The following is a 53,608-nucleotide window of genomic DNA, read 5'->3' as shown; positions in this document are numbered from 1 at the left end:
GCGAAGGTGTCTACGTGACCCTGCGTCTGCGCTCTGGTGAAATGCGTAAAGTCCTGGCTGAATGCCGTGCGACCCTGGGCGAAGTCTCGAACTCCGAGCACAGCCTGCGTTCGCTGGGTAAAGCCGGTGCCAAACGCTGGCGTGGCGTTCGCCCAACCGTTCGTGGTGTTGCCATGAACCCGGTTGACCACCCACATGGTGGTGGTGAAGGTCGTACCTCCGGTGGTCGTCATCCGGTATCGCCATGGGGCTTCCCGACTAAGGGTGCCAAGACTCGTGGTAATAAGCGTACCGACAAAATGATCGTCCGTCGTCGCAAGTAAATAGAGGGATACGACAGTGCCACGTTCTCTGAAAAAAGGTCCTTTTATTGATCTTCACCTACTGAAGAAGATCGAAGTGGCGGCGGAAAAGAACGATCGCAAACCAGTTAAGACCTGGTCGCGTCGTTCGATGATCCTGCCACAAATGGTCGGTCTGACCATCGCAGTACACAACGGTCGTCAGCACGTCCCCGTTCTCGTGAACGAAGACATGGTCGGCCACAAACTGGGCGAGTTCGCCGGTACCCGCACATATCGTGGGCACGTGGCTGACAAGAAAGCCAAGCGTTAAGGGGTAAGGAAATGGAAGTAGCCGCTAAGTTGTCGGGCGCTCGAATCTCCGCCCAGAAAGCCCGCTTGGTCGCCGACCAGATCCGCGGGAAGAAGGTGGGCGAAGCGCTCAACCTGCTGGCTTTTAGCAGTAAAAAAGCCGCGGAAATCATCAAGAAAGTGCTGGAGTCGGCCGTAGCCAACGCCGAGCACAACGAAGGCGCAGACGTTGATGACCTGAAGGTCAGCACCGTTTTCGTCAACGAAGGGCGTTCGCTGAAGCGCATCATGCCGCGTGCCAAAGGCCGCGCTGATCGCATCGTCAAGCGGTCTTGCCATATCACTGTCAAGGTTGCTGACAAGTAACGGAGTCGATCAGATGGGTCAGAAAGTACATCCCATTGGCATTCGCCTGGGAATCGTCAAGGAGCACACCTCCGTCTGGTACGCAGACGGTCGGACTTATGCGGACTACTTGTTCGCAGATCTGAAGGTGCGTGAGTATCTCCAAGACAAACTAAAAAGCGCGTCCGTAAGCCGTATCGATATCCATCGTCCGGCTCAAACTGCACGCATCACCATCCACACCGCTCGTCCAGGTATCGTTATCGGGAAGAAAGGTGAAGATGTTGAGAAACTGCGTCAGGACCTGACCAAGCAGATGGGTGTGCCTGTGCACATCAATATCGAAGAAATCCGCAAGCCGGAACTCGACGGTATGCTGGTTGCCCAGAGCGTAGCTCAGCAGCTGGAGCGTCGCGTAATGTTCCGTCGCGCTATGAAGCGCGCCGTACAGAACGCAATGCGCATTGGTGCCAAAGGCATCAAGATCCAAGTGAGCGGTCGTCTCGGCGGTGCTGAAATCGCACGTACTGAATGGTATCGCGAAGGTCGTGTGCCACTGCACACCCTGCGTGCCGACATCGACTATGCCAACTACGAAGCTCACACCACTTACGGTGTGATCGGTGTGAAGGTTTGGATTTTCAAAGGCGAAGTAATTGGTGGTCGCCAAGAAGAACTGAAACCACAAGCACCAGCGCCTCGTAAAAAAGCTGCTAAGTAAGGGGTACGCCAAATGTTGCAACCTAAGCGTACGAAGTTCCGCAAGCAGATGACTGGCCACAACCGTGGCTTGGCACTGCGCGGTAGCAAAGTCAGCTTCGGCGAGTTCGCCTTGAAAGCTGTAGCTCGCGGTCGTCTCACCGCCCGTCAGATCGAGTCGGCACGTCGTGCCCTGACCCGTCACGTAAAACGTGGCGGCAAGATCTGGATCCGTGTATTCCCGGACAAGCCGATTTCCAAGAAGCCTCTCGAAGTGCGGATGGGTAAAGGTAAAGGTTCCGTTGAGTACTGGGTTGCCCAGATTCAGCCAGGCAAAGTCCTGTATGAAATCGAGGGTGTTTCTGAAGAGCTGGCGCGTGAGGCTTTCGCCTTGGCAGCTGCAAAGCTGCCTCTCGCCACCTCCTTTGTTAAGCGGACGGTGATGTGATGAAAGCGAATGAACTTCGTGAAAAATCAGCACAGCAACTGAACGAGCAATTGCTCGGCTTGCTGCGCGACCAGTTCAATCTGCGTATGCAGAAAGCAACTGGCCAGTTGGGGCAGTCTCACCTGCTCTCGCAAGTTAAGCGTGACATCGCTCGCGTGAAAACTGTGCTCAACCAGCAGGCAGGTAAGTGATCATGGCTGAAGCCGAAAAAACCGTCCGTACGCTGACTGGCCGTGTTGTCAGCGACAAGATGGACAAGACCATCACCGTATTGATCGAGCGTCGCGTAAAGCACCCGATCTACGGTAAATACGTTAAGCGTTCGACTAAGCTGCACGCGCACGACGAAACCAACCAATGCCACATCGGCGACAAAGTTTCGATTCGTGAAACTCGTCCGCTGGCCAAGACTAAGTCCTGGGCACTGGTTGAAGTTCTCGAACGCGCTGTGGAAGTCTAAGGGCTAGGGGTCGGAGAAATTATATGATTCAGACTCAATCCATGCTTGATGTAGCTGATAACAGCGGCGCTCGTCGCGTTATGTGCATCAAGGTGCTGGGTGGCTCGCACCGTCGTTACGCGGGTATCGGTGACATCATCAAGGTTACCGTCAAGGAAGCAATTCCTCGCGGTAAGGTGAAGAAAGGCCAAGTGATGACTGCTGTTGTAGTCCGCACTCGCCACGGTGTTCGTCGCGCTGACGGTTCCATTATCCGCTTTGACGGCAACGCTGCTGTTCTGTTGAACAACAAGCAAGAGCCGATCGGCACCCGTATCTTTGGGCCAGTGACCCGTGAACTTCGTACTGAGAAGTTCATGAAGATCGTCTCGCTCGCCCCAGAAGTGCTGTAAGGAGATCCGACATGCAAAAGATTCGTCGTGACGACGAGATCATCGTGATCGCCGGCAAAGACAAAGGCAAGCGCGGTAAGGTGCTGAAGGTTCTCGCTGACGACCGTCTGGTCGTTGGTGGGATCAACCTGGTGAAGCGCCATACCAAGCCTAACCCGATGTCGGGCGTACAGGGCGGTATCGTCGAGAAAGAAGCGCCACTGCACGCTTCCAACGTCGCCATCTTCAACGGCGAAACCAACAAGGCTGACCGCGTTGGTTTCAAAGTAGAAGAAGGCAAAAAAATTCGTGTCTTCAAGTCGACCCAAAAAGCGGTTGATGCTTGAACACTGCTAGGTAGAAGACCATGGCACGACTGAAAGAGATTTATCGGAAGGAAATCGCTCCCAAGCTTAAGGAAGAACTTAAGCTGGCGAACGTGATGGAAGTTCCGCGCGTTACCAAAATCACCCTGAACATGGGTCTGGGCGAAGCGATCGGCGACAAGAAAGTCATCGAGCACGCTGTTGCCGACATGGAAAAAATCACCGGCCAGAAGGCTGTCGTCACTTACGCTCGTAAGTCGATTGCAGGCTTCAAGGTCCGTGAGGGCTGGCCGATTGGCGTCAAGGTTACCCTGCGTCGCGATCGTATGTACGAATTCCTGGACCGCCTGCTGGCGATCTCCCTGCCTCGGGTACGCGACTTCCGCGGCCTGAATGCCAAGTCCTTCGACGGTCGTGGCAACTACAGCATGGGCGTGAAAGAGCAGATCATTTTCCCGGAAATCGATTACGACAAGATCGATGCTCTGCGCGGTCTGGACATTACCCTGACCACCACTGCTCGTTCGGATGAAGAAGGTCGCGCTCTGCTGCGTGCTTTCAAATTCCCGTTCCGCAACTGATTGGAGTAGGAAAATGGCCAAGAAGAGCATGAAAAACCGTGAGCTGAAGCGTCAGCTGACGGTCGCTAAATACGCCAAGAAGCGTGCTGAGCTGAAAGCTATCATCGTGAATCTGAACGCAAGTGACGAAGAACGTTGGAATGCTTCCATCGCTCTGCAGAAGCAGCCACGTGACGCAAGCGCTTCGCGCATGCGTAACCGCTGCCGCATCACTGGTCGTCCACACGGCGTTTACCGCAAGTTCGGCCTGGGCCGTAACAAGCTGCGTGAAGCAGCAATGCGCGGTGACGTACCAGGTCTGGTTAAAGCCTCCTGGTAAGCCGTACTCCCAAAGTCATGGCGCTAGGCTGAGCAATCAGCCGACCGCCGGTGACCTTGAGATCGAATCAAGCCCCTTCTGGGGCTTGATTCATTTCTGGGGTATGTCTAGAATGACCGGCTCGCCTGAGCCTGCGTTTTTCGCAGTCTGCTCGGCGACGTAGTAGCCGCAAGGCTAAATATTTTTGTAACAGGAGCGTCTAGCCCATGAGTATGCAGGACCCGTTAGCGGACATGCTAACTCGAATCCGTAATGCCCAGATGGCTGAAAAGTCCGTCGTAAGCATGCCATCTTCCTCGCTGAAGATCGCTGTAGCCAAAGTTCTCAAGGACGAAGGTTATGTCGCGGGTTATCAGGTAAGCAACGAAGCAAAACCGTCGCTTTCCATCGAGCTGAAGTACTTCGAAGGCCGTCCAGTCATCGAAGAAGTCAAACGCGTCAGCCGTCCAGGTCTGCGTCAGTACAAGTCCGTCGATGAGCTGCCAAAAGTTCGTGGCGGTCTCGGCGTATCCATCGTCTCCACCTCCAAAGGTGTGATGACGGATCGTGCTGCGCGCGCTGCCGGTGTCGGCGGCGAAGTTCTTTGCACAGTGTTCTAAGGGGGGATAAGCATGTCTCGCGTCGCTAAGAACCCCGTAAAGCTGCCGGCTGGTGTCGAAGTAAAATTCGTCGGCCAACAGCTTTCGGTGAAGGGTGCCAAGGGCACTCTGGAACTGAATGTTCACTCGTCCGTTGAAGTCGTTGAAGAAGCCGGTGAGCTGCGTTTTGCTGCTCGCAATGGCGATCAACAGACTCGCGCAATGGCCGGTACCACTCGTGCCCTTGTCAACAACATGGTCCAAGGCGTAAGCCAAGGCTTCGAGCGTAAGCTCCAGCTGGTCGGTGTTGGTTACAAGGCACAAGCCAAAGGCACAGTGCTGAACCTGGCTCTCGGCTTCTCGCACCCAGTGGACTACGATCTGCCGGAAGGCATCACCGCTGAGACTCCTAGCCAGACCGATATCCTGATCAAGGGCATCGACAAGCAGCTGGTGGGTCAAGTGGCCGCTGAAATCCGCGATTTCCGTCCACCAGAGCCTTACAAAGGTAAGGGTGTGCGTTACGCGGACGAAGTCGTCCGTCGTAAAGAAGCCAAGAAGAAGTAGGGCATAGCAAATGACCGACAAAAAAGTTACTCGACTGCGTCGCGCTCGCAAAGCACGCCTGAAAATGCACGAACTCGAAGTCGTGCGTCTCTGCGTGTTCCGCTCTTCGCAGCACATCTATGCCCAGGTCATCTCGGCCGACGGCAGCAAGGTCCTGGCAAGCGCCTCGACTTTGGACAAAGAACTGCGTGATGGCGCCACTGGCAACATCGACGCGGCCACTAAGGTTGGCCAGCTGGTCGCTTCGCGTGCGAAAGCCGCAGGCGTCTCGCAGGTGGCTTTCGACCGCTCTGGCTTCAAGTACCACGGCCGCGTGAAAGCGCTGGCTGATGCTGCTCGTGAAGCTGGGCTGGAGTTCTAAGTTATGTCAAATAACGACCAAAAGCGCGACGAAGGCTACATTGAGAAGCTGGTTCAAGTTAACCGCGTAGCCAAAACCGTTAAAGGCGGCCGTATCTTCACCTTCACCGCGTTGACCGTGGTTGGTGATGGTAAGGGCCGTGTAGGCTTCGGCCGTGGCAAGTCGCGTGAAGTGCCTGCTGCGATCCAGAAGGCTATGGAAGCTGCTCGTCGCAACATGATTCAAGTTGACCTGAACGGCACCACTCTGCAGTACGCCATGAAGTCCGCCCACGGCGCTTCGAAGGTTTACATGCAGCCTGCCTCTGAAGGTACCGGTATCATCGCTGGCGGCGCTATGCGTGCTGTCCTCGAAGTTGCTGGCGTTCAGAACGTTCTCGCCAAGTGCTACGGCTCGACTAACCCGGTAAACGTGGTTCACGCCACTTTCAAGGGTCTGAAGGCTATGCAATCCCCGTCGTCCATTGCTGCCAAGCGCGGCAAGAGCGTTGAGGAGATCGTCTGATCATGGCTACCGTTAAAGTTACGCTGATCAAAAGCATGACCGGCCGCATCCCTAACCACAAACTGTGCGTTAAGGGTCTGGGTCTGCGTCGCATCGGTCACACTGTAGAAGTCCTGGATACTCCCGAGAATCGCGGGATGATCAACAAGGCTTACTACATGCTGCGTGTAGAGGGCTAATCGATGAAACTCAATGATCTGAGTCCAGCGCCGGGTTCCCGTCGCGAAAAGCATCGTCCGGGCCGTGGTATCGGTAGCGGTTTGGGTAAGACTGGTGGCCGCGGCCACAAAGGTCAGACCTCCCGCTCCGGTGGCACCATTGCTCCAGGCTTTGAAGGCGGTCAACAGCCGCTGCACCGTCGTCTGCCGAAATTCGGCTTCGTTTCCCTGAAAGCCATGGACCGCGCAGAAGTGCGTCTGTCCGAGCTGGCCCAAGTGGAAGGCGACGTGGTAACCGTTCAGTCCCTGAAGGATGCCAACGTGATTAACCAGAACGTTCAGCGTGTGAAAATCATGCTGTCGGGCGAAGTTACTCGCGCAGTCACCATCAAGGGCATCGCAGCCACCAAAGGTGCGCGTGCGGCTATCGAAGCAGCTGGCGGCAAGTTCGAGGAATAAATGGCTAAGCAAGGTGCTCTCTCAGCGCTAGGCAAAGGCGGGTTGTCCGAACTCTGGGCTCGTCTGCGTTTCCTGTTCCTGGCGATTATCGTCTACCGAATCGGCGCGCACATCCCAGTTCCAGGTATCAACCCGGACCGCCTGGCGGACCTGTTTCGACAGAATGAGGGGACCATTCTTAGCTTGTTCAACATGTTTTCCGGTGGCGCGCTGGAACGTATGAGCATCTTTGCATTGGGGATCATGCCGTACATTTCGGCATCGATCATCATGCAATTGATGACCGTCGTCAGCCCGCAACTGGAGCAGTTGAAGAAGGAAGGTGAAGCTGGCCGTCGCAAGATCAGCCAGTACACCCGCTACGGCACCGTCATCCTGGCTTTGGTTCAAGCAACTGGCATGTCCATTGGCTTGGCCAACCAGGGTGTTTCGTTCTCTGCAGGCATTAGCTTCTACTTCGTCGCTGTCTCCACTTTCGTGGCGGGTGCGATGTTCATGATGTGGCTGGGCGAGCAGATTACCGAGCGCGGTGTTGGCAACGGTATCTCGATGTTGATTTTTTCGGGTATCGTCGCCGGTCTTCCGAGAGCAATCGGGCAGTCTTTCGAGTCTGCGCGTCAGGGTGATATCAACATCTTCGCCCTGGTAGCTATCGGTCTGCTGGCAGTAGCGATTATCGGTTTTGTGGTGTTCATCGAGCGTGGTCAGCGTCGTATTGCTGTTCACTACGCCAAGCGTCAGCAGGGCCGCAAGGTCTTTGCTGCTCAAACGAGCCACTTGCCGCTGAAAGTGAACATGGCAGGCGTTATTCCTGCTATTTTCGCGAGCAGCATTTTGCTGTTCCCGGCTTCGCTGGGTGCCTGGTTCGGTCAGTCTGCAGGTATGGGCTGGCTGCAGGACCTGTCGCAGTCGATCGCTCCTGGTCAGCCGTTGAATATTCTGCTGTTTAGTGCAGGGATTATTTTCTTCTGCTTCTTCTATACGGCGTTGATGTTCAATCCGAAAGACGTAGCGGAAAACCTGAAGAAGTCCGGTGCCTTTATTCCGGGCATCCGTCCAGGCGAGCAGTCTGCGCGCTACATTGATGGCGTTCTGACCCGCTTGACCATGTTCGGTGCTCTCTATATGACGGCCGTCTGTCTGCTTCCCCAGTTCCTGGTGGTCGCGGCAAACGTACCGTTCTACCTTGGCGGGACCTCGTTGCTGATCGTGGTAGTGGTTGTGATGGACTTCATGTCCCAAGTACAATCGCACCTCGTTTCACACCAGTACGAATCCCTGATGAAGAAAGCCAACCTGAAGGGCTACGGTAGCAGCAGCCTGCTGCGCTGAAGACCCATAAGGTTCGAGGAGTTGGTGATGAAAGTTCGTGCATCGGTGAAAAAGCTGTGCCGCAACTGCAAAATTATTCGCCGCGAAGGTGTCGTTCGAGTAATTTGCAGCGCGGAACCACGTCACAAACAGCGCCAAGGCTGAGTGTGATCTGTGCTACAAGCCCAGCAGCTAGTGCGCTGCTGGGTTGATTATTTGTTATTACAGCGATATTATCTCGCGCCCTATTTCTTGGCTTCCGGGGCGTAGGTAGCTGTCAATTGGAGTCCCACTGAATGGCCCGTATTGCAGGCGTCAACATTCCAGATAACAAGCACACTGTTATCTCGCTGACCTACATCTATGGTGTTGGTCGCACAACTGCACAGAAGATCTGTGCAGACACTGGGGTTAACCCAGCCGCAAAGATCAAGGATCTGAGCGACGAGCAGATTGAACAGCTGCGTGGCGAAGTGGCGAAGTTCACCACTGAAGGTGATCTGCGCCGCGAAATCAACATGAAAATCAAGCGCTTGATGGATCTGGGCTGCTACCGTGGCCTGCGTCATCGTCGTGGTCTTCCAGTACGCGGTCAGCGTACCAAGACCAACGCGCGTACCCGTAAAGGTCCGCGTAAGCCGATCCGCAAGTAATCGCACCAGCGAATCGACAGGAATCTAGTCATGGCAAAACCTGCTGCTCGTCCTCGTAAAAAAGTAAAAAAGACAGTGGTTGATGGCATCGCCCACATCCACGCGTCTTTCAACAACACCATCGTGACCATTACCGATCGTCAAGGTAACGCCCTGTCCTGGGCTACCTCCGGCGGTTCGGGTTTCCGCGGTTCTCGCAAGTCCACCCCGTTCGCTGCTCAAGTAGCCGCTGAACGTGCTGGTCAAGCTGCGCTGGAATATGGCCTGAAAAACCTCGACGTAAACGTCAAAGGTCCAGGTCCAGGTCGTGAATCCGCTGTCCGTGCTTTGAACGGCTGTGGCTACAAGATCGCCAGCATCACCGACGTGACGCCAATCCCGCATAACGGGTGCCGTCCGCCGAAGAAGCGCCGCGTGTAATTCAGGAGACGATAGATAATGGCTCGTTACATTGGTCCAAAATGCAAACTGGCTCGTCGTGAAGGCACTGACCTGTTCCTGAAAAGTGGCGTTCGCGCTCTGGAATCGAAGTGCAATATCGAAGCAGCCCCAGGTATCCACGGCCAGCGCCGTGGTCGCCAGTCCGACTACGGCACCCAACTGCGTGAAAAGCAGAAGGTCCGTCGTATTTACGGCGTTCTCGAGCGTCAGTTCAGCGGTTATTACAAAGAAGCAGCCGGCAAGAAAGGCGCTACTGGTGAGAACCTGCTGCAACTGCTCGAATGCCGTCTGGACAACGTCGTTTACCGTATGGGCTTTGGCGCTACCCGTGCCGAGTCCCGCCAGCTGGTTTCGCACAAAGCGATCAGCGTTAATGGCAAGACTGTAAACGTTCCGTCCTACCAGGTTCGTCAGGGTGACGTGGTCGCGGTTCGCGAGAAATCGAAGAACCAACTGCGCATCGTTCAGGCCCTTGAGCTGTGCGCCCAGCGTGGCCGCGTTGAGTGGGTAGACGTTGACACTGAGAAGAAATCGGGCGTTTTCAAGAACGTTCCAGCTCGCAGTGATCTGTCCGCCGACATCAACGAAAGCCTGATTGTCGAGCTCTACTCCAAGTAAGGGCTAGAAAATAGGTGCATCCATGCAGATTTCGGTAAATGAGTTCCTGACGCCCCGCCATATTGATGTGCAGGTCGTCAGTCCAACCCGCGCTAAAATCACTCTCGAGCCTCTCGAGCGTGGTTTTGGCCATACCCTGGGCAACGCGCTGCGCCGCATCCTGTTGTCCTCAATGCCCGGCTGTGCAGTAGTCGAGGCCGAGATTGACGGTGTGCTCCACGAGTACAGCGCCATCGAAGGTGTACAGGAAGACGTAATCGAAATCCTGTTGAACCTGAAAGGTCTGGCTATCAAGCTGCACGGTCGTGACGAAGTTACGCTGACCTTGTCGAAGAAGGGTTCGGGGGTGGTTACCGCTGCCGATATTCAGCTGGATCATGATGTCGAGATCGTTAACCCCGATCACGTAATCGCCAACCTGGCGTCTAACGGCGCCTTGAACATGAAGCTCGTAGTAGCTCGTGGTCGTGGTTATGAACCGGCCGATTCGCGTCAGAGCGATGAAGACGAAAGCCGCAGCATTGGTCGTTTGCAGCTCGACTCTTCGTTCAGCCCGGTTCGCCGTATCGCATACGTGGTGGAAAACGCCCGTGTCGAACAGCGTACCAACCTGGACAAGCTGGTAATTGATCTGGAAACCAACGGTACCCTGGATCCTGAAGAGGCTATCCGTCGCGCCGCAACCATCCTGCAACAGCAGTTGGCTGCGTTCGTGGACCTCAAAGGCGACAGCGAACCTGTTGTAATCGAGCAAGAAGACGAGATCGATCCGATCCTGCTTCGCCCGGTTGACGATCTGGAACTGACTGTACGTTCGGCTAACTGCCTTAAGGCGGAAAACATTTACTACATCGGCGACCTGATTCAGCGTACCGAAGTAGAACTGTTGAAGACTCCGAACCTGGGCAAGAAATCCTTGACTGAAATCAAGGACGTTCTGGCCTCCCGCGGTCTGTCCCTCGGCATGCGCCTCGACAACTGGCCGCCTGCAAGTCTTAAGAAGGACGACAAGGCGACTGCCTGATCGTCGTAATCACCGAACGTAAGTTTGGTAAGGAATGAACCATGCGTCATCGTAAAAGTGGACGTCACCTGAGCCGTACCAGCTCTCACCGCAAGGCTATGTTCCAGAACATGGCGGTGTCGCTGTTCGAGCACGAGCTGATCAAGACTACCCTGCCAAAAGCCAAGGAACTGCGCCGCGTTGCCGAGCCGCTGATCACCCTGGCCAAGGTAGACAGCGTTGCAAACCGCCGTCTGGCTTTCGACCGTACTCGTTCGAAAGAAATGGTTGGTAAGCTGTTCAACGATCTGGGCAAGCGCTATGCCACCCGTCAGGGCGGCTACCTGCGTATCCTCAAGTGCGGCTTCCGCGCTGGCGATAACGCACCTATGGCGTACGTCGAGCTGGTTGATCGTCCTGTCGGCGGCGTTGTTGAAGCCGAGTAAGACGAAAAGCTGTGCGAAAAACCGGGCTTAGGCCCGGTTTTTTTATACCTGGCGTTTGGTGATTGCGAAAAACTATGGAGCACAAAAGATCTATAAATTAGATCTTGTCACCTCTGTAATTGATACTGACCACCTAGCCGATTAGCCCGGCGCCATCAGGTCTGACAGAGGAAGACATACCATGAGCCAGAGCAAGACACTCACTACTGCCAGCGGCGCGCCTGTTGCCGACAACCAGAATTCGCGTTCCGCCGGGCCTCGTGGGCCATTGCTGCTCGACGATTTCCACCTGATTGAAAAGCTTGCGCACTTCAACCGCGAAAACATCCCGGAGCGTCGTGTGCACGCGAAAGGTTCGGGCGCCTACGGTACCTTCACGGTCAGTAAGGACATCACTGACCTGACCTGCGCCAAGCTGTTTTCCGAGGTTGGCAAGCAGACCCCCACCTTCCTGCGTTTCTCCACGGTAGGTGGCGAGCGTGGTTCGGCCGACACCGAGCGCGACCCCCGCGGTTTTGCCTTGAAGTTCTACACCGAAGAAGGCAACTGGGACATCGTTGGCAACAACACCCCGGTGTTCTTCATTCGTGACCCGCTGAAGTTTCCCGACTTTATCCACACCCAAAAGCGCTTGCCGCAGAGCAACCTGAAAAGCGCCCAGGCCATGTGGGATTTCTGGTCGCACTCGCCCGAGGCGCTGCATCAGGTAACCATCCTGTTCTCGGATCGTGGTATTCCTGATGGCTACCGCTTCATGCACGGCTTTGGCAGCCACACCTACAGCCTGGTGAACGCCAAGGGTGAGCGTCACTGGGTAAAGTGGCACTACAAGAGCGTCCAGGGCATCAAAAACCTGGCTCCGGCCGATGCCGCGCGCATTGCCGGCACTAACCCGGACTACGCTCAGCGCGACCTGTTCGAGGCCATCGAGCGCGGCGACTTCCCGCAATGGCGCGTGTGCATCCAGGTGATGAGCGAGGCTCAGGCCAACAGCCACCGGGAGAACCCGTTCGACGTTACGAAGACTTGGTCGCAGAAAGAGTTCCCGCTGATTGAAATCGGCACCCTGGAGCTCAACCGCAACCCGCAGAACTACTTTGCCGAGGTGGAGCAGGCTGCATTTGGCCCCAGCAACATGGTGCCGGGTGTAGGGCTGTCGCCTGACCGTATGCTGCAAGGGCGCGTATTCGCCTACGCCGATGCGCACCGCTACCGTGTGGGCACCAACCATCAGCAACTGCCGGTCAATGCCCCGCGCAGCCCCGTGAATTCGTACCAGCGTGATGGCTCCATGGCCTTTGGCGCCAATGGCGGTGCGGCGCCCAATTACGAGCCCAACAGCTACGCTGATGCGCCCAAGCAGGCGCCGCAGTACGCAGAACCGCCCTTGGCCTTGAACGGCGCGGCGGACCGCTACGACCATCGCACGGACGGTGACTACTTCAGCCAGGCGGGTGCACTGTTCCGTTTGATGAACGAGGCGCAGAAGGCCCTGCTGATCGACAACATCGCCAATGCAATGAGTAGCGTTTCCGGCGATGTGATCGAGCGCCAGTTGCCGTACTTCTACCAGGCTGACCCGGCCTACGGTGAAGGCATTGCGCGTGCGTTGGAGGCAAAACGCGGCTAAGTCGAAATGCTAAGGAGAACCGCCCTCATTTGGGCGGTTTTTCGCTGCCAATCATCTACTTTTCTCTGCTTTTTTGCGATTTTTTGCCCCAATGGCCGTGACGTTACGGCCGCCGTGGGTCAAACTATCTACTTTCAAGCAAGGAGATGTAGGGCGATGCAAGGGCACCCGGACGTAATCGATTATCTGAACACGCTGCTGACCGGCGAGTTGGCCGCACGTGATCAGTATTTCATCCACTCGCGGATGTACGAGGACTGGGGTTTCAGCAAGCTTTACGAGCGCATCAACCACGAGATGGAAGAAGAAGCAGGTCATGCCGACGCCCTGATGCGCCGCATCCTGATGCTCGAAGGTACTCCGCGCATGCGCCCGGATGATCTGGACATCGGCACTGACGTACCGAGCATGTTCGAAGCCGACCTGCGTCTGGAATACAAAGTCCGCGCCGCGCTGTGCAAGGGCATCGCCCTGTGCGAGCAGCACAAGGACTACGTGACCCGCGACATTTTGCGCGTACAGCTTTCCGATACCGAAGAAGATCACACCTACTGGCTGGAAAAACAGTTGGGCCTGATCAAGTCCATCGGCTTGCAGAACTACCTGCAGTCGCAGTTCTAAGACTGGCAGCACAAAAAAAGCCCCGGCATCTCACGATGCCGGGGCTTTTTCGTAGCGACAACCGCCAGGCTGCGTCTTGCCACGCGGTGTATCAGGCGCGGTCACGCTCCAGCAAGGGCTTGAGGTAATGCCCGGTATAAGACTGTTCCATCTCGGCCACCTGCTCCGGTGTGCCACAGCCAATGATCATGCCGCCCTTGGAGCCGCCTTCCGGCCCCAGGTCGACGATCCAGTCCGCCGTCTTGATAACGTCCAGGTTGTGCTCGATCACTACCACCGTGTTGCCGTGGTCACGTAGGCGATGTAGCACGTCCAGCAGTTGCTGGATGTCGGCGAAGTGCAGGCCGGTGGTGGGCTCGTCGAGGATGTACAGGGTCTTGCCGGTATCGCGCTTGGACAGCTCACGGGACAGTTTCACCCGCTGCGCCTCGCCACCCGACAGGGTGGTCGCCGACTGGCCCAGCTTGATGTAGGACAGGCCCACGTCCATCAGTGTTTGCAGCTTGCGCGCCAGGGCTGGTACGGCATCGAAGAACTCCCGCGCTTCCTCGATGGTCATTTCCAGCACCTCGTGGATGCTCTTGCCCTTGTACTTGATCTCCAGAGTCTCGCGGTTGTAACGCTTGCTCTTGCACACGTCGCACGGCACGTAGATGTCCGGCAGGAAGTGCATCTCCACCTTGATCAGGCCATCGCCTTGGCAGGCTTCGCAACGCCCGCCCTTGACGTTGAACGAGAATCGGCCAGGCCCATAGCCGCGCGAGCGCGATTCTGGCACGCCGGCGAACAGTTCACGGATAGGCGTGAACAAGCCGGTGTAGGTAGCCGGGTTGGAGCGTGGAGTACGGCCGATGGGGCTTTGGTCGATGTCCACTACCTTGTCCAGGTGTTGCAGCCCGTCACAGCTATCGTGCGCAGCAGCCTCCAGGGTAGTGGCACCGTTCAGCGCGGTGGCACTGAGTGGGAACAGCGTGTTGTTGATCAGCGTTGACTTGCCCGAACCGGACACGCCGGTGACGCAGGTCAGCAGGCCGAGGGGAATTTCCAGGTCGACGTTGCGCAAGTTGTTGCCGCGCGCGCCCTTCAGGGTCAATTGCAGCTTCTTGTTGCGCGGCGTGCGCTTGGCCGGCACGGCGATCTTGACCCGGCCCGACAGGTATTTACCGGTGAGCGAGTCCGGGTGGTCCATGACTTCCTGGGCGGTGCCTTCGGCAACGATGTTGCCGCCATGCACGCCAGCGCCAGGGCCGATGTCCACCACGTAGTCGGCCAGGCGGATGGCGTCCTCGTCGTGCTCGACCACGATCACGGTGTTGCCGATGTCGCGCAGGTGCTTGAGGGTGCCCAGCAGGCGATCGTTGTCACGCTGGTGCAAGCCAATTGACGGTTCGTCGAGGATGTACATTACCCCCACAAGGCCCGCGCCAATCTGGCTGGCCAGGCGAATGCGCTGGGCCTCGCCGCCCGAGAGGGTGTCGGCGCTGCGGTCCAGGGTCAGGTAGTCCAGGCCTACGTTGACCAGGAACTGCAGGCGCTCGCGGATCTCCTTGAGGATTTTGTCGGCGATTTCGCCTCGTCGACCGGTCAGCTTCAACCCCTCGAAATAACGGGTGGCATCGCCAATCGGCAGTCCGGTGACGGCCGGCAGGGTTTTTTCACCCACCCACACGTGCCGAGCCTCACGACGCAGCCGCGTACCGCGGCAGTCCGGGCAAGGCTGGGTGCTGAGGAACTTGGCCAGTTCTTCGCGCACGGTGGCCGACTCGGTCTCGCGGTAGCGGCGTTCCAGGTTTGGCACGATGCCCTCGAACGGGTGCGAGCGCTTGACGATATCGCCGCGGTCGTTGAGGTACTTGAAGTCGACGTTCTGCGTGCCGCTGCCGTGCAGCAGGACTTTCTGCTTGTCGGCAGGCAGCTCGTTGAACGGCTTCTCCAGGCTGAACTTGTAATGGGACGCCAGGGAGCCGAGCATCTGGAAATAATACACGTTGCGCCGGTCCCAACCGCGGATGGCGCCCTCGGCCAGGGTCAGCTCGCCGTTGACCAGGCGCTTGGCGTCGAAGAACTGTTTCACCCCCAGGCCGTCGCAGGTGGGGCAGGCGCCAGCCGGGTTGTTGAAGGAGAACAGCTTGGGTTCCAGCTCGCTGATGGCATGGCCGCAGATGGGGCAGGCGAAGCGGGCGGAGAAGATCATCTCGTCGAACGGTTCGTCGTCCATGGAGGCGACCAGGGCGATGCCATCGGCCAGCTTCAACGCGGTCTCGAAGGATTCGGCCAAACGCTGCTGCAGGTCTTCGCGCACCTTGAAACGGTCGACCACCACCTCAATGGTGTGTTTCTTCTGCTTGTCGAGCTTGGGCAGTTCGTCCAGCTCGTGCAGGCGGCCGTTGATGCGGGCACGCACGAAGCCCTGGGCGCGCAGCTCTTCGAAGATCGCCAGGTGTTCGCCCTTGCGCTCGCGAATTACCGGGGCCAGCAGCATCAGCTTGCTGCCCTCCGGCTGTGCCAGCACCAGGTCAACCATCTGGCTGACAGTCTGGGCTTCCAGCGGAATATCGTGGTCCGGGCAGCGCGGCGTGCCCACGCGTGCGTACAGCAGGCGCAGGTAGTCGTAGATCTCGGTGATGGTGCCCACGGTGGAGCGCGGGTTGTGGGAAGTCGACTTCTGCTCGATGGAGATGGCCGGCGACAGGCCCTCGATGGTGTCGACGTCGGGCTTTTCCATCATCGACAGGAACTGGCGGGCGTAGGCTGAGAGCGACTCCACGTAGCGCCGCTGACCTTCGGCATAAAGGGTGTCGAAGGCCAGCGACGACTTGCCCGAACCGGACAGCCCAGTGATGACGATCAGCTTGTCCCGGGGCAGGGTCAGGTCAATGTTCTTCAGGTTGTGGGTTCGAGCCCCACGAATCAGGATCTTGTCCAAGAGTGGCCTCGCACGGCGGGCGTAAACACAGGAGTATAAGGCCAAATACTGGATGGATGCACACTATCGGAACATTACACCCATGTCATACATGACAACTGCGCGGCAAAGCGTCGCCATATACCCCCTCTATCGTTGGGACTGGTAGAATCGCCGCCGGTTCACATGAGGTTTTTCCATGCACGATCTCCACAGCGAACGCATGAGTGGCAGCGAGACCCGCGCGGCTGGCGGCTTGGCCTTGGTGTTCGCCTTCCGCATGCTGGGCATGTTCATGGTGTTGCCGGTACTGGCGACCTACGGCATGGACCTGGCCGGTGCCAGCCCCGCGCTGATTGGCTTTGCCATCGGTGCGTATGGCCTGACCCAGGCGTTCCTGCAAATTCCGTTCGGTATCATTTCCGATCGCATTGGCCGCCGCCCGGTGATCTACATCGGCTTGGTGATCTTTGCCCTCGGCAGCCTGCTGGCAGCCCATGCCGACTCCATCTGGGGCGTGATCGCCGGCCGTGTGCTGCAAGGCGCCGGAGCAATTTCCGCGGCGGTCATGGCCCTGCTGTCGGACCTGACCCGCGAACAGCATCGCACCAAGGCAATGGCCACCATCGGCATGAGCATCGGTGTGTCGTTTGCCGTGGCCATGGTGGTAGGGCCGCTGGTGACGCGTACATTCGGCCTTTCCGGGTTGTTCGTGGTGACCGCAGTCATGGCGTTGGTCGGCATCGCGCTGGTCGCCTTCGTGGTGCCCAAGGCCTCCAGCCATTTCACCCATCGTGAATCGGGCGTGGCTCGCCAGGCGTTGATTCCTACGCTCAAGCACCCTGACCTGCTGCGCCTGGACGCCGGTATCTTCGTGCTGCACGCTATCCTGATGGCCAGCTTCGTGGCATTGCCGCTGGCCCTGGTGGACCGCGCCGGCCTGCCGAAAGAGCAGCACTGGTGGGTGTATCTGACCGCCTTGCTCATATCGTTTTTCGGGATGATTCCGTTCATCATTTATGGTGAAAAAAAGCGCAAGATGAAACGCGTCCTCGTTGGCGCGGTTGCCACCCTGATGCTCACCGAGCTGTTTTTCTGGGAGTTTGGCCACACGCTGACGGAACTGGTGATTGGTATCGTGGTGTTCTTCACCGCGTTCAACCTGCTGGAAGCCTCCTTGCCGTCATTGATCAGCAAGGTTTCGCCGGCTGGTGGCAAGGGCACGGCCATGGGCGTGTACTCCACCAGCCAGTTCCTGGGCGCGGCGCTGGGCGGTATTCTCGGCGGCTGGTTTTTCCAGCATGGCGGGCTGAATGTGGTATTCATCGGCTGCGCCGGGCTGTTGGCGATTTGGTTGGCCATAGCTGTTACTATGCGCGAACCTCCGTATGTGACTAGCCTGCGCTTGCCGTTGTCGCCCGAGGCGATACGCGAAGCGGGCCTGACCGAGCGCCTCAAGGCCGTACCGGGTGTAACAGATGCAGTGGTGGTGGCAGAAGAAGCCGCCATCTATATCAAATTGGATACAGAAATTTTGGATCGTGCATCCCTGGAGCGCCTGGTAAACCCGGCCCCAGAGACGTGCCAAGCCTAGGAGAACGTTATGGCCCGTGGGGTTAACAAAGTCATTTTGGTCGGTACTTGCGGTCAGGATCCTGAAGTGCGCTACCTGCCCAACGGCAACGCTGTCACCAACCTGAGCTTGGCGACCAGCGAACAATGGACCGACAAGCAGAGCGGCCAGAAGGTCGAGCGCACCGAGTGGCACCGCGTTTCGATGTTCGGCAAGGTTGCCGAAATCGCCGGTGAATACCTGCGCAAGGGTTCGCAGGTGTACATCGAAGGCAAGCTGCAGACCCGCGAGTGGGAAAAAGACGGCATCAAGCGCTACACCACTGAAATCGTCGTCGACATGCAGGGCACCATGCAACTGCTGGGCGGCCGTCCACAACAGGGCGACCAAGGCCAGGGTGGCAACAACTACCAGCAGTCGGCACCGCGTCAGCAGGCACCACGCCCTCAGCAGTCCGCGCCACAGCAGCAGTCGCGCCCAGCGCCACAGCAGGCCGCACCGCAACCGGCTCCGGATTTCGACAGCTTCGACGACGATATCCCGTTCTGATCGCTGCCTGATCGAGCATCAGCCAAAAAGCCCTCGTCTAGCGAGGGCTTTTTTGTAGGTGCACCCCTGTGGGACCGCACCTGCATCAAGGCGAACCCCAACAGGTTTGGACCTTGCCATTGTGCAGGCATGAGGGCCGCCGGGTCGTCCGCCGCAAGGCCAATACCCCATATCCGATCCACCGGGCTGGCCTCGACCAGCACTTGGTAAGCGGTGCCCGCCAGGAATGCCCCACACGCCGAATTCTGCTGGAACTTGGCAAGGTTACCCCTGACCACGATATCGAACCGCTCGGCCAGCCAGATGGCCTCGTCCTAGCCCTGTACCTCGCGCCCCAGGCGTTTGGCCTGGGCCGGTGTGGAGGCGTCGAGTATGCGCGGCACCATAGCCAGGTCACCAAACAGCCTGGCCGTCGCCGCCATCATGTAATGCTCGGCCGTGGCGTAGCGAACGCCATCCACCTCGAATGGCGAGGGATACCACTGGCTGAGGCAACTGCGGTCAATCTCGTCAGGGCTACGAGGTGTGTGGCCCCAGAACATCAGGTAGTTAACTGTGACGCCCGTGTCGATCAGGGCCAGCAGTGATTCGATATCAGTAACGCCTTGCATGGCGGGATCCTCGGCTGTCCATAAGTAGAGGGCCATTATGCCTTGCGTGCCGCGTCAGTGGCCGTAAAGGCCCACCACATTACGCCCGGCCAGGGCATGACCACTCAGGCGTGCCATTAACTCTTCACGGGTCAGACCCTCAGGCAACGCCCCGGGCTTGAGGTCCGTGGCAATCACGGTCAGCACGTAGTGATGCGGCTGATCCCCCGGCGCCGGGCAGAACCCACGGAAATCGGCAGTGCCGGCAATATTCTTGCCCACCGTGATACCCGGCACGCTGACCAGCGCCTCGCCTTCCTTGATCCCGCCACGGTGCGCAGGAATGTTGTAGGTCACCCAGTGGCTGACCCCCAGACCGTTATGACCGTCTACGTCCAGGATCAGAACCGCCATCGACTGCGTATTCGCAGGCAAATTGCTCCAGGACACCTGTGGGTTGTGCCGCTTGCCGGTTCCGCACTCGGCAGGGGTATCGGCCGCGCTGACGTTGACCTTGCCACCTTCGGTGAAGGCGTCGGTACTGACTTTCAGGGTGGTGGCACTGGCCATCTGGGTAGTGGCCAGGAGCAGGGCGGCGGTGCAGGTGGTAATCAGGTGACGCACTTTCATTAACAGGTCCATCCCAATAACGGCCTCTGCTTCAGACAGGCGAGCAGAGGCCGTCGGGATGGTAACCCCCGTATCGGTTTTCAAGATGAAAGAGCTGTTATCGAGACCCGATTGCTGTCCGTAAGCGGTGGGAGGGTGGCAGGGGGCGGGGTCGCAAAGAACAATAGCTTCGCGGCCATGGCCACGCATACGGTAACCAACAGCGGGCGCACAAGGCCGGGGCCGAAGCGCATCGCGCAACGTGCTCCCAACTGGGCGCCGATCAAGGCGCCAATGGCCATGGCCAGCGCAAGAGGCCAGACGATCTTGCCCGTCATCGAAAACACCAGCAACGAGCCGACATTGCACGATGCGTTCATCAGTTTGCTACTCGACAGCGCCCGCATCAGGCCCTGGCCCAGGAGCACCACGAAGGCCACCAGGAAAAACGAACCTGTGCCCGGCCCGAACAGGCCATCGTAGAAGCCAATCAGCGGCACAGCCAGCGCACCGAATAGCCACGCATTGCACCTGGGCGCGCGCTCGGCGTTGCCTGGCGTTCGCACAAGCGCGAAGTAAACGGCCACCGCTATCAGCAGCGGGGGAATCACCTTTTCCAACGTGCCGCTGGGAAGCAACCCGGCGGCAAGGGCACCCGCGCCGCCAGCAATAAACGACATGCCCGCCATGGGCAGCGAACTGCGCCATGGAAATAGCCCCTTGCGAGCGAAGCTGACCGTTGCCGACACGCTGGCGCAGGAGGCTTGCAGCTTGTTGGTGGCAAGGGCGGCCACTGGCTCGATGCCTGCCACCAGCAGGGCAGGTAGCGTGATCAGACCACCGCCTCCGGCAATGGCATCCAGAAAACCGGCAGCCAGCGCGACTGCAGCCATGGTAAGGATTAGACCTAATTCTATTTCCAGCATGGGAGTGCCTTCTTCAGAAGGCAAAGATGAGACGCGACTGGCCTCGAACGCCCGGTTTTGTTGGCTGGAAACCGGATGAAGCCATCTCTTATGCTGCTACACATACAGTGCCACTTGGCTAGCTTTTGTTGGTTTTGTGATGCCATTTTTGAGTTTTGAAAATATTGCAGGGGCGTGCAAAGTTCAATAAACGGGGACCTGGAATAACTGTAAGGTTGTGTTGCACAGCGGGTTTGAAAAGCACGGTGTCGGCAACTCTGAAAATGGCGGCCGAATAGCGCGTGCCCGACCGTCATGCCCGGCCCACGCATACCAAGCCCAGCCTCTGCCGATTGATCCCCGCAGCACAAACCCGCAAAATGCAATAACATAAGCCTCTTGACCGATCGCCACGTGGCCCTGGCCGCAGTGGATCCATGGCTCACAGACTTAACCGGACCGGAACTGCTGACTCTATGCGAATGCGCCTTATGCTGTTGGGCGGCGGTAATGCCCTTGGGCAAGCGCTGATTCGTCTCGGGGCGGAGGAAGACATCGGCTTCCTCGCTCCCCGCCCGCCGGAAAGCGGTTGGGATGCGGCGAGCCTGACCCAGTTGCTCGATGACACCCGCCCCGATGCACTGATCAACCTTGCCTATTATTTCGACTGGTTCCAGGCCGAAAGCGTCAGCGAGGCTCGGCTGGCCCAGCAAGAGCGCTCGGTAGAGCGCCTGGCCGAGCTGTGCCAGCACCATCAGATCGTCCTGGTGCAGCCTTCCAGCTATCGCGTGTTCGATGGCTCGCGGGCCACGGCCTATAGCGAGAAAGACGAGCCGGTGCCGCTGGGCCTGCGTGGTCAGGCGCTGTGGCGCATCGAGCAGAGCGTGCGCGCTACGTGTCCGCAGCATGTGTTGTTGCGTTTTGGCTGGTTGCTGGATGACAGCATCGACGGCGTGCTGGGGCGTTTCCTCACCCGTGCCGAGCAGCCGCAGGAGATCCTGCTGGCCGATGACCGTCGCGGCAATCCAACGCCGGTGGACGATGCGGCCCGGGTGATCATCTCGGTGCTCAAGCAGTTGGACTGCGCCGCGCCGTTGTGGGGTACCTACCACTACGCCGGCAACGAGGCCACCACGCCGCTGGCGCTGGGCCAGGCGATCATCAGCGAGGCGGCCACGCTGCATAAGTTGGCCATCGAAGCGCCGACCGCCCAGGCCCATGCCGCGCGGCCCGATGCCGCCGATGAGCCGCAGCACGCGGTGCTGGCGTGCAAGAAAATTCTTCATACCTTCGGGATCAAGCCCCGCGCCTGGCGCTCCGGGCTCCCAAGCCTACTGGACAGATATTACCGACATGGCTGATGCACCTGTACTGATCACCGGGGGCGCCGGCTTCATCGGTTCCAACCTGGTGGACGCGCTGCTGGAAAAGGGCCACGCGGTCCGGATCCTCGATGACCTTTCCATGGGCAAACGCTGCAACCTGCCGCTGGGCAATCCTCGGGTCGAGTTGATCGAAGGCGACGTCGCCGATGCCGCCTTGGTAGCGCGTGCTGCCCAGGGCTGCAAGGCCGTGGTGCACCTGGCCGCCGTGGCCTCTGTGCAGGCCTCTGTGGACGACCCGGTCAAGACCCACCAGGCCAACTTCATTGGCACCTTGAATGTCTGCGAGGCCATGCGCACCGCAGGCATCAAGCGGGTGATCTACGCCTCGAGCGCGGCGGTGTATGGCAACAACGGTGAAGGCGAGGCCATTGCTGAAGACACGCCCAAGGCACCGCTGACGCCCTACGCGTCCGACAAGCTGGCCAGTGAATACTACCTGGACTTCTATCGTCGTCAGCATGGCCTGGAACCGGCGATCTTTCGTTTCTTCAACGTCTTCGGCCCGCGCCAGGATCCCTCTTCGCCCTATTCGGGTGTGATCAGCATTTTCTGCGAGCGCGCCCAGGCCGGCTTGCCGATCAGCCTGTATGGCGACGGGGAGCAGACCCGCGATTTCATCTACGTGGGTGATCTGGTAGCGGTGCTGATGCAGGCATTGGAAGCGCCTGATGTGGAGGAGGGGGCAGTGAACGTAGGCCTGAACCAGGCCATGAGCCTCAACCAGTTGCTGGCCGAGTTGAAGTCGGTGCTTGGCAGCCTGCCCAAAGTCAGTTACGGCGAAGCTCGTCCGGGTGATATCAAGCACTCGCGCGCCAACAATGCGCGCCTGCTGCAGCGCTTTACCCTGCCGAAAATTACCCCGATGGCCACCGGCCTGCGCAATTTGCTGGGGTTGTAAGTAGTGGGAGCTGGCTTGCCAGCGAGTTTTTTGATGCCCTGCAAAGCTCGCTGGCAAGCCAGTTCCCACAACGTCGTCGTGGTTAGAACTTGTAGCCTACACCCACCATGTAAACCCACGGATCAACATCCACGTTGACCTTGGTGCGCCCCACACCCAGGGCCGTCGGTCCGTCGACGCTGGCCTGGGTGTCGATGTCCACGTACCACACCGCTGCGTTGACCATGATGTGGTCAGTCAGCATGTAGTCCGCGCCCACCTGCGCCGCCCAGCCCCACGAGTTCTTCAGGTTCAGGTTGCTGAAGCCTTCGGATTTGCGCTCGCTGGTCAGGTCTTCGCCATAGAACCAGGTGTAGTTGAGGCCCACGCCCGCGTAGGGCTGGAATTTGGAGTTGGCGTCCATCGGGTAGTACTGCAGCGACAGGGTCGGTGGCAGTTGCTTGACGTCGGCCAGCTTGCCGTCCAGGCCCGCCACGCCGGTGGCAGAGCTGACGCCCTTGACCCCCACCTTGTGTTGGAAGGGCGTTGCCGCCAGCAATTCCAGGCCCACGTGGTCAGTCAGCATGTAGGCAAAGGTCAGGCCCAGCTGGGTGTCATTGCCCAGGGTTGCCTTGGTTCCGGACACCTTGCCGCCATCAAGCTTGAGGTTACCGCTGTCCTCGTTGGGCGCGGTTTCGATGGCGCCCGCGCGCACGATGAAATCACCGGCTTGGTGGGCGTGGGCAAAGGGAGTGAAAAGAGCCAGGCTGACCAGCGAGGCACCCAGGAGTTTGGTGTTCATGGAGTCTTCCATCGGGCAAGGGGAAAAGGGCTTGGCCAATGGTAGGAATGCTCTGGGTCAAGGGTTTTGACCCAGCTCAATAAAACCGTCATTTAAGCTGCGGCTGTTACTCCGGCAGCTCGTAGACGTAGATCTTGTCGGCTTCCATTTGATAGCCAGCATCGGCCAGGTCGCTGGTCGACTGCTTCACGCGCATGGTGCCTTCCACCCAGAAGGCCTGGTAAAGGTCGTCGAGCTTGACCCCGACCTGGCTGGTGACGTGGACGATCTGGTTGGACGGTGGCGGCGGTACATGAATGCACGCGCCGTAGTAAGGCACCAGCAGGAAGTCGGTGGTGCGGCCATCCTCGCCCACTTCCAGGGGCACGATGAACCCGGGCATCTTCACGTCCTGGTTATCCAGGGCCTTTACCACCGGGGCATTGGGCTGCTGCTGTTTCACCGCCGGCGCCGACTCCATGTCACTGCCCATCTTCGACAGGTCATGCAGGGGCGTCATTTGCGGGGCGATTTTCGGGGCATCCGGCGGGATCATCTCCGGCCAGCTCAGTTCGCGCGGTTGCGCTGCCCACAGCGAAGGGGCAGCGATCATCAGTACAAACAGCAGTGCGGCTTTCATGTCAGGGTGGCTCAAAGGTGAATGGACAAGCCATCGGCCAGCGACTGTCGGTAGGCCCGCCAGGCCGGTACGGCGCCCATGACCAGGGCTGCCGCGAGGATAATCCCCAGTAGCGACCATTCATAGGCGGTGGGCGCCGACAACGGCAAGTACAGACCATAGTTGGCCTGCACGTAGCCTTGCGCCGCCGCAATGCCGACATACAGCAACGCAACGCCGGCGACGATGCCGCACAGCGCCAGCGAAAACGCTTCGAGGATCAGCAGGCTGGCGATATGCCAGGGCCTGGCGCCAACCGAGCGCAGGATTGCCATTTCCCGTCGGCGTTCGTTGAGGCTGGTGAGGATGGCCGTGAGCATGCCTATCAGCCCTGTCAGCACCACGAACAGCGACACCACGAACAAGGCTTTTTCTGCCGTGCCCATCAACCCCCACAGTTCCTGCAGGGCAACCCCGGGCAGAATCGCCAGCAGCGGCTCGCCGACGAAATCGTTGATTTCACGCTGCAGGGCAAAGGTCGAGATCTTGTTATTCAGCCCGATCATCATGGCCGTGATGGCGCTGGGCGTGAGGTCCATGTTGCGCGCCTGGTCGGCACTGATGCGCCCGGCACCCCGGGCCGGCACACCGTTGTGCCAATCGATGTGAATGGCTTCCATGCCGCCCAGGCTGATATGCAGCGTGCGGTCCACCGGGGTGCCAGTGCGCTTGAGGATGCCAACCACGGTGAAGGGTTTGTCGTCGTGCTTGATCAGGCTGATGGCGGCAGTGCCGTGGGCCAGCACCAGCGTGTCGCCCAGTTTGTAATGCAGGGCGTCGGCCACTTCGGCGCCCAGCACTACCTCGAACGGATCGGTGGCGAAGAAGCGGCCAGCAGCCATTTCCAGCGGCTGGTGATGGCCGTACTGGTAGTGCTCGAAGTACGACTGGTCCGTGCCCAGCACGCGGTAGCCTCGGTGCGAGTCGCCCAAGGACATGGGAATGGCCCATTTCACCCGTGGGTCGTGGGCGTAGTGCTGAAAGCTGTCCCAGCGGATGTTGTTGGTGGCATTGCCGATGCGAAACACCGAATACAGCAACAGGTTCACCGAGCCGGAGCGCGCCCCGACGATCAGGTCGGTGCCGCTGATGGTGCTGGCAAAACTGGTGCGCGCTTGCGTGCGAACTCGCTCTACCGCCAGCAGCAGGCATACCGACAGGGCGATGGCGAAGGCCGTGAGGAAGGCAGTGAAACGTCGATTGGCCAGGCTGGCCACGGCTAGACGGAACAGGTACATCAGACTTCCCCTGGAGCGGCGGGGCGCACGGCCCGGTTGAGTTCGGCCAATGACAGGCTGCGATCGAACAGTGGCGCCAGGCTTTGATCATGGCTGACGAACAGCAGGCTGGAGCCGGCGTCGCGGCACTCGGCGAACAACAGGCGGATGAACGCCTCGCGGGCGTCATAGTCCAGCGCGGACGTGGGCTCGTCGGCGATCACCAGTTCCGGTTGCCCGATCAGCGCGCGCGCGGCGGCTACCCTTTGTTGCTGGCCGATCGACAGGGTGTCGGCGCGGCGTTGCAGCAGCGCCGGCTCGGTCAACCCCAGGTGCGCCAGCAAGGTCGCGGCTGCCTGGTCGATGCTGCCGTAGCGCTGTTTCGCCCGCTCGGCACGCTGGCGGGAAAAGTGGCAGGGCAACTCGACGTTTTCGCGCACCGACAGGAACGGCAGCAGGTTGAACTGCTGGAAAATGTAGCCGGTATGGTCGACGCGAAAACGGTCGCGGCGGCCCTGGCTCATCTCGCCCAATTCGTGGCCCAGTACCTGGACACTGCCGCTCACCGGCTTCTGCACACCGCCCAGCAGGCCCAGCAGGGTGGTCTTGCCACTGCCGCTGGGGCCCTTGAGGAACAGCGTTTCGCCGGCTTCCAGGCGGAAGGAGGGGATGTCCAGCAGCGCTGGCTGGCGCGGCCACGCAAAGTGCAGGTCGCGCAGTTCGATCAGGGCTGTGCTGGTCATCAGAATTTCAGTGTGCTGTTGTCCGGGGTGGCGTCCAGGCCTTTCTGGCCTTCTGGCGCAATCATTTGCACGACGACCTTGTGGGTGGCCGGGAAGGTCTTGAATACCTGGGACAAGTCCAAGGCCTTGAGCTTGTCTGGCGAGGTGCAGGTGAACTCGTAGCTGGCGTGGATCTCGCTGTGGTGATGCTCACCAGTGGCGGCAGGCTGGTCGTGATCGTGATCGTGATCATCGTCGTCATCTTCAGCCGGCATCACGTCGCCGAACAGCGGGCTTTGCAGGTGCTGGCTGGCCACGCTGCAACCGGCGGCGGCGGGCAGGTTGAACAGTGCCAGGGGTTGTTCCAGCAGCGCGCGAGCCTTGGCCACGGCGGCTTTATCGGCGTCAGTGGTGGCCAGGTGCTCGAAGCCGACGATGTTCATGGCGGGGGTTTGCATTTCCAGGGCCAGGGTCTGGTCGTCCAGGGCGGCATTGACGCGTGCGGTACCGTGCTCGTGAGTGCCGAGGCTGCCATGTTTGACGGTGGTGTCGTCGGCGTGGGCAACGGCCAGGGGCAGCAACGCGAAGGGCAGGGCGAGCAGGAGTCGGCGCATGAAAATGTCCTGAGGAAGGGTGAAGTTATTGTAACGTTATAACAACTTTAAACGCCTCGCGCCATAAAGGCCTGGATGAAATTTGGCTCAGGCGCGATGGGTGGGAGCTGGCTTGCCAGCGAGCTGTTGAGGCCCGAAAAGCTCGCTGGCAAGCCAGCTCCCATAGATCTATGGGAACATGGCCGTTCGCACGAGAGGAATCACCATGGTACGAATTCGCGGAACCATCGGCGCCTGGCCGGTGGACTTGACCATCGAGATGGACGCCGCCGACTGGCAGCACCTGGGCGCGCAGCTGAACGTACAGGCCGACGCGCCGGCTACTGCAGCCCCGGCGGCAAAACCGGCCAGCCAGGATGACGCCTTGTGGCAAACCACGCTGAAACTGGTTCAACAGGCAGGGCAGGTCAGCGGCCCGGAGTTGCTTGGCCAGCTCGAAGGCCTGACCGGCAGCACCGCGGCGGGCAAGCGCCTACTGGTGCGCCTGCGCCATTGCCGCGAAGTGCGGGTGGAAAGCGGCGCCGACGCGCCGCTGTATTGCTGGGTCGAATGACTCAGTAGAGGGCAGCGAACAGCTTGCGGCGGTAGGTGGTGACCAATGGGTGATCGTTGCCCAGCAGTTCGAATACCTGCAGCAAGGTCTTGTGGGCGATGCCCTCGTTGAAGCTGCGGTTGCGCGCAAACAGTTTCAACAGGGCGTCCAGCGCTGCTTCGTATTGCTGGCGCGAGAGCTGCTGAATGGCTAGCTGGAACACCGCTTCGTCATCGTTCGGGTTCTGCGCGATACGCGACTTCAGGTCGGCAGCGTCCGGCAGGTCGGCGGCGTGGCGCAGGAAGGTCAGTTGGGCCTTGGCACCGGCCAGGGCGGCCTTGTGCTCATCGCCTTTGACCGCGTCCAGCACAGCCTGGGCTTCGCTCAGCTCATTGCGTTCAGCCAGGCACCGGGCGTAGAGAATCAGCGCGCGGGCATTGGTGTTGTCTTCGCCCAGCAGTACTCGCAAAATCTCTTCCGATTTGGCGAACTGGCCCTCATTGAACAGCGCCTGGGCTGCTTCCAACGGATCGGCGGCGGCAGCTTCGGGCATGTGCACATGGGGCTCGAGCATGGCGCGAATTTCAGACTCGGGGCGTGCCTCGGCAAAGCCATCCACCGGCTTGCCGTCCTTGAACAGCACCACGGTAGGCAGGCTGCGAATGCCGAAGTGGGCAACGATGTCCTGCTCGACGTCGCAGTTGACCTTGGCCAGCAGCAGCTCGCCCTGATAGCTCTCGGCAATTTTTTCCAGCAACGGCATCAGTACCTTGCAGGGCGCGCACCACTCGGCCCAGAAATCTACCAGCACCGGCTGCGTAAAGGACTGATCGATCACCTGTTGCTGGAAGGTGGCAGAGGTGACATCGAAAATATACGGCGTTTCCTGGCTCATCGTGCATCTCGAAAAAAGCGGTAATGGTTGCACTATAAAGGCTGGCGTCGCTGGCCGAAAGCGCCTCAGCCGCGCTGCGCGTGATAGAGGCTGACGTTGCGAAATTCATGGGGCTCGGCCAGGTCCGGCAAGGTGCAGGCCTGCAGCTTCGCCAACTGGCGATACACCGGGTGGCAGAAGTCGCGCACCCGCGAGTCGGCTACCAGGGCCTGGCGGCCGCGACTGAGGAACTGGTCCAGCAGGGGCAGGTTGGCGCGGTCATACAGCACGTCGGCCACCAGGATCAGGTCGAAACGATCGTCTTCGGCGAAGAAATCCGGCGAGTAACTCAGGCTAACCCCATTGAGTGCGGCATTCGCACGGCAGGCATCCAGCGCCAGCGGGTCCAGGTCACAGGCCACCACCTCGGCCGCACCGGCCTTGGCCGCGGCAATGGCGGCGACACCCGAGCCGGCCCCGAAATCCAGCACCCGCTTGCCTTCCACCCACTGCGGTTGCTCGGCCAGGTAACGGGCCATGGCCAGGCCGCTGGCCCAGCAGAAGCTCCAATAGGGCGGCTCGTGAAGAATGCGGCGGGTTTCCTCGGGGCTGAAGGCACGGTCCATGTTTTCGCTGTCCATCAGCCACAAGCGGATGTCGGTGCCTGGCAGCGCGGTGGTGACCAGCGACGCATCGCCCAGCAACTGGCCCAGCGCCTGTTGCAGCGCCTTCATGGTGCCTGAAGCAATTGCAGCTGGCCCATTGACTGAGTGGTGGGCTGGTTCACGGGCACGGAGGGCAGGTGCAGGATCAGCACGCCGGACTGGCTGGCGCGGCCGCGCAATTCCACGCGCAGGTTCTGCGGGAAGGCTTCGGGGTTGAAGCGCAGTTGAAAATTCAGGGGTTTGCCAGTGCCGATCTGCTTGCTGCTGGCCAGTAATTGCTGGGGGCGGCTGCGCTCGTCCACCGCCAGCAACGCCAGCTCCACCTCGGCGCCCGCGGGCGCGCCCAGCAGGGTGCCGGTCAGTTCACGCTGGAAAGCGGGCAGCGGGCCCAGCGGTTGCGTGCCGATGGCGGCAGGTTTGGCGGCTGGCGCGACGGGCGCCACAGGCTTTGGCTTGTCGCTGCTGCACGCGGCCAGCAGGGCGACCAGGCTCAGCAAAACTAGGGGGCGTAGGGGCATTGGCAGATCCATCGCAATAATTATCCACTGTATACCGCAAAGGCTTTGGCTTGTCTTGCCAGTGGGATGCGCTACCATGGCCCTCCCATTTTTTGTTGCCTGCCACCATGCACTGTCCCTTCTGCGGTGCCAACGACACCAAGGTCATCGACTCGCGACTGGTCGCCGAGGGCGAGCAAGTGCGCCGTCGTCGCGAATGCCTGGCCTGCGGTGAGCGTTTCACCACCTTTGAAACCGCCGAACTGGTTTTGCCGCGCCTGATCAAACAGGACGGTAGCCGCCAGCCCTTCGACGAAGAAAAACTGCGCGCCGGCATGCAGCGGGCGCTGGAAAAGCGTCCGGTCAGTGTCGAGCGCCTTGAAGCCGCCCTGGCGCACATCAAGCACAAGCTGCGCGCCACCGGCGAGCGCGAGGTCAAGTCGCTGGTTGTCGGCGAACTGGTGATGACCGAGCTGCAGAAGCTGGATGAGGTCGCCTATATCCGCTTTGCGTCGGTATACCGCCGCTTCCAGGACCTGGACGAGTTCCGCGAGGAAATCGACCGCCTGGCCCGCGAGCCTGCCAAGCCATGACCCTGCCCAGCGAACAGGCGGTGCTGGACGCACGCTACATGGCCCGCGCCATCGAGCTGGCCCGGCGCGGCCTGTACACCACCCACCCCAACCCGCGGGTTGGCTGCGTGATCGTGCGCGACGGCCAGGTGGTGGGCGAGGGCTGGCATGTGCGTGCTGGTGAAGGCCACGCCGAGGTGCATGCGCTGCGCCAGGCGGGTGAGCTGGCGCGCGGGGCCACGGCCTACGTCACGCTGGAGCCGTGCAGCCACCATGGGCGTACCCCGCCGTGCGCCGATGCCCTGGTGAATGCCGGGCTGGCGCGGGTGGTGGCGGCCATGCAGGATCCCAACCCCGAAGTCGCCGGCCGCGGCCTCAAGCGTCTGGCCGATGTCGGCATCGAGGTGCTCAGCGGCGTGCTGGAGGGCGAGGCCCGAGGCTTGAACCCTGGCTTCCTCAAGCGCATGGAGCAAGGCGTGCCGTTCGTGCGGGTCAAGCTGGCCATGAGCCTGGACGGTCGCACCGCCATGGCCAGTGGCGAAAGCAAATGGATTACCGGCCCTGCCGCTCGCTCTGCCGTGCAGCGCCTGCGGGCGCGCTCCAGTGCGGTATTGACTAGCGCCGACAGCGTGCTGGCCGACGATGCCCGCATGACCGTGCGCGCTGAAGAGCTGGGGCTGGACCCAGCCACCACCGCCCTGGCCACTGAGCGTCCCCCGCTACGCGTGCTGATCGACGGCCGCTTGCGGGTGCCGTTGACTGCGGCGTTTTTCCAGGCCGGCCCGTCGCTCGTCGTCACCTGCACGCAGGGCGACGCCGATGCCTACCGGCAGCAGGGCCATGAACTGCTGGTGATGAACGCCGTCGACGGCCACGTGGACCTTGGGCATCTGCTCACACTGCTGGCCGCCCGCGGCAGCAGCGAAATCCTTGTGGAAGCCGGCCCCACTCTGGCTGGCGCATTCGCCCGCCTGGGCCTGGTGGATGAGTACCAATTGTTTGTTGCCGGGCAATTCCTCGGCTCGTCGGCGCGGCCCTTGCTGGACTGGCCGCTGGCGCGAATGAGTGAAGCGCCACGGTTGAAAATCATTGAAATGCGCGCAGTGGGGGATGACTGGAGAGTCATTGCAATACCTGCCCCGGCGGCAAGCGTATAATTTTGACCTCGCGCCCAGCGCAGGCCCGGTTCCGTAGGAGGATCCATGTTCACCGGCATTATCGAATCCATCGGCAGCATCCGTTCGTTGACCCCCAAAGGCGGTGACGTACGTGTTTACGTAGAGACCGGCAAGCTGGACCTTGCCGACGTCAAGCTGGGCGACAGCATCGCCGTCAACGGCGTGTGCCTGACGGCCGTCGAGCTGCCGGGCGATGGCTTCTGGGCCGACGTCAGCCGCGAAACCCTGGACTGCACCGCGTTTCACGAGCTGAAAGGCGGCAGCCGGGTCAACCTGGAAAAGGCCCTGACCCCAAGCTCGCGCCTGGGTGGCCACCTGGTCAGCGGCCACGTCGACGGTGTTGGCGAAATCGTTTCCCGTGAAGAGAACGCCCGTGCCATCCAGTTCCGCGTTCGCGCCCCGAAGGAACTGGCCAAGTACATCGCCCACAAAGGTTCGATCACCGTCGACGGCACCAGCCTGACCGTGAACGCCGTGGACGGTGCCGAGTTCGAACTGACCATCGTCCCGCACACCCTGGCCGAAACCATCATGGCCGACTACCGTGCCGGCCGTAAGGTCAACCTGGAAGTGGACCTGCTGGCCCGTTACCTGGAGCGCCTGCTACTGGGTGACAAGGCGGCCGAGCCGAGTGCCGGCGGCATCAGCGAAAGCTTCCTGGCCGCCAACGGCTACCTCAAGTCCTGATATAGGGGGTGCCGCGTGGCGCTCAACACAATCGAAGAACTGGTGGAAGACATCCGCCAGGGCAAGATGGTCATCCTCATGGATGACGAAGACCGTGAAAACGAAGGCGACTTGATCATGGCCGCCGAATGCTGCGAAGCCTCGCACATCAACTTCATGGCCAAGCACGCCCGCGGCCTGATCTGCATGCCCATGACCCGTGAGCGCTGCGAGCTGCTGAAGCTGCCGTTGATGGCGCCGCGCAACGGCTCCGGTTTCGGCACCAAGTTCACCGTGTCCATCGAGGCCGCCGAAGGCGTCACCACCGGCATCTCAGCTGCCGACCGCGCGCGCACTGTCCAGGCGGCGGCCGCCAAGGACGCCAAGGCCGAGGACATCGTCAGCCCTGGCCATATTTTCCCGTTGATGGCCCAGGCCGGCGGCACCCTGGCGCGCGCCGGTCACACCGAAGCTGCCTGCGACCTGGCGCGCATGGCCGGTTTCGAGCCCAGCGGCGTGATCTGCGAAGTGATGAACGACGACGGCACCATGTCTCGTCGCGCCGAACTGGAAACCTTCGCTGCCGAACACGGCATCAAGATCGGCACCATTGCCGACCTTATTCACTACCGCATGATCCACGAACGTACCGTTCAGCGGATTGCCGAGCAGCCGCTGGACAGCGAATTGGGCCAGTTCAACCTAGTGACTTACCGCGACGCGGTGGAAGGCGACGTGCACATGGCGCTGACCCTGGGCACCATCTGCGCCGAAGAACCGACCCTGGTTCGCGTGCACAACATGGACCCTCTACGCGACCTGCTGATGGTCAAACAGCCCGGCCGCTGGAGCCTGCGCGCCGCCATGAGCGCCGTGGCAGAGGCTGGCAGCGGCGTGGTGCTGCTGTTGGGCAACCCGGTGGATGGTGATGTACTGCTGGCGCATATTCGCGAAACCGCGGACAGCGCGCCGGTGAAAAAGCCGACCACCTACAGCATCGTCGGTGCCGGTTCGCAGATCCTTCGCGACCTGGGCGTGCGCAAAATGCGCCTGATGAGTTCGCCAATGAAGTTCAATGCGATATCCGGATTCGATCTGGAAGTAGTAGAATACGTGCCCTCCGAATAAACACCGGTAAAAGGGGTCGCCAGATTGCCAGGCCAGCGCTATGGTTTTCAGTGACTCCCGCACGTGCTTGTTCGTGACCCATTACCCCCATAGGACGCCCCTGGCGTCCTTGCTCTTTAAGACGAGACTCACCGAATGACCCTGAAGACCATCGAAGGTACCTTCATTGCCCCCAAAGGTCGCTATGCCCTGGTGGTTGGCCGTTTCAACAGCTTCGTCGTCGAAAGCCTGGTGAGCGGCGCGGTTGATGCCCTGGTTCGCCACGGTATCAGCGAAAGCGACATCACCATCATCCGCGCCCCTGGCGCCTTCGAAATCCCGCTGGTTGCGCAGAAAGTCGCCCAGCAGGGCGAGTACGACGCGATCATCGCCCTGGGCGCGGTCATTCGTGGCGGCACCCCGCACTTCGAATACGTGGCTGGCGAATGCACCAAGGGCCTGTCCCAGGTTTCCATGGAGTTCGGCGTACCGGTTGCTTTTGGTGTGTTGACCGTCGATTCCATCGAACAGGCCATCGAGCGTTCCGGTACCAAGGCTGGCAACAAAGGCGCTGAAGCTGCCCTGTCCGCCCTGGAAATGGTCAGCCTGCTGTCGCAGTTGGAGGCCAAGTGATTTCCGACGAAAGCGATCGTTTCAACCCGCGCGATCCAAAACCTGCGGACGCTGGCAAACCTTCCAAAAGCATGAAGCGTCGTGAAGCCCGCAAACTGGCGACCCAGGCCCTGTACCAATGGCATATGGCCAGCCATTCGCTGAACGAGATCGAAGCGCAGTTCCGCGTGGACAACGATTTCACCGACGTCGACGGTGCCTACTTCCGCGAGATCCTGCACGGCGTGCCCGCCAGCAAGACCGAGATCGATGCCGTGCTCACGCCGTGCATGGACCTGGCCCTGGAAGAGCTGGACCCGGTAGAACTGGCCGTGCTGCGCCTGTCCACCTGGGAACTGCTGAAGCGCGTCGACGTACCGTACCGCGTAGTGATCAACGAAGGTATCGAACTGGCCAAGGTCTTCGGTTCCACCGACGGTCACAAGTTCGTCAACGGTGTGCTCGACAAGGTCGCGCCGAACGTGCGTGCTGCCGAAGTCAAGGCATTCAAGCGCTGATCCACGCGCTTGCATACCATGGGCGAGTTTGAGCTGATTCGACACTACTTCGCCGCCGCGCCCTGTGCGCAGGCCGGCGACGGGGTGGCGCTCGGCATTGGCGACGACTGCGCCCTGCTGGCCTTGCCAGCCGGCCAGCAGTTGGCCGTGTCGACCGACACTCTGGTGGCAGGGGTGCACTTCCCCGATGCCGCCGAGCCTTTCCTGCTTGGCCAGCGCGCGCTGGCAGTGGCCGCCAGTGACCTGGCCGCCATGGGCGCCGAACCCATTGGTTTTACCCTGGCCCTGACCTTGCCGTCAGTCGCCGAAGGCTGGCTGCAAGGCTTTGCCGAAGGGTTGAATCGTATGGCCAGCCAATGCCGCCTGAGCCTGATTGGCGGCGACACCACCCGTGGGCCCCTGAGTCTGACCATGACCGTGTTCGGCCGCGTACCGGCCGGCCAGGCCCTGCTGCGTTCGGGTGCCCGGGCCGGTGACCTGTTGTGCGTGGGTGGTGTGCTGGGCGATGCGGCGGGCGCCTTGCCGTTGGTGCTGGGCCAGGCAGAGGCGGTCGACGCCGTGGCGGCGTCGCTGTTGGCGCATTATTGGTCACCACCGCCGCAGTTCGGCCTGGGGCTGGCGCTTCGGGGCAAAGCTACAGCGGCGATGGATATTTCCGACGGCCTTTTGGCCGATTGCGGTCATATCGCGTCGGCCTCCGGTGTAGCCCTGGCCCTTGAACTGGAAGCCTTGCCGTTGTCGAATGCACTGCTGGCCCTACTGGGCCGGCAGGCCGCGCAAACCGCCGCGCTCACGGGCGGCGATGACTACGTGCTGGTGTTCAGCCTGCCGCCCGAGCACTTGCCTGCGCTGCGCGCTGAGGGTTGGCCGATTCATGTACTGGGCCAAGTGCGCGAAGGCCAGGGTGTTTGCCTGCTGGACGCCTGCGGTCATGACATCACCCCGGCCGTAAGGGGCTATCAACATTTTCGGGAGACACCGTGACAGACCACCCCAACCAGGTCCCGGCAGAGAATGTGCCGCCGTCGGTCTGGCGTAACCCCTGGCATTTCCTCGCGTTCGGTTTCGGCTCGGGCACCCTGCCCAGAGCGCCCGGCACCTGGGGCTCGCTGGTTGCCATACCGTTCATCCCGTTGTGGCAGATGCTGCCCGACTGGGGTTACTGGCTGATGCTGGGCATCACCATGCTGTTCGGCTTCTGGCTGTGCGGCAAGGTCGCCGATGACCTGGGCGTTCACGACCACGAAGGCATCGTCTGGGACGAGATGGTGGGCATGTGGATAACCCTGTGGCTGGTGCCCGACGGTTGGGAATGGATCCTTGTGGGTTTCCTCATGTTCCGTTTTTTCGACATACTCAAGCCATGGCCGATCCGCTGGATCGACCGCCATGTGCATGGCGGTGTGGGCATCATGCTGGATGATGTGCTGGCGGGCGTCTTTGCCTGGCTGGCGGTGCAGGTAGTGGTGTGGGGGTGGCACTTCGTTTGACCGGGAGCGGGGCAATGATCAGATGGATACTGATGATGATGCTGGGCCTGCTGGCCGTTGCCAATGTGTCGGCGGACGACCTGCAGCCTCCGGCGACCATCCAGGTTGCCAGCGAAGCGTGGAGCGACTACACCAACGCCGACGGAACCGGCCTGGCATGGGACATCCTGCGCTCGGTGTTTGAGCCGGCCGGGGTCACGGTGCAGACCCGCACTGTGCCTTACACCCGCGCCATCGGCCTGGTGCAGCGGGGCGAGGCCGATGCCTGGGTGGGCGCCTACCACGACGAAATTGCTAACACCCTCTACCCGCGCTGGCATTACGACACGGACCATATCTACGCCCTCGGCCTGGCCGACAAGCCGTCGCCTACCCTGAGCACCCTCGGGCGCTACCGGCTGGCTTGGGTGCGCGGCTACAGCTACGAGCGCTACCTGCCCAGGATCAAGCAATACCATGAAGTGCAGCGGCGCACCGGCATCCTGCCGATGCTCAGCCATGATCGCGCCGACTACTACATCGACGCGCAAACCGAGATCGAAGGTGTGCTCAAGCAGGCCGACGACCCGGCCCAATTCAAACTCACCCCTATTGCCGAGCTGCCGCTTTTCCTCGGCTTTGCCGATAACCCGCGCGGGCGGGCGTTGTTGGCGGTGTTTGATCGGCGCATGGATGAACTGGTGCCCAGTGGCCAACTGCGGCCTATCTTCGAGCACTGGAAGCAGCCTTATCCCTTTACGCCATAAGCCATCAAACTTCCCGATCTTTATCCCTCATAATTCAGCCTAAGCGTGGTCGGTAAGCTGCTGTTACAATGCAGGCATTGGCTAAAATTCATGTCAGATATTTGATAGGAGCACCCGGTGCCCGTCGTTTTCGTCGCCGCTTCCAAGCTGCCAACGCCTTTTGCGCAATTCACCATGCATGGTTTTCTCGATGAGGCCACCGGCCGTGAGCACGTTGTGCTGAGCCTGGGCGACGTCGCCGATGGCCAGCCGGTGCTGGGCCGTCTGCATTCCGAGTGCCTGACCGGCGATGCCCTGTTCAGCCAGCGCTGCGACTGTGGTTCGCAGCTCGAAGCCGCCTTGCAGGCCATTGCCCGTGAGGGGCGGGGCGTGTTGCTGTACCTGCGTCAGGAAGGCCGTGGCATTGGCCTGCTGAACAAGATCCGCGCCTATGAGCTGCAGGACGGTGGTGCCGACACGGTGGAGGCCAACGAGCGCCTGGGCTTTGCCGCCGACCAGCGCGACTACGCCATGTGCCTGCCGATGCTGGAGCATCTGGGCGTCAAGTCGTTGCGCCTGATGACCAACAACCCGCGTAAGGTCAAGGCGCTGACCAGCATGAACATCGTGGTTGCCGAGCGCGTGCCGCTGCACACCGGCCATAACCCGCACAACAAGCACTACCTGGCCACCAAGGCCGGCAAGCTCGGGCACATGATGGGTAACGAACATCAGAGCGAGGCCGATCGGGCGTGACCCGTTCGCAAGTGCGCCGCCGGTTGGCGGCAGCTGGCGGCAGCAGCTGGCGCTGCCCCTGCTGCCGTTGTTTGTCATGAATTGGGCTTTCGGCCAGAACGAGGCGCTGATGCCGGTGTTGGCCATGCCTCTTTGCCTGCTGGCCTTCTCCAGCGTGTTGCTGCTCTGCCTGTATCACATCCCGCGTCCGCTGGCTTGATGGCCAAGCTGCTCGCCTGTTTGTTGCTGCTGCTGTGCAGTAGCGCCGGTGCGGCGCAGCGGGTGGTCAGCCTGGCGCCTTCATTGACGGAAATCGCCGTGGAAGTGGGCGGCCAGGATCGTCTGGTGGGCGTGCTCGATGCAGGGCCACGGCCACCAGGCCTGGCGTCGCTGCCTTCGGTAGGACGTTACGGGCAGTTGGACCTGGAGCAACTGCTGGCGCTCAAACCCGACTTGATACTGCTTTGGCCGGGCAGCGTCAGCCCGGCTCAACGTGATCAGTTACAGCGCCTGCACGTTCCGCTGCTGGTTTCCGAACCTCATTCCCTTGATGACCTTGCCATGCAGATGGAGCGGGTTGCCGCGCCATTGGGTCGGGCCGCTCGCGGGAAACAGCTGGCTGATGAGTTTCGCCTTCGGCTGGCCATGTTGCGCGAGCGATACCGCCGTCCGGTGCCGTTGCAGGTGTTCTATCAAGTCTGGGACGCGCCCCTCTACACCGTGGGGGGTGGCCAGATCATCAGTGATGCGTTACGTGTATGCGGCGGCCGGAATATCTTCGCCGACCTAGCGCTGCCAGCGCCTCAGGTCAGCCTGGAGGCCGTGCTGCAACGCGACCCACAAGTAATCGTGGTGCCCAATCAGGCGCAGGCAGATGCCTGGCGCAAGTGGCCGATCAAGGGCAGGGTAGTGATAGGTGATCCGGGGGTGGAGCGCCCGAGTGGGCAGATGCTTGACGCGCTCACCCGGTTATGTGAACGCCTGAACCTGTAACCGCTGCCGCGTCTGTAGGAGCGGGCTCTGCCCGCGAAGCAAACGCACGGTCTGCCAGGCATCGCGCGGTGTTCTTTTCGCGGGTAGAACCCGCTCCCACAGGTGTTGGTACGGTTGTGTTACGCCAGGTTCAAAGCTGCCAGGCGCTTGACGATGGCGGCTTCGATACCGGCTTCATCCAGGCCACACTCGGCCAGCATCTGCGCCGGCTTGGCATGCTCGACGTAGGTGTCGGGCAGGCCCAGGTGCAGGACCGGTTTGAGCAGGTTTTCGCGCGCCAGGAATTCGCTCACGGCAGCACCGGCGCCACCCATGATGCTGTTTTCCTCGATGGTCACCAGCAGCTCGTGGCGAGCGGCAATATCGCGTACCAGTGTTTCATCCAGGGGCTTCACGAAGCGCATGTCCACCACGGTGGCGTCCAGCTTCTCGGCCACCTTCAGGGCCTCGGCCAGTTGCACGCCGAACACCAGCAGGGCGGCCTTGCTGCCTTCGCGGCGAATCACGCCCTTGCCGATTTCCAGCGCTTCCAGGCTGCTGTCTATGGCCGCGTTCGGGCCGGTGCCGCGCGGGTAACGCACCGCCGCCGGGCCTTCATGCAGGTGGCCGGTGCTGAGCATCTTGCGCAGTTCGTTCTCGTCGCTTGGGGTCATCACCACCATGCCCGGGATGCAGCGCAGGTACGACAGGTCGAAGCTGCCCGCGTGGGTTGGGCCGTCTTCGCCCACCAGGCCCGCACGGTCGATGGCGAACAGCACGTCCAGGTTCTGCACGGCCACATCATGGATCAACTGGTCGTAGGCGCGTTGCAGGAAGGTGGAATAGATCGCCACCACCGGCTTGGCACCTTCGCAGGCCATGCCGGCAGCCAGCGTCACCGCGTGCTGCTCGGCAATGGCCACGTCAAAATAGCGATCCGGATAGCGTTCGCTGAAATCGACCAGGTCCGAGCCTTCCTTCATGGCTGGGGTAATACCCACCAGCCGCTGGTCGGCAGCGGCCATGTCGCACAGCCACTGGCCGAACACCGCGGAGTACTTCGGCCCCGAGGCTTTCTTCGGCGCGGCCGGCGCATTCAATGGCTCAAGCTTGGTGATCGCGTGGTAGCCGATAGGGTCAACCTCGGCGGGCGCGAAGCCCTTGCCCTTCTTGGTGACCACGTGCAGGAACTGCGGACCCTTGAGGTCGCGCATGTTGCGCAGGGTAGCCACCAGGGTCGGCAGGTCGTGACCGTCGATCGGGCCGATGTAGTTCCAGCCCAGCTCTTCGAACAGCGTGCCCGGTACCAGCATGCCCTTGGCGTATTCTTCGGTGCGACGGGCGATTTCCCAGGCGCCCGGCAGGCGCGACAGCACTTTCTTGCTGCCTTCACGCATGCTGGCGTAGGTGCGGCTGGAAAGGATCTTGGCCAGGTAATTGGACAGGCCACCGACGTTGCGCGAGATCGACATGTCGTTGTCGTTGAGAATCACCAGCATGTCGGCGTTTACCTCGGGCGCATGGTTCAGCGCCTCGAAGGCCATGCCGGCGGTCAGCGCGCCGTCGCCGATCACGGCAATCGACTTGCGCCCGCTGTTCTGCAGGCGTGCGGCAATGGCCATGCCCAGGGCGGCGCTGATCGAGGTGCTGGAGTGGCCGACGCCAAAGGTGTCGTATTCGCTCTCGGCGCGGCGCGGGAAGGCGGCCAGGCCATCCTTCTGGCGCAGGCTGGCCATGCGTTCGCGACGTCCGGTGAGGATCTTGTGCGGGTAGGCCTGATGGCCCACGTCCCACACCAGGCGATCGTCGGGCGTGTCGAAGACGTAATGCAGGGCAATCGTCAGCTCGATGACGCCCAGGCCGGCACCGAAGTGCCCGCCGGTCTGGCCAACGGTATAGAGCAACTCCTGGCGAAGTTCATCGGCCAGGGTTTCCAGCTCGGCTTCACCCAGTCGGCGCAGGCCGGCCGGCGTATCGGCACGGTCCAGCAGGGGCGTCAGCGGGCGTTCGCGGGGAATCTCTTGAAACGTCGTGGGCATCAGGCGAATCGTTATAAATATGAAGTGGCGGCAGTTTAACCTATGCAGCGCTGACTGCCCACGCGATGACGCGTTGGCTGTTCAGCGCCGCTGTTCAACTGCGACGTTCGACAATGTAGCGGGCCAGCTCGCGCAAGGGTTCGGCAGCCTCGTCAAAGGGCAGTAGAGCTTCCAGCGCCTGGTCGCGCAACTGCAGAGCATAGGCCTTGGCCATGCCCATGCCCAGCAGGGCCGGGTAGGTTGGCTTGTCGCGGGCGATGTCGGCGCCCTGGCGCTTGCCCAGTGTCTGGGTGTCGCTTTCCACGTCGAGGATGTCGTCCTGAACCTGGAACGCCAGGCCGATAGCCTGTGCATAAGTTTTCAGTGCCTGGCGCTGCTGCACCGTGGCCCGACCGCTGGCCAGGGCACCCAGCTGGACGCTGGCTTCGATCAGGGCGCCGGTCTTGTGCCGGTGCATCAATTCCAGGGCGTCCTGGTCAAGCTTCTTGCCCACCGAACCAAGGTCGATGGCCTGGCCGCCTACCATGCCCGCAGGACCTGCCGCCTGGGCCAGCGCCATGGCCATCTGCAGGCGTACCGCTTCACCCTGGGGGCTCAGCTTTTCGTCGAGCAGCGCAGTGAAGGCAAGGCTTTGCAGGCCATCGCCGGCCAGGATCGCACAGGCTTCATCGAAAGCCTTGTGGGTGGTGGGCTGGCCGCGGCGCAGGTCGTCATCGTCCATGGCCGGCAAGTCGTCGTGCACCAGCGAATAGGCATGGATCAGTTCCACCGCGCAGGCGGCGCCGTCGGCGTGCTCGGCCGGCGCGCCCAGGGCTTCGCAGGCGGCATACACCAGCAGGGGGCGCACGCGCTTGCCACCGTTCATTACGCTGTAGCGCATGGCTTCGTAAAGACGCGCCAGTTCCGGCGCTGGAGCGCTGAACAGGCTGCTCAGGGCAGTATCGACACGCGCCTGGCAGGTGGCCTGGTAACTACTCATCATTCGGGTTGTTCCGCGTCAAAGGGCTCTTGCGTCAGCTCCCCGTCGCGCTCAAGCAGGATCTGCACTTTTTGTTCAGCCTGGGCCAGTGCAGCCTGACAGTCACGGGTGAGGCCGATGCCTTGCTCGAAGGCGGCCAGGGAATCTTCCAGCGACAGTTCGCCGTTTTCCAGGCGTTCGACCAGGGTTTGCAGATCGGCCAGCGATTGCTCGAAATCCACAGAAGCTTTCTTGCGGGCCATGGCGGCTCTCTCGACAGGAGTTGAAACCGCGCGACACTAGCAGAGCAGGGCGCGTCGGGCAAATCAGGGGCTGCAAAACACTGTTGCACCACAGCCCTTCGCACCCTGGCGGTAGTGACAAGCGCCCCGCCCGCCAGTGGTCGCAAAGCGCTTGTGGCGGACATTTTACCGCTGTACTGTATATAAAAACAGTATCGAGAAAACCCATGCAGCTGATCGAGAAACTCAGCATCCTCGCCGACGCCGCCAAGTACGACGCCTCATGCGCCAGCAGCGCCGCGCCCAAGCGCAGTTCCGAAGGCAAGGCCGGGCTGGGCGCCACCGATGGCATGGGCATTTGCCACAGTTATACGCCCGACGGGCGATGCGTGTCGTTGCTGAAGATACTGCTGACCAATTTCTGCCTGTTCGACTGCCAGTACTGCGTCAACCGCCGCTCCAGCGACGTGCCCCGTGCACGCTTCACGCCTGAGGAAGTCGTCACCCTGACCCTGGATTTCTATCGGCGCAATTGCATCAGCGGCCTGTTTCTCAGTTCCGGCATCATCCGCTCCGCCGACTACACCATGGAGCAGCTGATTCGCGTCGCCAGGCTGTTGCGCGAAGAGCATCAGTTCCGTGGCTACATACACCTCAAGACCATCCCGGAAGCCGACCCACTACTGATCGAGGAAGCCGGGCGCTATGCCGATCGGCTCAGCGTCAATATCGAACTGCCCACCGATGCCAGCCTGCAGATGCTGGCGCCTGAAAAACAGGTGAGCTCCATCCGCCAGGCCATGAACACCATCCATATCGGGCGCCAGGCCGTGGCCGATGAGCCCAAAGCCCCCAGCTTCGCCCCGGCCGGGCAAAGCACGCAGATGATCGTGGGCGCCGATGACACCGATGACAGCACCATCCTGCACAGTGCCGAAAGCCTGTACGGCAACTTCAAGCTCAAGCGCGTCTATTATTCGGCCTTCAGTCCCATCCCCAACAGCCCGAAAAGCGTACCCCTGGCCGCGCCACCGCTGATGCGCGAACACCGGCTGTACCAGGCTGACTTCCTCTTGCGCGGCTATGGCTTCAAGGCTGGGGAGCTGTTCCAGGGGCCAGGACACCTGGCGCTGGATATCGATCCCAAGCTTGCCTGGGCGCTGGAGCATCGCGAGGTGTTCCCGCTGGACCTAAACCGCGCCGAGCCTGCCATGATCGCACGCATCCCCGGCATCGGCATTCGCACCACCCAGCGCCTGGTTGAGCTGCGCCGGCAGCGTCGCATCCGCTACGAAGACCTCACCCGGCTGCGCTGCGTGCTGGCCAAGGCCAAGCCATTCCTGATCACCAGTGATTACCATCCGCGCCAGGCGGAAAGCAGCAGCCTTATCCTGCGTGAGCAGTTGCGTGATCGGCCGGCACCCCAGCAGATGGGGCTGTGGGGATGATCTGCCTCGATTGCGATGACCTCTACGACACCTGGCGGCAACAGGCGCGGTGGCTGCTCAGCCATCAGGTCGACCCCAGCGAGGTCAGTTGGGAGGTGGCCGACCTGTTTGCCACGGACCAGAACCTGCCGTCAGCGCCGGGGCCATTCCAGGCCCGGGTGCCGCTGGCATTGGCCGAGCAACTGGAGGTTGCCGCGCGTTACCGAGGCGAGCAGCGCTGGAGCCTGCTGTACGAAGTGCTATGGCGCGTCAGCCACGGGGATCGCACGGCCATGCTACCGGGCGATCGGCTGGGCAGTGAGTTGCAGCGGCGCATCAAGCAGGTGTCTCGCGAGGCTCATCACCTGCATGCCTTCGTTCGCTTCGTGGCCCATGCACCCGCCGATGCCCAGGGCATGCAGCCCGAATACGTGGCCTGGCACGAACCGGCTCATGACATTCTGCAGAGCGCCAGTGCCCACTTCATCGGGCGTATGGGGCGCCATCGCTGGTTGATCGCCACCCCGCGCGATGGAGTTTATTACGATGGAGTACAGATGTACTACGAACGTATTTGCCCATCCCCATGGCAGCAGATGGCGCAGCAGGTTGAAGACCCGCACGGCGAGTTGTGGCTCACCTACTACAGTCACATCTTCAACCCGGCACGGCTCAATACCCGTGTCATGCAGGGCCACCTGCCCAGCCGTTTCTGGAAACACCTGCCGGAAGGCGCGCTGATACCGGGGCTGATCAGTGAGGCCCGAACCGGCAAGCAGCGGGATGGCCAGGCCAGCGCCATTGGCGCCCGGCAAGGCAAGCGCATTCTGGCCGGGCGATAAGTGCTGGTCGACAATGTCCACGGGTTGACGATTGTGCAAGGGCGGGCGAATCGCTACTCTTCGCCCGCCTGGAAAACAGGCTATAAAAGGTGTCCCGGGACCGGACACTTATCACCACGCGTTGCAGGAAGCACACATGCGATTTCTTCTCTGGTTGAGCGCCTTTGTCTGGGCGTCCACTGCCTTGGCCGACACCACTGCCGCCCTGTCCACCCCCGTTGAAGGGCGCTTTGCCCTGCCTTATGCATTTGCTGCCGACGCCAACAGCGTGGAAGTGCGCAGCCGCGAGACTGCGCCGATACATGGCGTGTATCTGGCCTACGTCAACTACTGGGGCAACTACAGTAATGGTGGCTATGACCTTGAAGGGCGCGGCAACCGGAGCGAAGTCATTACCTCGGCACCTGACCTTCACTTATTGAACCCTGCACCGCATGGATGAATCGGGCTTTGCGAACATGAGCGAACAAACAGCTGTACCGACGGCCGCGAACACGGGTGTTACACCTTCCCCTGCCAAGCGGCGCAATGTGCTACTGGTTATCGGACTGTGCCTGGTGGCCGTGGTGGCGGGTGGCGTGGGCTGGTACCTGCACAAGCCCAAACCCGCACCGCTGGCGCTGGCCATGGACCAGTTCGGCCTGAGCAGGCCTGACGCGATGCTGGAGACCCAGTCGCTCAGCCAACTGCCACGCGACCTGCTTGCCGTGCCGTTTCTGCGTGAAACACTCACCGAAGATTTTGTCTTCTATTACGAGACACATGGCGACCGCCTGGGCCTTATCGGCAGCTTGCGCCGCATTATTTACGAGCACGACCTCAAGCTTCAGGACAGCCTGATCGAAGCGTTGTTCGACCAGCCGGCCGACGTGGTGCTGTGGCGCGGTGCCGATGGCCGGCTCAAGGATTTCGTCCTGGTGATGGACCGGGGTGGCCTGGCCAAGTTGCTGGAACCACTGGCCCACGTGGCGCTGGATGACCAGCAACTGAGCAAGGTCGGGGAACTGAATGTGGCAGGCGAGGCGGTGCCGCTTTACCGCCTGGCGTACAACGCCAGCAAGTCACTGCTGTTTGCTTCGCGCGGTGACAAGCTGGTGGTGTTGTCCAATCCGGACAAACTCTACGACCACGCCGATAACAGCGATGTAGCCCCCGGCGCGGTGTCCACCCAGGCGCTGGCGGCACTGCTCAGCGGCAACCAGCTATTTCCCGAAGCCTTCGGCCTGCAACCGCGGGACAAGGCCATCAAGCAGCGCATTGCCATCAATGCCAGCGTGCTTGCCATGGGGTATCAGCGCTTCATCCCGAGCTTCGCTGGCCTGCGCCTGGACATGGATGACAAGGGCTGGCACAGCTACCTGGCGCTGAATGAAACCGACAATGCCCCAAACCTGGACTTCACTCCTATCTGGCAGGCCATGCCCGTGGGCGCCAGCGCGTGCGTGGCGTTGCCATTGGCCACCGAGCAACAGCAACCGTTGCTGGTCAAGCTGGGGGCGGACGAGCAAACCGCCAAGGCACTTACCGCTCACATGAGTGGCGCCGCCGGCCTGTGCTGGTATCCCGATTCGCACCTTTATACACCGCTGCTGGTGGCCGGGCTCGACACTGCCGATGGCGGCAAGCTGGACGCTGACCTGGGCCAGTTGTTCGGCTCAATGGTGGGCGCCTGGGAGAGCAAGGTGCCCGGCGGGCAATTCCCGGTCAGCGAACAGTCGCCGGCACAGGGGCACCAATGGCTGCGCCAGGTCAGTTCCAATTTCGGTCAGTATCGCAACCGCGATGCCGATAAACCTGACAGCATCACCGGCAAGGGCTTCTTCAAGGTCAGCTTGGCGCGCCATGACTCGACCCTGCTGTTCTCCCTGGATGACAAGCTGGTGGACAAGGCCATGGCCACCCTCGACAAACACGTGGCGCCGCTGGCCGATATCGCCCCCAGTGATGCCTTGATGTCCGTCTACCTGGGGCCGGACTCCCTGGCGCAACTGATGCAGCAGGAAACCCTGGACAGCCTGCCGCAAGACATGGAGCCGGTGTTCCGCAACGCTGCCCAGACCCACCTTATTCCCAAACTGCAAAAACTCGCCGGCTACGGCAAGTACGCCCTGACGTTGCCCAAGGGCAGCGAAGCTGACGGCCACTGGCAATGGCTGCCGTTGCAGTGGCGCGCCTTGTGAGAACAATCACGCTGATCCTGGTTGGCCTGCTGTTGAGCCTGCCCGTGGTCGCCGCGCCAATGGCCACGTTGGATGCCCAGCAGTCCCAGGTGTTTCGCGCCTGGTTCGTGCGCATCGCCCAGCAGCAACTGACCCAGGGCCCCAGCCCGCGCTGGTTCCAGCAGGATTGCGCGGGCCTGGTGCGCTTTGCCGCCAATGAGGCACTCAAGGTTCATGATGATAAATGGCTACGTGCCAATGGCCTGTCAAACCGTTACCTGCCGCCCGAGCTTGCGCTCAGCGATGCCCAGCGTGGCCTGGCGCAGCAATGGCAACAGGGCAGCGGCAGGGTCGGCCCTTACGTCACCGCCATCAAGCTGATCCAGTTCAACAGTCACTTGGTGGGCCGGGACCTGAACCAGGCTCGGCCCGGCGACCTGATGTTCTTTGATCAGGGCGACGACCAGCACCTGATGATCTGGATGGGCCGCAACATTGCCTACCACACCGGCACCACCACCCCCACCGACAACGGCATGCGCTCGGCAAGCGTGCAGCAACTCATGACATGGAAGGACACCCGATGGATACCCGACGCAGCCAACCCGAACTTCATCGGTGTGTATCGGCTCAATTTCCTCCGATGAGCAGCGCCCTGGCGTTGCGCCTGTACCTGTTGCTGGCCTTCCTGATCGCGCCATTCGGGCTGCTGCGTGCCGATGACTCGGTGCCCGCCAGCGATTACGCGCCCATGGCCGGCGAGAGCTTTTTCCTGCTGGCCGACAGCAGCTTCGCCACTGACGAACAAGCCATGGTGCGCCTGGAAGCGCCGGGCCGCGATTACCGTCGTTTCCGCATGGAGCCTTATGGCGGTGCCGATATCCGTGTCTATCGCATTGATCAGCCGCTGGAATTTCTCAAACGCCAGAAGAACCTGCATCGCGTGGTCAGTGAAGGTCAGTTCAAGGGCGAAGGGTTGTCCAATACCCTGGCCTACCTCTGGGACAACTGGTACCGCAAGTCGCGTCGGGTGATGCAGCGCGCGTTCTCCTACGAGTCACGAAAGGAAGTCACCGACCAGGTGCCGGAACTGAAGATGGGCAACGTCATTGCCACGCCCACCCAGTACGACGCGCAACCTCAGTACGCGCCCATTCCCGGGCTGCCCCTGGTCAGCCAGTTCCGTTACCCGCTGTGGCAGGCCAAGCCGATTCAGCCGCCCAAGGGCGTCGACCTGGCCGGCTCGTCCAGCGAGTTCATCAGCGCGGCGCCCGGCAACGTCTACATTCCGTTGGGCAAGCTCAAGCCCGGCCTTTACCTGGTTGAGGCATTGATCGGTAAATACCGTGCTACCACGGTGGTGTTTGTCTCCAATACCGTGGCGGTCAGCAAGATCGCTGGCGACGAATTGCTGGTGTGGGCGGCACGCAAGCACGAAGGCAGCTCGGTACCCAAGGTCAAGGTGCTGTGGACCGATGGCCTGGGCGTGATGAGCAGCGGCGAGACAGATGCCGATGGCCTGTTGCGCCTCAAGCATGTCAGTCCCGAGCGCTCCTTCGTGATTGGCGAGGATGAGGAGGGTGGCGTCTTTGTCTCCGAAAACTTCTATTACGACAGCGAGATCTACGACACCAAGCTGTATGCGTTCACTGATCGGCCGCTGTACCGTCCGGGTGATTGGGTGTCGATGAAGATCGTCGGCCGCGAATTCAAGAATGCCCGCGACTCGGTATTGCCCACCGCGGGTGCCGTGCACGTCAGTGTCATTGATGCCGCGGGTACCACGTTGCAGGGTATGGACCTGAGCCTGGATGCCAAGGCGGGTACCCAGGGGCGTTTCCAGCTGCCGGACAACGCCGTGGCAGGTGGTTACGAACTACGCTTCACCTATCGCGACCAGGCCTACAGCAGCGCCTTTCGGGTGGCCGAGTACATCAAGCCGCACTTCGAGACTTCCCTGGACCTGGCCAAACAGGACTTTCGCACCAACGAGCCGGTCACCGGCAAGCTATTGCTGATGTACCCCGACGGCAAGCCGGTGGCCAACGCTCGCCTCACCCTGAGCCTGCGCGCCCAGCAATTGTCCATGGTGGAAAACGAACTGCAGTACCTGGGGCAATTCCCCGTGGAGCTTACCAGTACCGAGCTGACCACCGACGCCAAGGGCTATGCCAGCATCGAACTGCCGGCGGCGGAAAAGCCCAGCCGCTACATGCTCACCGTGTTTGCCAGCGACGGCGCCGCCTACCGGGTCAAGACGACCAAGGAAATCCTCATCGAGCGCGGCGCTGCCCAGTACCAACTTGATGCGCCCGAACGCTTCAGCGCCGCCGGTGACAAGGTTGCCTTCAGCTACCAGAGCGAACAGCCGACCCCCATCAAACCTGCGGCCTACACCTGGGTGCGCCTGGAAGACCAGACCACCGGTGGCGGCCAGCTAACGGCAAGCGACACTGGGTTCAGCCTGGCCTTCGACCGTCCAGGCACCTACAACCTCAGCCTGGTTGACGAGCATCAGCGCATCCTCGGTGCCACCGGCCATTCGGTGACCGGCGACGGCGTGAAGGCCGTGCCGGGCACCGTCGAAATCGTCCTCGACAAAACCCAGTACAAGGCCGGTGATGAAGCTCTGGCGCTGATCACCTTCCCCGAGCCTGTCAGTGATGCGCTGTTGTCCCTGGAGCGCGACAAGGTCGAAGCGACCGCGCTGCTGACCAAGGGCGGCGACTGGTTGAAAATCGACACCATAAGCCCCACTCAGTACCGCGTGCACATTCGCGTCAAGGACACTTTCGCGCCCAACCTGACCTTCTCGGTGTTGTACACCAAGGGGGGCGAATACAGCTTTCAGAATGCCGGCATCAAGGTCGTGGCGCCGCAGATCGACATCGATATAGCCACGGACAAGCAGCAGTACTTGCCAGGTGACACCGTCACGGTGGACCTGAGCACCGAGTTTGCCGGCAAGCCTATCCCTGCACACCTGACCGTCAGTGTGGTGGACGAAATGGTCTACGCGCTGCAGCCGGAAATCGCGCCCGGCATCGATCAGTTCTTCTACCACCCGCGTCGCAACAATGTGCGCACCAGTGCCAGCCTGGCGTTCATCAGTTATGACGTGGCACTGCCCGGCAGCCCCACCGCGCCGGGCAAGGCCAACCGCAGCGAGCGCGGCGTAAAGGTGCTGGAGCGCCCACGTCGCGAAGACGTCGATACCGCGGCCTGGCAGCCGGAGCTAGTGAGCGATGCCAGCGGCAAGGCCCGCTTTACCTTCCGCATGCCCGATTCGTTGACGCGCTGGCGCATTACGGCGCGAGCCATGGCCGACGACGGCCAGGTCGGTCAGAAGAAACAATTCGTGCGATCGGAGAAGCCGCTGTACCTGAAGTGGAGTGGCCCTACCCATTTCCGCGCAGGCGATCAGCCGCAGCTGGGCATGTTCGCCTTCAGCCAGGCCGGTCAATCGGTCAAGGCCGAGCTGGTCGTCCACGCCGGCGGCCAGGACCAGCACCTGCCGCTGACCCTCAATAAAGGCATCAACTACATCCCGCTTACCGGCGTCACCCCGGGCAGTGCCGACCTGACGGCAGAACTTCAGCAGGACGGTAAAACCCAGGACGCCCTGGCCGTGCGCATCAGCACCGTCGCTGAAGACTGGCAGAGCGTACACACTCAGGCCCTGGACGTGACCGCTGGTGATATTGCGCTGGCGTTGCCCGCCGACGCCGGCAATATTCGCCTGCGACTGGACGACAGCCCGCAAGCGCTGTTCCGCGCCAGCCTGGATGATCTGCTGGCGTATCCGTGGGGCGGTGTCGAACAGACCGCCAGCCAGTTGCTGCCGCTGAGCATCGCCTACCCGGCGTTGGCGGCCGACACCAGCGTGAGTGACCGCCTGCGCCTCATCCTGCAGAACAGTCGTCTGCGCCTTATCCAGATGGCCGGGCCGCAAGCGGCCTTCACCTGGTGGGGCGAGGACCAGGCCCCGGACGCCTTCCTGACCGCCTATGCCTACTATGCCGACTGGCACGCCAGCAAAGCCCTGGGCCTGACCTTGCCGCCGGACCATTGGCAGCGGGTCATGGACGTGTACGGCAAGCAGGCGGCCAGCACGCCGTTGCTGCACCGCGCGCTGATCCTGTCGTTTGCCCGCGAGATGCAACTGCCCATCAATACCTTGCTGAGCGGCCTGATGGATGACCTGGCCAAGGCCGGCCCGGGTGCTAACGCCAACCTGATGAATGATGGCGAGGACAGCGTGGTCATGAGCGCGCCGGACTCGGCGCTGGGCCTGGCCAGCGCTCGCGTGCTGACCGCTGCCCTGGCGCAGCAGAACAAGGTCACGCAACCCGAGGCCTTCACTCGGCAACTGGACGATGCTCGTCAGCGTGTCGCCACCAGTGCTCAGCCGTTCGCGGCGGCGCTGGACCTGTCGCTCAAACCAGCCAATCCCGACCAGGCGGGTGATCTGTTACAGCGCTTGTTGCCACAGCAATCCACACTTGAGCGAGCGCTGGCGCTGACCTGGGTGCAGCGTGGCATCGAACAAGCAAGCAAGGCGGCCTCCTTGATGCCGGCCAGCGATTGGCACGCCGCGCAAGGCATTACCGGTAGTGGTTTCTGGCAATGGCAGGGCGGCGCGGTGCCGACCAACCTCAGCTTGAGCGGTAGCAGCGAACGTCCGGTGCGCGCCTTGCTGACCTTCACCAGCAAGCAGGCGGTGGCCGATGATTTGCCGGTGGTGGTCAAGCGCCGCTTGCTGCGCCTGGTACCCGGGGACGAAGCCTTCATCTTTAAACTGGAGGCCGTGGGCAACAAGCCGTTGGCCAGCGACAGCCTTTACCTGGATGAGGTGACTGTCAGCACCAAGGGCCAGCCGCTGCGTTACGGCATGCTGGAAGTACCGTTGCCGCCGGGCGCAGACGTGGAGCGCACCACCTGGGGCATCAAGTTGACAGGGCAGGGTGCAGCGGACGCTGCGCCGCTTGAGAAGGCGCATTTCGAACCCGGCGACATGGCCTACGGCATCGCCGTCGACAGCCTGAGTGGCGAACTGCGTTTCCGTCATTTGATCCGTTTTTCGCAGAAGGGCCAGTTCAACCTGCCGCCGGCACGCTACACCCAGCTCTATGCGCCGGAGCACAAGGCTGAAGAGAAAAAGCCGGCGCTCAGCCAGGTCACGGTCAAGTGACATGAACCGTGGCCTGCTGTGCGTGATGCTGTGCCTGCTTTCTCTGCTGTGTCAGGCAGAGGAGGCGCCCCTACGTCTGGCGTGGCTGCATGGTCAGGGCTACGAGGTGGTGCAGTTCAACACCACCCAGGCGATCAGCCGCGAGCCCCTCCCGGCTGATTTGCAAACGCCCCTGGGCAGCCTGTGGAAGTTGTTCGTTTATGCCTGGCTGGTGGATACCGACCAGCACGAACCGGCCTACGATTGCCAGGGTGAAGATCGCGACGAAGTCTACTGTTGCACAGCGGGGGGCAGTATCGCGCGTGAGCCTGCGCTGGTGCATTCCTGCGGGCTCTATTTCAACCCGCGGCGGCTGAAGGTCGACAGCGGCCAATGGCGCGCGTACTGGCAAGCGCGCAAGGCACCTGACTGGCTGGCTGACATCGCACAGTTGCAGCCGCAGACGCGCGTGCCAGTGGCGCAGCTGCTGGACATGCTGCGTACTTTGCCGGCACAACAGCAGGCGCGGCAATTGCTGCTGGATGTGGTGCTCGACGCCACCGATGGTCAGGCCGTGGGACGCTTGGGTGGTCGGCTGCGGGTCAAGACCTGGAGCTGGCTGGCCGATGCCGACCCCAAGGCTCGCCAGGGCGGTTTTGGCGGTTGGCTGGCAGACGGCACGCCGGTCTGGGTGGGCGGGCGAGGCACCAGCCAAATGATTCTTCGCCACTACGCCGACGTACTGGGCAGCTTTTTACCCGCGCCGTGGCCCCAGGATGTTGGCCGTTGCGTGGAAGTCGACCTGTTCGCGCATTATCCGCTGAAGGCGGTACTGACCGTAGCGGGCAAGCCGGCTGCCCAGGGAGCTTTGCAAGGCCGCTACCGTGCGGTGTTCGAAAACGGCAATGACCTGGATGTAGAAAGCAGCGGCGACCTTTATCTGCAACAGGCTGCGAACCGGCCAAGGCTGATCGCGCGGCTGGACCGGGAAGAATATGTCGCCCGCGTGCTGCAGCGCGAAGCCAAGAGCCAGCCCGCTGAGGCGGCCAAGGCTCTGGCCGTGGCCATTCGTACGTACCTGCTGCAAAACGCGGGGCGCAAGGGTGATTGCCTGAGCATCGACGATAGCAGCAGCCGCCAACGAGTCGCACCACGGGCTGCCAGTGCCGACGCCCGGCGCATTGCCGCCTGGACCAGCGACCTGGTGCTGGCCGGCAGCCCTGTTACCTATCACTCCGACACCCCGGGCGCCGACAAGCTGTCATGGACGCAGGCCGTGGAGCAGGCCGATGGCGGGTTGCGTTATGACGCCATCCTGCAGCATGCCTACCCGCGGGCAAGTCTGAGCCGCTGGGGCAACCCCGTGGCTTCCTGCGAGCCATTGCCTGCCGCGCAGGATTGGCTGCAGAGCCAGAGGCGCCGTTGGCGTCCTACATTGGATAACGAAGTGGGCTACAACGAGATCAGTGCTTTCGCAGTTTGCCGTCTTTCTTATGGTCGCCCGTATGTCGACCGCGAGCGTCAGCGCATTTATGTGCGTGGCGTGCTCACCCTGCAAGATCGTCTGGACCTGACCCACGAATACCTGCACCTGGCCTTTGAGGCACACCCTAACGGCCAGGACGAAACCTATATTGAAGGGCTTGCCCGCCACCTGCTCCTGGACTAGGCCAATGACACCGCGCCCCTACCCCACAGCCCTGTTGCTCAGTGCCCTGCTTGCGTTGCCAGCGGCGCGTGCCGACAGCAACCCCATCAGCCTTGATACTCCCATCGGTGGCTGGCGCAGTGGCACGTCCGAAGGCGAGCACTTTCGCCAGACGGTCAACTACCCGGCGTCATCCGTGAACACACCGACCGACCAGGCGGACACGGCGCGCATCATGGGCGACATCAAGGGCATGCCGAAATCCGCTGACCAGCCCGGCAAGATCATAGTCAATGGCGTGGCAATGCCGCTCAAGCTCGACGGCAATGGTCACTTCGACCGGCCGTTCTCCTTTCCCAGCGGCACCAATGGCGTCGAAATCCGCAGCCCCGATGGCCAGCAGAAGCGCCGGGTGCAATTCCTCAACACCGGCAGCGCCAGCCCGGCCAAGTTACGCATCCTGTTGTCCTGGGACAGCGATAACACCGACCTGGACTTGCACGTCATCACCCCCGACGGTGCGCACATCTGGTACGGCGACCGCACGGCCCCCAACGGCGCAGCGCTCGACGTCGACGTCACCACCGGCTATGGCCCGGAAATATTCGCCATGCCGGCGCCGCAGAAAGGCCAGTACCTTATATATGTGAATTACTTCGGGGGTGGGTATCGGGGGGATGATGAGGGGGAGGCCGCCGTTCAGTCGTTGACGACGGCGCAGATAACCTTGATTACCGAAGAGGGTACGCCAAATGAAAAGATGGAGACGTTTTTGGTGCCAATGCGGGCCCCGGGGGAACTGACGTTGGTGCGTAGGTTTAGTTATCCGTGAAGGTGAGGGGGCTGGGGGCACCTGGCGGCCTTTTTGCGGTGTCCTTTGGGATGCTTTTGACTTTAAAGACAATTCCCCAAAATTAACCCTTGACGCCCCCTCAAATCCCTCTATAATTCGCCCCACTTCCGGCGCAACCGAAACGGAAAACTCCTTGAGTTTCAAAGAGTTAACCGAAGTAAGCAGTTCTGGAGGGTTTCGATCTTAACGTCGAAAGCGGTGAAAAAGGCAGTTGACAGCGAATCAAAAC

The 53,608-nt window shown here is 61.2% G+C and carries 64 protein-coding genes and 2 pseudogenes (1 of these 66 cut by a window edge); 51 read left to right on the top strand and 15 right to left on the bottom strand.

Annotated features, from left to right (window positions below):
* The 26 genes from rplB to bfr form a co-directional block, all read left to right on the top strand.
* Positions 1-323, top strand: partial view of a 50S ribosomal protein L2 gene (gene rplB / locus PMM47T1_RS24720; RefSeq protein ID WP_008374163.1) — the 3' portion only. 502 nt of this gene lie to the left of the window's left edge; only the last 323 of its 825 coding nucleotides appear in the window; its start codon lies beyond the left edge, outside the window; the stop codon is at positions 321-323.
* Between the two features lie 16 nt (positions 324-339).
* Complete coding sequence (rpsS, locus tag PMM47T1_RS24715; protein WP_002555486.1) at positions 340-615, top strand: 30S ribosomal protein S19; 276 nt, start codon at positions 340-342, stop codon at positions 613-615.
* Between the two features lie 11 nt (positions 616-626).
* A complete protein-coding gene (rplV, locus tag PMM47T1_RS24710) occupies positions 627-959 on the top strand; it encodes a 50S ribosomal protein L22 (protein WP_003210077.1) in 333 nt (110 codons plus the stop codon).
* A 13-nt stretch (positions 960-972) separates the two neighbouring features.
* The gene (gene rpsC, locus PMM47T1_RS24705) at positions 973-1,659 is read left to right on the top strand and encodes a 30S ribosomal protein S3 (protein ID WP_003176422.1); all 687 of its coding nucleotides are present in this window, start codon (positions 973-975) and stop codon (positions 1,657-1,659) included.
* 12 nt (positions 1,660-1,671) lie between these two features.
* Complete coding sequence (rplP, locus tag PMM47T1_RS24700; protein ID WP_003255479.1) at positions 1,672-2,085, top strand: 50S ribosomal protein L16; 414 nt, start codon at positions 1,672-1,674, stop codon at positions 2,083-2,085.
* Positions 2,085-2,276, top strand: a complete 192-nt coding sequence (rpmC, locus tag PMM47T1_RS24695; protein ID WP_002555481.1) for a 50S ribosomal protein L29 — start codon at positions 2,085-2,087, stop codon at positions 2,274-2,276. Before rplP ends, rpmC begins: the two co-directional genes overlap by 1 nt.
* A 2-nt stretch (positions 2,277-2,278) precedes the next feature.
* Positions 2,279-2,545 (top strand): 30S ribosomal protein S17, encoded by a 267-nt coding sequence (rpsQ, locus tag PMM47T1_RS24690; protein WP_008374160.1) that lies wholly within the window; start codon positions 2,279-2,281, stop codon positions 2,543-2,545.
* A 23-nt stretch (positions 2,546-2,568) separates the two neighbouring features.
* Positions 2,569-2,937 carry a 50S ribosomal protein L14 gene (rplN, locus tag PMM47T1_RS24685; RefSeq protein WP_002555479.1) on the top strand — a complete coding sequence of 123 codons (369 nt, stop codon included), beginning with the start codon at positions 2,569-2,571 and terminating at the stop codon, positions 2,935-2,937.
* Positions 2,938-2,948: 11 nt separating this feature from the next.
* A complete protein-coding gene (gene rplX / locus PMM47T1_RS24680; RefSeq protein ID WP_008374158.1) occupies positions 2,949-3,263 on the top strand; it encodes a 50S ribosomal protein L24 in 315 nt (104 codons plus the stop codon).
* 20 nt (positions 3,264-3,283) lie between these two features.
* Positions 3,284-3,823 carry a 50S ribosomal protein L5 gene (gene rplE / locus PMM47T1_RS24675; protein ID WP_008374155.1) on the top strand — a complete coding sequence of 180 codons (540 nt, stop codon included), beginning with the start codon at positions 3,284-3,286 and terminating at the stop codon, positions 3,821-3,823.
* A 13-nt stretch (positions 3,824-3,836) separates the two neighbouring features.
* Positions 3,837-4,142, top strand: coding sequence for a 30S ribosomal protein S14 (gene rpsN, locus PMM47T1_RS24670; RefSeq protein ID WP_008374153.1), 306 nt, complete (start codon positions 3,837-3,839; stop codon positions 4,140-4,142).
* Between the two features lie 206 nt (positions 4,143-4,348).
* Entirely contained in the window at positions 4,349-4,741 is a 393-nt protein-coding gene (rpsH, locus tag PMM47T1_RS24665) for a 30S ribosomal protein S8 (RefSeq protein ID WP_008374151.1), read from the top strand.
* A 12-nt stretch (positions 4,742-4,753) separates the two neighbouring features.
* Positions 4,754-5,287, top strand: coding sequence for a 50S ribosomal protein L6 (gene rplF / locus PMM47T1_RS24660; protein WP_008374149.1), 534 nt, complete (start codon positions 4,754-4,756; stop codon positions 5,285-5,287).
* Positions 5,288-5,297: 10 nt separating this feature from the next.
* The gene (gene rplR, locus PMM47T1_RS24655) at positions 5,298-5,648 is read left to right on the top strand and encodes a 50S ribosomal protein L18 (RefSeq protein WP_008374147.1); all 351 of its coding nucleotides are present in this window, start codon (positions 5,298-5,300) and stop codon (positions 5,646-5,648) included.
* A gap of 3 nt (positions 5,649-5,651) precedes the next feature.
* Positions 5,652-6,152 carry a 30S ribosomal protein S5 gene (rpsE, locus tag PMM47T1_RS24650; protein WP_008374145.1) on the top strand — a complete coding sequence of 167 codons (501 nt, stop codon included), beginning with the start codon at positions 5,652-5,654 and terminating at the stop codon, positions 6,150-6,152.
* 2 nt (positions 6,153-6,154) lie between these two features.
* Complete coding sequence (rpmD, locus tag PMM47T1_RS24645; protein WP_003186033.1) at positions 6,155-6,331, top strand: 50S ribosomal protein L30; 177 nt, start codon at positions 6,155-6,157, stop codon at positions 6,329-6,331.
* Positions 6,332-6,334: 3 nt separating this feature from the next.
* A complete protein-coding gene (gene rplO, locus PMM47T1_RS24640) occupies positions 6,335-6,769 on the top strand; it encodes a 50S ribosomal protein L15 (RefSeq protein WP_008374142.1) in 435 nt (144 codons plus the stop codon).
* Complete coding sequence (gene secY / locus PMM47T1_RS24635) at positions 6,770-8,101, top strand: preprotein translocase subunit SecY (protein ID WP_008374140.1); 1,332 nt, start codon at positions 6,770-6,772, stop codon at positions 8,099-8,101. It begins immediately after the preceding gene.
* A gap of 27 nt (positions 8,102-8,128) precedes the next feature.
* Entirely contained in the window at positions 8,129-8,245 is a 117-nt protein-coding gene (gene rpmJ / locus PMM47T1_RS29310) for a 50S ribosomal protein L36 (protein ID WP_002555468.1), read from the top strand.
* Positions 8,246-8,376: 131 nt separating this feature from the next.
* Positions 8,377-8,733 (top strand): 30S ribosomal protein S13, encoded by a 357-nt coding sequence (gene rpsM, locus PMM47T1_RS24630; protein ID WP_008374135.1) that lies wholly within the window; start codon positions 8,377-8,379, stop codon positions 8,731-8,733.
* Between the two features lie 30 nt (positions 8,734-8,763).
* Positions 8,764-9,153, top strand: coding sequence for a 30S ribosomal protein S11 (gene rpsK, locus PMM47T1_RS24625; RefSeq protein ID WP_002555466.1), 390 nt, complete (start codon positions 8,764-8,766; stop codon positions 9,151-9,153).
* A gap of 18 nt (positions 9,154-9,171) precedes the next feature.
* Positions 9,172-9,792, top strand: coding sequence for a 30S ribosomal protein S4 (gene rpsD, locus PMM47T1_RS24620; protein WP_008374133.1), 621 nt, complete (start codon positions 9,172-9,174; stop codon positions 9,790-9,792).
* A gap of 22 nt (positions 9,793-9,814) precedes the next feature.
* Positions 9,815-10,816: a DNA-directed RNA polymerase subunit alpha gene (locus PMM47T1_RS24615; protein ID WP_007924176.1), complete on the top strand. Its 1,002-nt coding sequence runs from the start codon at positions 9,815-9,817 to the stop codon at positions 10,814-10,816.
* Positions 10,817-10,857: 41 nt separating this feature from the next.
* A complete protein-coding gene (rplQ, locus tag PMM47T1_RS24610) occupies positions 10,858-11,241 on the top strand; it encodes a 50S ribosomal protein L17 (protein WP_008374132.1) in 384 nt (127 codons plus the stop codon).
* A gap of 181 nt (positions 11,242-11,422) precedes the next feature.
* Complete coding sequence (locus tag PMM47T1_RS24605) at positions 11,423-12,871, top strand: catalase (RefSeq protein WP_008374130.1); 1,449 nt, start codon at positions 11,423-11,425, stop codon at positions 12,869-12,871.
* A 156-nt stretch (positions 12,872-13,027) separates the two neighbouring features.
* Positions 13,028-13,492 carry a bacterioferritin gene (gene bfr / locus PMM47T1_RS24600; protein ID WP_008374128.1) on the top strand — a complete coding sequence of 155 codons (465 nt, stop codon included), beginning with the start codon at positions 13,028-13,030 and terminating at the stop codon, positions 13,490-13,492.
* 91 nt (positions 13,493-13,583) lie between these two features.
* Here the strand turns inward: bfr and uvrA are convergent, their stop codons facing one another.
* Positions 13,584-16,418, bottom strand: a complete 2,835-nt coding sequence (uvrA, locus tag PMM47T1_RS24595) for an excinuclease ABC subunit UvrA (RefSeq protein WP_008374126.1) — start codon at positions 16,416-16,418, stop codon at positions 13,584-13,586.
* 178 nt (positions 16,419-16,596) lie between these two features.
* On the opposite strand from uvrA, the gene PMM47T1_RS24590 reads away from it, so the two are divergent.
* Both PMM47T1_RS24590 and PMM47T1_RS24585 read left to right on the top strand, forming a co-directional pair.
* Entirely contained in the window at positions 16,597-17,991 is a 1,395-nt protein-coding gene (locus PMM47T1_RS24590) for an MFS transporter (RefSeq protein WP_008374124.1), read from the top strand.
* Between the two features lie 9 nt (positions 17,992-18,000).
* Entirely contained in the window at positions 18,001-18,519 is a 519-nt protein-coding gene (locus tag PMM47T1_RS24585) for a single-stranded DNA-binding protein (RefSeq protein WP_008374122.1), read from the top strand.
* A gap of 74 nt (positions 18,520-18,593) precedes the next feature.
* On the opposite strand, the pseudogene PMM47T1_RS24580 reads toward PMM47T1_RS24585, so the two are convergent.
* From PMM47T1_RS24580 to PMM47T1_RS24570, 3 genes and pseudogenes are all read right to left on the bottom strand, one after another.
* Positions 18,594-19,130: pseudogene (locus PMM47T1_RS24580) on the bottom strand (NADAR family protein); the annotation flags it as partial.
* A 54-nt stretch (positions 19,131-19,184) separates the two neighbouring features.
* Complete coding sequence (locus PMM47T1_RS24575) at positions 19,185-19,739, bottom strand: YbhB/YbcL family Raf kinase inhibitor-like protein (protein WP_008374118.1); 555 nt, start codon at positions 19,737-19,739, stop codon at positions 19,185-19,187.
* A gap of 80 nt (positions 19,740-19,819) precedes the next feature.
* Entirely contained in the window at positions 19,820-20,644 is an 825-nt protein-coding gene (locus PMM47T1_RS24570) for a TSUP family transporter (protein ID WP_008374116.1), read from the bottom strand.
* Positions 20,645-21,099: 455 nt separating this feature from the next.
* Between PMM47T1_RS24570 and PMM47T1_RS24565 the strand changes: the two genes are divergently transcribed.
* Complete coding sequence (locus PMM47T1_RS24565) at positions 21,100-21,984, top strand: sugar nucleotide-binding protein (protein WP_008374113.1); 885 nt, start codon at positions 21,100-21,102, stop codon at positions 21,982-21,984.
* Positions 21,977-22,906, top strand: coding sequence for an NAD-dependent epimerase/dehydratase family protein (locus tag PMM47T1_RS24560; protein WP_008374112.1), 930 nt, complete (start codon positions 21,977-21,979; stop codon positions 22,904-22,906). Before PMM47T1_RS24565 ends, PMM47T1_RS24560 begins: the two co-directional genes overlap by 8 nt.
* A gap of 82 nt (positions 22,907-22,988) precedes the next feature.
* Here the strand turns inward: PMM47T1_RS24560 and PMM47T1_RS24555 are convergent, their stop codons facing one another.
* The 5 genes from PMM47T1_RS24555 to PMM47T1_RS24535 all read right to left on the bottom strand — a co-directional run bounded on the left by PMM47T1_RS24555 (position 22,989) and on the right by PMM47T1_RS24535 (position 26,898).
* Positions 22,989-23,687 (bottom strand): OmpW/AlkL family protein, encoded by a 699-nt coding sequence (locus PMM47T1_RS24555; RefSeq protein ID WP_008374109.1) that lies wholly within the window; start codon positions 23,685-23,687, stop codon positions 22,989-22,991.
* A gap of 106 nt (positions 23,688-23,793) precedes the next feature.
* Entirely contained in the window at positions 23,794-24,306 is a 513-nt protein-coding gene (locus PMM47T1_RS24550) for a DUF3299 domain-containing protein (protein WP_008374106.1), read from the bottom strand.
* A gap of 11 nt (positions 24,307-24,317) precedes the next feature.
* Positions 24,318-25,583, bottom strand: a complete 1,266-nt coding sequence (locus PMM47T1_RS24545) for an ABC transporter permease (RefSeq protein WP_008374103.1) — start codon at positions 25,581-25,583, stop codon at positions 24,318-24,320.
* On the bottom strand, positions 25,583-26,305 hold the full coding sequence (locus PMM47T1_RS24540) for an ABC transporter ATP-binding protein (protein ID WP_008374101.1): 723 nt from the start codon (positions 26,303-26,305) through the stop codon (positions 25,583-25,585). Before PMM47T1_RS24540 ends, PMM47T1_RS24545 begins: the two co-directional genes overlap by 1 nt.
* Positions 26,305-26,898: a DUF2796 domain-containing protein gene (locus tag PMM47T1_RS24535; RefSeq protein WP_008374098.1), complete on the bottom strand. Its 594-nt coding sequence runs from the start codon at positions 26,896-26,898 to the stop codon at positions 26,305-26,307. Before PMM47T1_RS24535 ends, PMM47T1_RS24540 begins: the two co-directional genes overlap by 1 nt.
* A gap of 205 nt (positions 26,899-27,103) precedes the next feature.
* On the opposite strand from PMM47T1_RS24535, the gene PMM47T1_RS24530 reads away from it, so the two are divergent.
* Positions 27,104-27,451: a hypothetical protein gene (locus PMM47T1_RS24530; protein ID WP_008374095.1), complete on the top strand. Its 348-nt coding sequence runs from the start codon at positions 27,104-27,106 to the stop codon at positions 27,449-27,451.
* 1 nt (position 27,452) lies between these two features.
* Here PMM47T1_RS24530 and trxA read toward each other — a convergent pair whose 3' ends face one another.
* The 3 genes from trxA to PMM47T1_RS24515 all read right to left on the bottom strand — a co-directional run bounded on the left by trxA (position 27,453) and on the right by PMM47T1_RS24515 (position 29,487).
* Complete coding sequence (gene trxA / locus PMM47T1_RS24525; RefSeq protein ID WP_008374093.1) at positions 27,453-28,325, bottom strand: thioredoxin; 873 nt, start codon at positions 28,323-28,325, stop codon at positions 27,453-27,455.
* Between the two features lie 65 nt (positions 28,326-28,390).
* Positions 28,391-29,038, bottom strand: coding sequence for a class I SAM-dependent methyltransferase (locus tag PMM47T1_RS24520; protein ID WP_008374091.1), 648 nt, complete (start codon positions 29,036-29,038; stop codon positions 28,391-28,393).
* A complete protein-coding gene (locus PMM47T1_RS24515; protein WP_008374089.1) occupies positions 29,035-29,487 on the bottom strand; it encodes a YbaY family lipoprotein in 453 nt (150 codons plus the stop codon). The genes PMM47T1_RS24520 and PMM47T1_RS24515 overlap by 4 nt, the downstream gene beginning before the upstream one ends.
* 107 nt (positions 29,488-29,594) lie before the next feature.
* Here PMM47T1_RS24515 and nrdR point away from each other — a divergent pair, with 107 nt between their 5' ends.
* From nrdR to PMM47T1_RS24460, 12 genes are all read left to right on the top strand, one after another.
* The gene (gene nrdR / locus PMM47T1_RS24510; RefSeq protein ID WP_008374086.1) at positions 29,595-30,059 is read left to right on the top strand and encodes a transcriptional regulator NrdR; all 465 of its coding nucleotides are present in this window, start codon (positions 29,595-29,597) and stop codon (positions 30,057-30,059) included.
* Positions 30,056-31,195: a bifunctional diaminohydroxyphosphoribosylaminopyrimidine deaminase/5-amino-6-(5-phosphoribosylamino)uracil reductase RibD gene (gene ribD / locus PMM47T1_RS24505; RefSeq protein WP_008374085.1), complete on the top strand. Its 1,140-nt coding sequence runs from the start codon at positions 30,056-30,058 to the stop codon at positions 31,193-31,195. The genes nrdR and ribD overlap by 4 nt, the downstream gene beginning before the upstream one ends.
* A gap of 45 nt (positions 31,196-31,240) precedes the next feature.
* A complete protein-coding gene (locus PMM47T1_RS24500; protein WP_008374083.1) occupies positions 31,241-31,903 on the top strand; it encodes a riboflavin synthase in 663 nt (220 codons plus the stop codon).
* Positions 31,904-31,918: 15 nt separating this feature from the next.
* Positions 31,919-33,010, top strand: coding sequence for a bifunctional 3,4-dihydroxy-2-butanone-4-phosphate synthase/GTP cyclohydrolase II (ribBA, locus tag PMM47T1_RS24495; RefSeq protein ID WP_008374080.1), 1,092 nt, complete (start codon positions 31,919-31,921; stop codon positions 33,008-33,010).
* Positions 33,011-33,145: 135 nt separating this feature from the next.
* A complete protein-coding gene (ribH, locus tag PMM47T1_RS24490; protein ID WP_008374078.1) occupies positions 33,146-33,622 on the top strand; it encodes a 6,7-dimethyl-8-ribityllumazine synthase in 477 nt (158 codons plus the stop codon).
* Positions 33,619-34,119, top strand: a complete 501-nt coding sequence (gene nusB, locus PMM47T1_RS24485; protein ID WP_008374077.1) for a transcription antitermination factor NusB — start codon at positions 33,619-33,621, stop codon at positions 34,117-34,119. The genes ribH and nusB overlap by 4 nt, the downstream gene beginning before the upstream one ends.
* An 18-nt stretch (positions 34,120-34,137) precedes the next feature.
* On the top strand, positions 34,138-35,103 hold the full coding sequence (thiL, locus tag PMM47T1_RS24480; protein ID WP_008374075.1) for a thiamine-phosphate kinase: 966 nt from the start codon (positions 34,138-34,140) through the stop codon (positions 35,101-35,103).
* Positions 35,100-35,609, top strand: coding sequence for a phosphatidylglycerophosphatase A family protein (locus PMM47T1_RS24475; RefSeq protein ID WP_008374073.1), 510 nt, complete (start codon positions 35,100-35,102; stop codon positions 35,607-35,609). The genes thiL and PMM47T1_RS24475 overlap by 4 nt, the downstream gene beginning before the upstream one ends.
* A 14-nt stretch (positions 35,610-35,623) precedes the next feature.
* Positions 35,624-36,355, top strand: a complete 732-nt coding sequence (locus PMM47T1_RS24470) for a substrate-binding periplasmic protein (RefSeq protein ID WP_043301496.1) — start codon at positions 35,624-35,626, stop codon at positions 36,353-36,355.
* 117 nt (positions 36,356-36,472) lie between these two features.
* On the top strand, positions 36,473-37,090 hold the full coding sequence (gene ribA / locus PMM47T1_RS24465; RefSeq protein ID WP_008374068.1) for a GTP cyclohydrolase II: 618 nt from the start codon (positions 36,473-36,475) through the stop codon (positions 37,088-37,090).
* A gap of 76 nt (positions 37,091-37,166) precedes the next feature.
* The gene (locus tag PMM47T1_RS31010) at positions 37,167-37,289 is read left to right on the top strand and encodes a hypothetical protein (RefSeq protein WP_443216108.1); all 123 of its coding nucleotides are present in this window, start codon (positions 37,167-37,169) and stop codon (positions 37,287-37,289) included.
* A complete protein-coding gene (locus tag PMM47T1_RS24460) occupies positions 37,289-38,062 on the top strand; it encodes a cobalamin-binding protein (RefSeq protein WP_008374066.1) in 774 nt (257 codons plus the stop codon). Before PMM47T1_RS31010 ends, PMM47T1_RS24460 begins: the two co-directional genes overlap by 1 nt.
* A gap of 119 nt (positions 38,063-38,181) precedes the next feature.
* On the opposite strand, the gene dxs is transcribed toward PMM47T1_RS24460, so the two are convergent.
* The 3 genes from dxs to PMM47T1_RS24445 all read right to left on the bottom strand — a co-directional run bounded on the left by dxs (position 38,182) and on the right by PMM47T1_RS24445 (position 41,301).
* Positions 38,182-40,080 (bottom strand): 1-deoxy-D-xylulose-5-phosphate synthase, encoded by a 1,899-nt coding sequence (gene dxs / locus PMM47T1_RS24455; RefSeq protein WP_008374065.1) that lies wholly within the window; start codon positions 40,078-40,080, stop codon positions 38,182-38,184.
* A 94-nt stretch (positions 40,081-40,174) separates the two neighbouring features.
* Positions 40,175-41,062 carry a polyprenyl synthetase family protein gene (locus PMM47T1_RS24450; protein WP_008374064.1) on the bottom strand — a complete coding sequence of 296 codons (888 nt, stop codon included), beginning with the start codon at positions 41,060-41,062 and terminating at the stop codon, positions 40,175-40,177.
* On the bottom strand, positions 41,059-41,301 hold the full coding sequence (locus PMM47T1_RS24445) for an exodeoxyribonuclease VII small subunit (protein ID WP_008374063.1): 243 nt from the start codon (positions 41,299-41,301) through the stop codon (positions 41,059-41,061). The genes PMM47T1_RS24450 and PMM47T1_RS24445 overlap by 4 nt, the downstream gene beginning before the upstream one ends.
* Positions 41,302-41,507: 206 nt before the next feature.
* On the opposite strand from PMM47T1_RS24445, the gene PMM47T1_RS24440 reads away from it, so the two are divergent.
* The 8 genes and pseudogenes from PMM47T1_RS24440 (at position 41,508) to PMM47T1_RS24405 (ending at position 53,358) form a co-directional block, all read left to right on the top strand.
* Positions 41,508-42,728 carry a putative DNA modification/repair radical SAM protein gene (locus PMM47T1_RS24440; protein ID WP_008374062.1) on the top strand — a complete coding sequence of 407 codons (1,221 nt, stop codon included), beginning with the start codon at positions 41,508-41,510 and terminating at the stop codon, positions 42,726-42,728.
* Positions 42,725-43,549, top strand: a complete 825-nt coding sequence (locus tag PMM47T1_RS24435; protein ID WP_008374060.1) for a TIGR03915 family putative DNA repair protein — start codon at positions 42,725-42,727, stop codon at positions 43,547-43,549. The genes PMM47T1_RS24440 and PMM47T1_RS24435 overlap by 4 nt, the downstream gene beginning before the upstream one ends.
* 205 nt (positions 43,550-43,754) lie before the next feature.
* Positions 43,755-43,949 (top strand): annotated as a pseudogene (locus PMM47T1_RS24430) (hypothetical protein); the annotation flags it as partial.
* A 58-nt stretch (positions 43,950-44,007) separates the two neighbouring features.
* Positions 44,008-45,729, top strand: a complete 1,722-nt coding sequence (locus PMM47T1_RS24425) for a DUF2138 domain-containing protein (RefSeq protein ID WP_043301501.1) — start codon at positions 44,008-44,010, stop codon at positions 45,727-45,729.
* A complete protein-coding gene (locus PMM47T1_RS24420; protein ID WP_008374056.1) occupies positions 45,699-46,355 on the top strand; it encodes a DUF1175 domain-containing protein in 657 nt (218 codons plus the stop codon). Before PMM47T1_RS24425 ends, PMM47T1_RS24420 begins: the two co-directional genes overlap by 31 nt.
* The gene (locus PMM47T1_RS24415; protein ID WP_008374055.1) at positions 46,352-50,899 is read left to right on the top strand and encodes an alpha-2-macroglobulin family protein; all 4,548 of its coding nucleotides are present in this window, start codon (positions 46,352-46,354) and stop codon (positions 50,897-50,899) included. Before PMM47T1_RS24420 ends, PMM47T1_RS24415 begins: the two co-directional genes overlap by 4 nt.
* Before the next feature lies 1 nt (position 50,900).
* A complete protein-coding gene (locus PMM47T1_RS24410) occupies positions 50,901-52,547 on the top strand; it encodes a DUF2300 domain-containing protein (protein WP_008374054.1) in 1,647 nt (548 codons plus the stop codon).
* A gap of 4 nt (positions 52,548-52,551) precedes the next feature.
* Positions 52,552-53,358 carry a YfaP family protein gene (locus tag PMM47T1_RS24405; protein ID WP_008374053.1) on the top strand — a complete coding sequence of 269 codons (807 nt, stop codon included), beginning with the start codon at positions 52,552-52,554 and terminating at the stop codon, positions 53,356-53,358.
* The last annotated feature ends 250 nt before the right edge of the window (positions 53,359-53,608 follow it).

The organism is Pseudomonas sp. M47T1 (assembly GCF_000263855.1).
GTDB lineage: Bacteria > Pseudomonadota > Gammaproteobacteria > Pseudomonadales > Pseudomonadaceae > Aquipseudomonas.
The sequence above is the reverse complement of the archived record's forward strand: the minus strand, read 5'-3'. Positions and strand labels throughout refer to the sequence as shown.

Bases quoted from the DNA above. Each gene is read 5' to 3' on its own strand.
- PMM47T1_RS24555 (WP_008374109.1), bottom strand. From the start codon at position 23,687: ATGAACACCAAACTCCTGGGTGCCTCGCTGGTCAGCCTGGCTCTTTTC.
- rplX (WP_008374158.1), top strand. From the start codon at position 2,949: ATGCAAAAGATTCGTCGTGACGACGAGATCATCGTGATCGCCGGCAAA.
- rplP (WP_003255479.1), top strand. From the start codon at position 1,672: ATGTTGCAACCTAAGCGTACGAAGTTCCGCAAGCAGATGACTGGCCAC.
- rpsC (WP_003176422.1), top strand. From the start codon at position 973: ATGGGTCAGAAAGTACATCCCATTGGCATTCGCCTGGGAATCGTCAAG.
- rplF (WP_008374149.1), top strand. From the start codon at position 4,754: ATGTCTCGCGTCGCTAAGAACCCCGTAAAGCTGCCGGCTGGTGTCGAA.
- PMM47T1_RS24575 (WP_008374118.1), bottom strand. From the start codon at position 19,739: ATGAAAGTGCGTCACCTGATTACCACCTGCACCGCCGCCCTGCTCCTG.
- PMM47T1_RS31010 (WP_443216108.1), top strand. From the start codon at position 37,167: ATGAATTGGGCTTTCGGCCAGAACGAGGCGCTGATGCCGGTGTTGGCC.
- PMM47T1_RS24535 (WP_008374098.1), bottom strand. From the start codon at position 26,898: ATGCGCCGACTCCTGCTCGCCCTGCCCTTCGCGTTGCTGCCCCTGGCC.
- rplE (WP_008374155.1), top strand. From the start codon at position 3,284: ATGGCACGACTGAAAGAGATTTATCGGAAGGAAATCGCTCCCAAGCTT.
- PMM47T1_RS24515 (WP_008374089.1), bottom strand. From the start codon at position 29,487: ATGCCCCTACGCCCCCTAGTTTTGCTGAGCCTGGTCGCCCTGCTGGCC.
- rpsM (WP_008374135.1), top strand. From the start codon at position 8,377: ATGGCCCGTATTGCAGGCGTCAACATTCCAGATAACAAGCACACTGTT.
- bfr (WP_008374128.1), top strand. From the start codon at position 13,028: ATGCAAGGGCACCCGGACGTAATCGATTATCTGAACACGCTGCTGACC.
- PMM47T1_RS24540 (WP_008374101.1), bottom strand. From the start codon at position 26,305: ATGACCAGCACAGCCCTGATCGAACTGCGCGACCTGCACTTTGCGTGG.
- ribH (WP_008374078.1), top strand. From the start codon at position 33,146: ATGACCCTGAAGACCATCGAAGGTACCTTCATTGCCCCCAAAGGTCGC.
- PMM47T1_RS24405 (WP_008374053.1), top strand. From the start codon at position 52,552: ATGACACCGCGCCCCTACCCCACAGCCCTGTTGCTCAGTGCCCTGCTT.
- rpmJ (WP_002555468.1), top strand. From the start codon at position 8,129: ATGAAAGTTCGTGCATCGGTGAAAAAGCTGTGCCGCAACTGCAAAATT.
- rpsQ (WP_008374160.1), top strand. From the start codon at position 2,279: ATGGCTGAAGCCGAAAAAACCGTCCGTACGCTGACTGGCCGTGTTGTC.
- trxA (WP_008374093.1), bottom strand. From the start codon at position 28,325: ATGAGCCAGGAAACGCCGTATATTTTCGATGTCACCTCTGCCACCTTC.
- rplR (WP_008374147.1), top strand. From the start codon at position 5,298: ATGACCGACAAAAAAGTTACTCGACTGCGTCGCGCTCGCAAAGCACGC.
- PMM47T1_RS24410 (WP_008374054.1), top strand. From the start codon at position 50,901: ATGAACCGTGGCCTGCTGTGCGTGATGCTGTGCCTGCTTTCTCTGCTG.
- PMM47T1_RS24590 (WP_008374124.1), top strand. From the start codon at position 16,597: ATGCACGATCTCCACAGCGAACGCATGAGTGGCAGCGAGACCCGCGCG.
- PMM47T1_RS24585 (WP_008374122.1), top strand. From the start codon at position 18,001: ATGGCCCGTGGGGTTAACAAAGTCATTTTGGTCGGTACTTGCGGTCAG.
- dxs (WP_008374065.1), bottom strand. From the start codon at position 40,080: ATGCCCACGACGTTTCAAGAGATTCCCCGCGAACGCCCGCTGACGCCC.
- rpsH (WP_008374151.1), top strand. From the start codon at position 4,349: ATGAGTATGCAGGACCCGTTAGCGGACATGCTAACTCGAATCCGTAAT.
- PMM47T1_RS24500 (WP_008374083.1), top strand. From the start codon at position 31,241: ATGTTCACCGGCATTATCGAATCCATCGGCAGCATCCGTTCGTTGACC.
- PMM47T1_RS24460 (WP_008374066.1), top strand. From the start codon at position 37,289: ATGGCCAAGCTGCTCGCCTGTTTGTTGCTGCTGCTGTGCAGTAGCGCC.
- PMM47T1_RS24570 (WP_008374116.1), bottom strand. From the start codon at position 20,644: ATGCTGGAAATAGAATTAGGTCTAATCCTTACCATGGCTGCAGTCGCG.
- rpsK (WP_002555466.1), top strand. From the start codon at position 8,764: ATGGCAAAACCTGCTGCTCGTCCTCGTAAAAAAGTAAAAAAGACAGTG.
- PMM47T1_RS24565 (WP_008374113.1), top strand. From the start codon at position 21,100: ATGCGAATGCGCCTTATGCTGTTGGGCGGCGGTAATGCCCTTGGGCAA.
- secY (WP_008374140.1), top strand. From the start codon at position 6,770: ATGGCTAAGCAAGGTGCTCTCTCAGCGCTAGGCAAAGGCGGGTTGTCC.
- ribD (WP_008374085.1), top strand. From the start codon at position 30,056: ATGACCCTGCCCAGCGAACAGGCGGTGCTGGACGCACGCTACATGGCC.
- PMM47T1_RS24520 (WP_008374091.1), bottom strand. From the start codon at position 29,038: ATGAAGGCGCTGCAACAGGCGCTGGGCCAGTTGCTGGGCGATGCGTCG.
- PMM47T1_RS24560 (WP_008374112.1), top strand. From the start codon at position 21,977: ATGGCTGATGCACCTGTACTGATCACCGGGGGCGCCGGCTTCATCGGT.
- rpmD (WP_003186033.1), top strand. From the start codon at position 6,155: ATGGCTACCGTTAAAGTTACGCTGATCAAAAGCATGACCGGCCGCATC.
- nrdR (WP_008374086.1), top strand. From the start codon at position 29,595: ATGCACTGTCCCTTCTGCGGTGCCAACGACACCAAGGTCATCGACTCG.
- rplN (WP_002555479.1), top strand. From the start codon at position 2,569: ATGATTCAGACTCAATCCATGCTTGATGTAGCTGATAACAGCGGCGCT.
- PMM47T1_RS24415 (WP_008374055.1), top strand. From the start codon at position 46,352: ATGAGCAGCGCCCTGGCGTTGCGCCTGTACCTGTTGCTGGCCTTCCTG.
- rpsN (WP_008374153.1), top strand. From the start codon at position 3,837: ATGGCCAAGAAGAGCATGAAAAACCGTGAGCTGAAGCGTCAGCTGACG.
- thiL (WP_008374075.1), top strand. From the start codon at position 34,138: ATGGGCGAGTTTGAGCTGATTCGACACTACTTCGCCGCCGCGCCCTGT.
- rplQ (WP_008374132.1), top strand. From the start codon at position 10,858: ATGCGTCATCGTAAAAGTGGACGTCACCTGAGCCGTACCAGCTCTCAC.
- PMM47T1_RS24530 (WP_008374095.1), top strand. From the start codon at position 27,104: ATGGTACGAATTCGCGGAACCATCGGCGCCTGGCCGGTGGACTTGACC.
- rpsE (WP_008374145.1), top strand. From the start codon at position 5,652: ATGTCAAATAACGACCAAAAGCGCGACGAAGGCTACATTGAGAAGCTG.
- PMM47T1_RS24545 (WP_008374103.1), bottom strand. From the start codon at position 25,583: ATGTACCTGTTCCGTCTAGCCGTGGCCAGCCTGGCCAATCGACGTTTC.
- PMM47T1_RS24440 (WP_008374062.1), top strand. From the start codon at position 41,508: ATGCAGCTGATCGAGAAACTCAGCATCCTCGCCGACGCCGCCAAGTAC.
- PMM47T1_RS24550 (WP_008374106.1), bottom strand. From the start codon at position 24,306: ATGAAAGCCGCACTGCTGTTTGTACTGATGATCGCTGCCCCTTCGCTG.
- PMM47T1_RS24470 (WP_043301496.1), top strand. From the start codon at position 35,624: ATGATCAGATGGATACTGATGATGATGCTGGGCCTGCTGGCCGTTGCC.
- PMM47T1_RS24435 (WP_008374060.1), top strand. From the start codon at position 42,725: ATGATCTGCCTCGATTGCGATGACCTCTACGACACCTGGCGGCAACAG.
- rplV (WP_003210077.1), top strand. From the start codon at position 627: ATGGAAGTAGCCGCTAAGTTGTCGGGCGCTCGAATCTCCGCCCAGAAA.
- PMM47T1_RS24450 (WP_008374064.1), bottom strand. From the start codon at position 41,062: ATGATGAGTAGTTACCAGGCCACCTGCCAGGCGCGTGTCGATACTGCC.
- PMM47T1_RS24615 (WP_007924176.1), top strand. From the start codon at position 9,815: ATGCAGATTTCGGTAAATGAGTTCCTGACGCCCCGCCATATTGATGTG.
- PMM47T1_RS24420 (WP_008374056.1), top strand. From the start codon at position 45,699: ATGGCTGCCGTTGCAGTGGCGCGCCTTGTGAGAACAATCACGCTGATC.
- PMM47T1_RS24445 (WP_008374063.1), bottom strand. From the start codon at position 41,301: ATGGCCCGCAAGAAAGCTTCTGTGGATTTCGAGCAATCGCTGGCCGAT.
- PMM47T1_RS24425 (WP_043301501.1), top strand. From the start codon at position 44,008: ATGAGCGAACAAACAGCTGTACCGACGGCCGCGAACACGGGTGTTACA.
- rpsD (WP_008374133.1), top strand. From the start codon at position 9,172: ATGGCTCGTTACATTGGTCCAAAATGCAAACTGGCTCGTCGTGAAGGC.
- rpmC (WP_002555481.1), top strand. From the start codon at position 2,085: ATGAAAGCGAATGAACTTCGTGAAAAATCAGCACAGCAACTGAACGAG.
- rplO (WP_008374142.1), top strand. From the start codon at position 6,335: ATGAAACTCAATGATCTGAGTCCAGCGCCGGGTTCCCGTCGCGAAAAG.
- PMM47T1_RS24605 (WP_008374130.1), top strand. From the start codon at position 11,423: ATGAGCCAGAGCAAGACACTCACTACTGCCAGCGGCGCGCCTGTTGCC.